Consider the following 57,671-nt stretch of genomic DNA (forward strand, 5'->3'; position numbering starts at 1 on the left):
CCCCTATTACTACGGCAATTATAGATATTGGGAATGCTGACAAAGCAATGTAAGGCGGCAACTCATGCAAAGTATTTTCAGCATTCGGTGTGGCGAATTCCCAAGATACAAAAGTGAATGTAATTCCAATTACCCACCCGGCTACGGAAGTTTTGAGCGCCATTCGACCAAAATTTCTCATTTAGTTACCATGAAACATAACAATTTAATATCTGCCCAAATGGTGTAAAAACTTACACCAAAATGGGGTATATAATTCGTTCATAATAATCCGATAACTTCTTTTCTCACAACCCTTTAATGCGCACTACCCTAGTGCACTCTAAATTTTATTGCGTTAAATACACCACTCTTGGTGATCATTTTTTGCCTTGGAAAACTCTAGCGGATTTTACAACTTCTAAGAAATAATCAGCGTAAAAACTCGCTATAGGTTCAGTTAGCGCATAGCAGTTAGCGTGGTAAGTTTCTGCAAAAAGGAGTTTACATGAAGTCACCTTTCATTAATGCAGTCTATGAGTTCATGATGCTCAAACGGTATGCAAAACGCACGATTAAAAGCTATTTGGTTTGGATTGCCGACTATATTCGATTTCACAACTACCAACATCCAAAGAAAATGGGCGATCAGGATGTACGTGTTTACTTAACCCATTTGGCGGTAAAGCGAAACCTGTCAGCCAGCACCCAGGCGAGTGCGCTTAATGCATTGGTATTTTTATATAGTAAGTACCTTGAACAGCCACTTAGTGACGACATTGGTTTTGTAAATAGTGGCCGAAAACCCAAATTGCCCACGGTTTTAACCATTAGTGAAGTACAGCAGTTACTGGCGAATATTCCTGAACGTCAGTCATTACCCGTGTCTATGCTCTATGGCAGCGGATTAAGACTCATGGAATGTGTTCGATTACGCGTTAAAGATATCGACTTCGACTACCGCTGCGTGAAAATCTGGAACGGTAAAGGAGGAAAGCACAGAGTGGTTACGCTTTCAGACACCCTGGTTGCCCCACTTCAAACACAAACGGAAAAAGTAAAACATTTACTGAAACGAGATAAAGCTAACCCAGAATACGCAGGAGTTTGGATGCCGCAACAGCTTGCGATAAAATACCAAGGCGCGAATAAGTCTTTAGAGTGGCAGTATTTATTTCCTGCAAGTAAAACCAGTATTGATCCGGAATCGTCGTTACGACGCCGACATCATATTGATGAAAAGCAATTACAACGGGTAATACGGAATACAGCGAGGGAAATTGGCCTGAAAAAATCCGTTACACCGCATACGCTACGCCATTCATTTGCTACGCATTTACTATTAAAGGGCGCGGATATTCGAACAGTGCAGGACCAACTGGGCCATAGCGACGTGCGCACTACCCAAATCTATACACATATATTACAACGGGGAGGAAACGCAGTGGTGAGCCCGCTTGAACTGCTATGAGTAAAAACGGGCCAACGAATTAAAGTGGTTATTCTTTGTCGTAAAGAATATCCATAACAGCAGCAAGTTCAGTTTTGCCGGCGCGCACTTCTTCTTCGCTCATGTCAGCAATTTCGTGCGGGAACACTAACCAGTCATCGCTTTCGTTTACAAAGTAATCTGGCACGATGTCGGTTTTGTTGTTTGCTGGCTTGTAATAAGGGCAAGCAATACGGATGTCTTTTGGCATATTCAAGCGCATCAACTTTTTGATTTGCTTAATAAGTGCGTCTACGCTGCGGCCTGAGTCGAACACGTCGTCCACAATCAACAGATCATCGTCTGCATTGGCATTCTCAATTAAGTAATGCAGGCCGTGAACGCGAATGTCTTTGCTTTGCTTATTAATGCCATAGTAAGAGGAAGTACGTACGGCAATATGATCCGTAGGGACTTTCTTAAATTCGAAAAACTCTTGTACAGCAATACCAATTGGCGCACCGCCGCGCCAGATACCCACTATAAACTGCGGGCGAAAGCCATCTTTGTACACTTGCGACGCGAGACGAAATGAATCCTGAAGCAGATCCTGCGACGTAATAAAAACTTTATTCATAGTGTCGGAACCGGGCGAAAAATAAAAACGAGATTATAGGTAAAATTCAGTAATATTGCACGGATATTACGGCATTTTCCTGACCATTTATTCAAGTTTTGAAGCGCGATTAAAATTTAGCACGCTAAAGCACTACCCTTCTCGCTGCAAAATTCTGGCAGGCTGCACTTTCATGGCGCGCTGTGCAGGGTACCAGCTGGCAAGTAAACACAGCAATAACGAAAACAACGTAACCCACACTACTTGTTCCCAGCGCATATCTACGGGTAAGCCGTTACCATCTGCCGACAGTGCCAGGTGTATACCTAACAGATCCAATAAATCGTTAATAAACAGCACAGCTAAAATACCCAGTACCGCGCCAATGGCCGCCCCTTTTAACCCATTTAACACGCCATTGATCATGAAAATAGCTCGTACATTACTGACTTGCATGCCTTGTGAGAGCAAAATGGCAATGTCGCTGTTCTTTTCAGACACCACCATTACCAGTGCAGACACAATGTTGAACGCTGCGACGGCAATAATGAGCAGCAGCATTAAAAACATCATGTTTTTTTCCATTTTTACGGCGTCAAACAAGGGGCCCTGGCGAGAGCGCCAATCAGAGGTAGCGTATCCAGCATCCTGCAGTACCTGCACGACTCCCTGATACTCAAACGCGTTATCTAAAAACAATCTTGCATCAGCCACGCTGCTGGCGGGCTTACGCAACAAACGGGTCAGGTCATTTACATGTAAATAAATCACCTTGTCGTCCAGTTGTGAACCTAAATTGAACACCCCGGTTACCGTTACCAGTCGCTGGCTCGGCATTCTGCCATAGGGCGTATACACACTAGCACCTGCAACCATAATGCGAATTTGGTCGCCCGGCGTGACTTCCAGCTCCATGGCCAGTGCCCGGCCAATAATCACGCCAAACTTGGTGGTATTGAGCCTGTCAAATGTACCTTCCAGCATGTTTTTAGCCACTATGCTGTGCTGTTGCATGGCTTCAGGATCGACGCCTTGCAGCTGCACTCCCCGCAACGCCTGACGCGACTGCACCAATCCTTCCGCTTCACGAAACACGCTCACTGCTCGTACACCCGGCAAGGCTAATTCGGACATATTTTCAACCGGTGTATCATGGGCAACAACCTGCGGCACTATGCCCAGAATTCGTTGGCGTAGCTGAGCTTCAAAGCCGTTCATTACCGACAGCACCACAATCAACGACATCAACCCAAGCGCAATACCGGCAATGGAAAATCGGTTTATAAACGCCACAAAACTATTGTGTTTACCGGCAGTAGCGTATCGCGTTGCTATAAATGCAGAGAGTGGTAATTGCATGAAATTGGGTCCCGGTACAGTGTTTTCGTGCTTGCTATCGACAGGGGCGCGCCGCTGCGCGTATTTATCAAAACACTGTTATAATAAACAAAAACTTAAGCTCGCTGCATAATACGTGTAAGCTAACCAGCGCACAAGTCAGCCCGGAGAGGTAACGTGGATTCACTCACACTGGAACAGAAGCAGGCACAATTTAACGAATTCTTTTTAATTGGCCATGCACTAAAGGTAAATGTTCGCACACTTGCCAGCGATTTCGTGTTACCCGAACCGGAGCAACTTGAAGAACACATGCCTTATGCGTTTCGCATCGCCAGCGAAATGTCAGCCATCGAAACCCAGGCGCTACGCCCCTTAAGAAACCTAAGCAGCCACGCTTCGGATTTGGTGAATTACCTCACCCATCAGTCGCGTAAAATCGATTTGATGATGTCTTATATTTTGCATCAACAGGACGATCCAAATTACCGCACTGAAAGTATCAGGTTCGGCGGTGGTGGCGTGGTCATAAACCACGATTCAGAACTTGCGGTTGGCACTATCGCAGAGCTTAAACTGTTTGTTACCGAAGAGGCCGCTGCGGTTTTTTGCTACGGCGAAGTTATTGCTTGCCAGCAAGAGCCGAATGGCTACCATATAGCCTTCATTTTTACCCGAATTCGAGAACAGGATCAGGAGTTATTGGTGCGAGCCAGCCTGCACTTACAAACGCAGCAACTTAAAAAGCGTAACCAATCGAATCAGCCCTAGATCCGCGCACTTTTGCCGTTGAGCCAAGTACGCCTTAATTACACTGAACAGGAATCATGACAGCCTCGCTTCTTTCATTGCCGTTACCCAAAGCCAGAACGTCCGCCAGTCATCAGGATCACCAGCAATGGGGCCATTTACAAGGCAGTAGCCGTGCACTAGCTGTGGCACAAGCCAGTCAACAAGCACAAAAGCCGCTGGTACTCGTCACTGCCGACACACCCTCAGCACTAAAGCTAGAAAAAGAAATCCGCTATTTCCTGGGCAACGACGCGTCCAACACGCCGGTTACGCTGTTCCCCGATTGGGAAACCCTGCCCTACGACACGTTTTCTCCGCACCAGGATATTATTTCACAGCGACTGGAAACCTTATTCCGTTTAACCCAGGACCCAACGGGTATCTTCATCGTACCGGTGAATACCTTAATGCAGCGCCTGGCACCGGTGGAATACATCGGTCAGCATCTGTTGCTCCTTAAAAAAGGTCAGCAGCTCGACCGCGATACCTTCCGCAGACAGTTGGAACAAGCAGGCTACCTGCACGTAAGTCAGGTACTCAGTCACAGTGAATTCTCGGTTCGGGGCAGTATTATTGATTTGTTCCCCATGGGCAGCAAACACCCTTACCGAATCGACCTGTTCGACGACGAAGTCGACAGTATTCGGTTATTCGACACCGATACCCAGCGCTCAAGCGATGCGGTTAACGAAATCCGTATGTTACCGGCCAGGGAATTTCCAACCGACAAAAACGCCCTGAACCTGTTCCGTCAGCAGTTTCTGGACCGCTTTGAAGGCAGCAATAACGAAGGATCAATATTCGGGCAAATTACCCGCGGCACTATGCCCAGCGGCGTAGAATACTACCTGCCGTTATTCTTTGAGAAAACCGCCACACTGTTTGACTACTTCCACCCCGACACACAACTTGTGCTGCACGGTGATGTCAACGACGCCAGCGAGTTCTTCTGGGCAGACGTGTCTGAACGCTACGAACAGTATCGCTATAACAAAGACCGCCCGCTATTACCGCCCGAAGCCTTGTTCTTACCGGTCAATGAATTGTTCTCAGGCATTAAGCAATGGCCGCGGGTTTCGTTAAGTCAGGAAGTGTTGGAAGACAGTGCAGGTAAACACAATCTGCACTGCGAAAAGCTCAACGACATCGCGCTGAACCCGCAAAAGAAACAGCCGGCGCAGGCGTTATTAGCCGCTATAGACGACGCCAAAACCCGAGGGGCAAAAGTACTGTTTTGTGCCGAATCACAGGGCCGGCGTGAAAACCTGCTGGGCGTGCTGCGCAAATACCAAATCAAACCGGTAGAGTTCAGCCACTTTAACGACTTCCTCACCAGCCATGAATCGGTTGGGATCAGCATTGGTATGGTCGAACACAGTTTCCGCTGGTCCAACCCGGACGGCGAGCTGTTATTTATTACAGAAACACAGTTACTCGGCCACAAAATCAGCCAGCGCCGTCTGCGAACAGCGCAGAAAGCCACAGACGAAAGCGCCATAATTCGCAACCTGGCCGAACTGTCTGTGGGTCAGCCGGTGGTGCATCTGGATCACGGTGTAGGCCGTTATATTGGTTTGCAAACCCTCGACGCGGGCGGCATCCCCACTGAATACCTGTGTATTGAGTATGCCAAACAGGCAAAACTGTACGTGCCGGTGTCGTCACTGCATTTAATCTCGCGCTACAGCGGCGGTGAACAAGACAGCGCGCCTTTACATAGCCTGGGCTCAGACGCCTGGGCCAAAGCCAAGAAAAAAGCCGCCGAAAAAGTGCGCGATGTGGCTGCAGAATTGCTCGATGTCTACGCCAAACGCGCCGCTAAACCCGGTTTTGCGTACCCCATTAACTGGGAAGATTATCAGTTATTCTCCGATACCTTCCCGTTTGAGGAAACGCCCGACCAAATGCAGGCAATCAATGCCGTTATTCAGGATATGGGCGCACCGCAGGCCATGGATCGCCTGGTATGCGGTGATGTAGGCTTCGGTAAAACAGAAGTCGCCATGCGCGCGGCTTTCCTGGCAGCCAATCAGGGCAAACAGGTCGCTATTCTGGTGCCCACTACCCTGCTGGCTCAGCAGCATTACGAGAATTTTAAAGACCGTTTTGCCAACCTGCCGTTCAGAATTGAAGTAATCTCGCGCTTTGTAAGCGGCAAAGCACAAAAGTCCGTACTCGACGGTATCGCCTCAGGCAACGTCGACATTGTGGTTGGTACACACAAATTATTAAGCGACGCCGTGCAGTTCAACGATTTAGGCCTGGTGATCATCGACGAAGAGCACCGCTTTGGTGTACGTCAGAAAGAGAAATTTAAGTCACTGCGCGCCGATGTGGATATTCTGACCCTAACGGCCACGCCGATACCAAGAACATTGAACATGGCCATGTCGGGCATGCGTGATTTGTCTATTATTGCCACCGCGCCAGCACGACGTTTAGCCATTAAAACCTTCGTACAGCAGCGCGACAAAGCGGTGATCCGTGAAGCCATTATGCGTGAGATTTTACGCGGTGGTCAGGTGTATTTCCTGCACAACGAAGTCGACAGTATAGCCAGAACGGCAGAAGAAATTGCCGAAATCGTGCCAGAAGCGCGCATTGCCGTTGGCCACGGTCAAATGCGAGAGCGCGAGCTGGAGTCGGTAATGAGTGACTTCTATCACCAGCGCTTTAACGTGTTGGTATGTACCACCATTATTGAAACCGGTATCGACGTGCCTACTGCTAACACCATTATTATGGACCGTGCTGACCATCTCGGTCTGGCCCAACTTCACCAGTTACGTGGTCGTGTCGGCCGTTCGCACCATCAAGCCTACGCGTATTTGCTAACCCCACATCCCAAGCGCATGACTCGCGACGCGGTTAAACGTCTTGAAGCGATTGCCAGCCTGGAAGACCTGGGCGCAGGCTTTGCGTTAGCCACCCACGATCTGGAAATTCGCGGCGCGGGTGAATTGCTTGGTGAAGACCAGTCAGGGCAAATCGCCACCGTGGGCTTTACGCTGTACATGGATATGCTGGAACAAGCGGTAGAAGCACTCAAAGCCGGTAAAGAACCGTCATTAGACGAAGCCGCCAGCCATCAGACTGAAATTGAGCTTCGCATTCCGGCGCTGCTGCCAGACGATTACATTGCCGACGTAAACACCCGGTTGTCGCTATACAAACAGCTGGCCAGTTGCAAAAACAACGACGACATCGAAGCCTTCCAAATTGAATGTATCGATCGCTTTGGTTTACTGCCTGACGCGGCTAAAAACCTCATCGCCATTGCCGAACTGAAATTAAAAGCACATAAGCTGGGCATACAAAAAATGGACTTCACCAGCGTCGGCGGCACAGTGGAATTTAAAGAGACCACCCCGGTCGATCCTGGTTTCATCATTTCGCTAGTGCAAACCCGCAGTAAAATGTTTAAGTTTGAAGGCAGTCAAAAACTCCGGATCGTAAAGAAAACCGAGACAGCGCGCGAACGATTAGCTATGGTGGAAGCGCTTATTGAAGAATTTGCCAGGGAGACAAAATAAGCATGAGGCGGATTATCGGTTGTCTTATCGCACTCAGTACCTTTTCAAGCGGCCATGCTATGGCCCAGGATGACGATAAATGGTGGTTCGACGTAGAAGTGGTGTTGTTTTCACGCTCCACTGCCGTCGGCGATTTATCGGAATCTTTTGAGCAGCAATCGCGGCTCACCGCCCCCAAAACAGACTGGGATTTATTGTCACAGTATTTCCAGCCGGATTTGCAGTGGGTCTATTCATCTTTGCCTGTATGCGGAAAGCCTGAATCGCCCCTTTGGGCCGAAGCCCCTGATCTTGAAGAAATCATTGCAAAATACTATGTGCCAGAGCCTGAGCCAGAGTTTAGCGAATCGGTAGACGGTTACTCAGCCGAAGCGGTTGAAGACACCAGCGACACGGTTGAAGAAAGCGCACTCATACATGAACAAGACACCACAAACCCTCTTTTAACTGTTGACCCAACGATGTCTGACACGGTTGCAGACACGGAAGCGGTGATTATTCCCCCCTCCCCCGAAACTATTGCCAGCTATTGGGTAGAATCTCATGTGGGCGACATCATTTACAAAGATGCAATGCCAGCAAAGCGTGACTTAAGCTGCGTTGCTCAACAAGGCCCAGCGTTTGTTACCAATACTCCGCAGTGGCATTGGCAGGCCCCTAACCTACATGTACCGTTTCCTGATCAAACGCCATTAATTATTCACGGTGCAGACTGGGCGCGCGCCAATGGACCGCATTTATTGTCTGAAGAACAACTCACTCAACAGAATTTGTTTACCAGTGTACGCTGGCGCAAAGGCATTGATCGCCTGGCACACTTTAGCTGGCGTCAGCAGGTTAAGTTCGGGCAGGATAACGCCGAAACCCTGCGCCTGTTTGCTGGCCAGAACTTTGCGGAACAATTCACCGTTGAAGGCGAATTGCGTCCCGAGCCCATCGAAGGCCTGCTGGACTCGCCTGATTCAATGAATAGTGGCAGCGACTCAGCCTATATCGATCCTGACACCGTGAAAGCCGAAAAAACCGCCGCATTTTTCAATGAGCTCAATACCCGTCTTGCTCAGCCTCAGCCAATCAGTTACGCGGCTATGACTGCCCCGCAGGACGAAAACACTGGCTTAAATATCGACCCTTACAATACCCAGCTACCCCCAATCTGGGAGCTGGACGGGTTTATCCAGGTATTCCTGAAATACATCAACAGCGTGCCCTACCTGCATATCAACAGTGAACTGTTTTACCGTCAGCCGGTAGCAACAGATGTGAAGCAACAGAGCGATTCAACCAGCGCGCCAACTTATGAACTGGTATCGATTCCGTTCAGGCAGGTTCGCCGCGTGATCAGCACACAGTTACATTATTTCGATCACCCGCTGTTTGGTATGGTTGTGCAAATTCGCCGCTACGACCGCCCGGCCGCAAAACAAAGTAATACTGACGACACACAATGAAGATTTACACCAAGACCGGCGATGCCGGCCAGACTCAGGTTTACGTAGACAAAGCCATACGGGTAAGCAAACACGACCCGCTTATTGAATGCTACGGGGCAATAGACGAACTGAATGCGCATGTCGGCCTGCTTCACGCGCAACTACAGGAAAGCTGGTCACAACAGAACAGCGAGCACGGCGTATCGCTGGCCTGGTTAACCCGGATTCAAAACAACCTGTTTAGCGCCGGGTTTGCTATGTCTGCCAGCTCTCGCTTACCAGAATCGGCTGTAGCTGAGCTTGAAGAGCAAATCGATGCCATGCAGCAAACACTCGCCCCACAAACGCAATTTATATTGCCCGGCGGCAGCGTTCAGGCGTCTCAGGCACATGTGTGCAGAACAGTGTGTCGTCGCGCAGAACGACAATTGGTAAGCGCCAGCGAACAAACCGACATTGCCGCGCCCGTGTTGCAGTACGTCAACCGTCTGTCAGACTGGTTGTTCGTGTTTGCCCGCTACCTGAATTTACTGGCAGCCGTACCCGATACGCCCGTGTCGTCGAAGTAATTTGGCGCATATAAGGCTAATCGCTAACACAATTACGTGTGTTTTATGACATTCAGCATCGATCAAAAATTAATTTTTGCGGTACGTGGAAAAAACCTCGAATTAGTAAAAGAGAGAATAGCCGCAGGCGGTAATTTAAATTATCAGGATGTTAGTCACGGCTCTGCTTTGGTTGCAGCAATTAATAATAATGATGTCACAATGATTCAATATCTTATTGATCATGGTTCAGACGTAAATGCAGAAAATGCTCACGGTATAGTACCAATTGAAATTGCACTTCATCATGCTACAGATGAGGTGGTCAGACTTTTAGCCTGGTCAGGAGCGAAATTACATAGCCGCTCGAGACCACATTGGCGAAAACGTTTAGAAGAATGTTTAAGCAGCCGCTGACCATCTCGTTACCTTGTGTAACGCGATACTCTGAAACTAAACCAGGCTGAGACTTAACCAAAAAAGCGTTGATTAAGGCTACTGTCTGAAGTCTTTACCGCTTCTCATTTGAACTACAATCGGGTTACCACCACAACGCCGGTGATCACCAGCCCTACCAGAATATTCAGTATGGTGCCTTCGCGCACCATAGTTTGAATGGGAATGCGTCCACTGCCGTACACTATGGCATTGGGTGCGGTCGCGACCGGCATCATAAACGCGCAGCTAGCGCTGATTGCCGCAGGCATCATTAACACAATCGGATCGACCCCAATCGCCGCTGACGCACTGGCTAACACCGGCATCAGTAATGTAGCCGTGGCGGTATTAGAGGTAATTTCAGTGACAAAGCTTACCGCCAGACATAACAACAATAACGTCAGCACAACAGGTAAAGCCGATAAACCCGTTAAGGCCTCGCCCAGCTGTTGACTCAGGCCCGACGCGGTAAACGCCTTTGCCATACAAATACCACCGGCAAACAGCAACAGCATGCCCCAGGGAATCGATTCAGCGGTGCGCCAGTCCAGCAACTGGCCCGGTTTTTCTTTATCGCCGTCAGGGACCAGAAACATTAACACCACGCCGGCAATTGCAATGGTACTGTCGCTCACCAGGGTCATACCGGTCCATGCAGACCAGTAAGGGCGGAATATCCAGGCCAGCGCCACAATGCCAAACACGGCTAATACCCGCTTTTCAGCAGCACGCCACCCACCCGCTTTGGGTAAATCACACGGCGGCATTTCACCCAGGTTACGAGTTAACCAGAACGACATGATCGGAATGGAAATAAGCACCACGGGCACGCCGGTCATCATCCAATTCAGGAAGCTCAGCTCAACCCCAGTGGTTTGCTGATACACGCTCATAAAAATAATATTCGGCGGGGTGCCGATGGGCGTTCCCACTCCGCCCAGACTTGCAGCATAAGCAATACCCAGTAACAGCGCTGTCGCCAGTTTAGGCGAGTCCATTGAAGTAATGATTGCCATCGCAATGGGTAACAACATAAGCGCCGTTGCCGTATTGGAAATCCACATACTCAGCACAGCTGAGGTTAGCATAAACCCCAACACTAACCGTTTGGCGCTGGACGATCCGCATAATCGCAACATGTATACTGCAATACGTCGGTGCACCCCGGACTTTTCCAGCGCTTTTGAGAGCATGAATGCTCCCATTAGCAATAAAATCACATGGCTTCCCAGCGCAGACGAGGCCTCTTTGTAGTCAATCACCCCCGCCATGGGGAACGCAACAAAGGGAATCAATGAGGTAACGGGGATCGGCAATGCCTCGGTCACCCAAAGAATAGCAATTAACACCGTCAGCGCCGCCGTTAAGCTTAATTCAGAAGAATGGCCGTTAGTGTCCAATAGCCACCATAGCAAGGTGCTCACAACCGCACTAAAAAGAATGACGTTATTTTTTATTTTCATAGTTTGCCAACCCGTACTAAGCGTACGTACTCCTGTTTACCTGAGGTAATTATGGCGTCCTGAGCCTGTCGTAATGGGCGCTCTTAACGATTAAAGCCCTGTTGTAGCGGTCTTTGCCTCTTTGTGAATACTGTCGGATGGCATTGCTACTGATTGATTTTATAGCTTTTCTTGTTATTACAACCAGCTTAACCCGAGACACTGCTCGCGCCAATACCCCTTCGTCGCATCCCGGTCAGACCTGTTAGTTATAATTCACTGGCATTTGCAATTCATCGTCTTGTAAACTGGTGGTTATACACTGCTTTTTAATGCAGAAAGGTATTTAGAAGGACACTTCCCATGCTCAAGTGGATCAAATGGTTGTTCATTGCAGTCATTGCCATCGTATTCATCGCCGGTGCAACCGTGTACGTAACGTTGTCGCAAAGCTTACCTGCACTGGACGGTCAAAAGCAGCTGCGCGAAATCAGCCACCCTGCCAGCTTGTCACGTGATGCATTGGGTCAGGCTGTCATCACCGCAGCCAATCAGCTGGATGCTGTTTACCTGTTAGGTTATGCCCACGGGCAAGACAGACTGTTCCAAATGGATTTACAGCGCCGCGTGGCGGCTGGTGAGCTGTCTGAGTGGTTGGGTGAAGTCGCCCTAAACGTCGACAAAAATAACCGTTTTCATCAGTTTCGACGCCGTGCCGAGCGCATATTGCCGACCTTACCGGATTGGCAACAACAGGCGCTGGTGCAATATGCCAAAGGCGTGAATCAAGCTATCAGCGAGCTTGGTGCCAAACCGTTTGAATATTTGCTAACCGGCTTTGACATCAAGCCCTGGACCGAAGTTGACAGTCTGTTAGTGGTATACAGCATGTACCTGGACTTACAGGGCAATACCTTGTCCAGAGACTTAGCGCTCACCGAGCTTGCCAAACGCTATGGTCAGCCGATGGTCGATTTTATTTTACAGTCCAGTCAGTACCAGGCGGCACTGGATGGTAGTCGTCAGCAATTTAAAGCAGATATTCCCCCCCTGCCCGGCAACGATGTAACCGCAAAACATACCGTCGAGGTTTTACCTTTTGTGCCCGAAGTAGGCAGTAACAACTGGATTGTCAGCGGTGAGCTTACCGACGGCGGTGGCGCTCTACTTGCCAACGACATGCATCTGGGCTTCAGAGTACCGATTATCTGGTACCGTACTCAACTTAATTACGCCCGTAACGATTACGATGTGAATATCACAGGCGTGTCTTTACCCGGTGTGCCCGGCATCATTGTCGGCACCAATGGTCATGTGGCCTGGGGCTTCACCAACGCCTATATCGACACGGCGGACTGGGTAGAAATCAGCGACCCTGGCAGTCTTACCGAAGTAGAAGAAACCATACTGGTAAAAGGCGAAGCGCACAGATACACCCGTTTGGAAAGTCAGTGGGGGCCGGTTAAACAAATCGGCGACCGCTACTACGCACTGCAATGGGTTGCACACCAGCCGTACTCTGTAAACCTTAACCTGATGTTAATGGATACCCAGTTGAGCGTGCTCGATGCGATTCCCGTGGTACGCAAATTGGGTATTCCGGTGCAAAACTTCGTAATGGGTGACACCCGCGGCAACATTGCCTGGATGCCAGGCGGTGCAGTGCCCGGCCGCCAGGAGCCCAAAGACATCGCCGTACCTGAATCACAGGCTGCCGGTGGCTGGGACATCGATGAAATGGATTTACCGGTGGTGATGAACCCTGACACCAAACGAATATGGACGGGTAATTCCCGGGTAATGAGCGCAGAAGATGCCACGCGTTTTGGTGACGGCGGTTATGCCCTGGGCGCCCGTGCACAGCAAATTCGCGATCGCTTGTTCGACTATCAACAATTCGATGAAGGACGCTTTTACCAGATTCAGTTAGATAACGAAGCGCGTTTCCTTCAGCCCTGGCATGCATTGCTTCGCCAATTACTGAATCGCAATAGCGGCTATTTTGCCAACGACATTGCCGCGCTGGAAAACTGGGGCAACTGCGCCTGTGCCGATTCAGTGGGTTACACATTGGTGAAGCATTTCCGCCAGCAGGTAATTTCCGCCGCGTTTGATTCAGTATCCGACACGCTAACGGCCAAGGATTTATCATTACGCCCTCTAAGCCGTTATTTGGAGCCCGCAATCTGGCAACTTATTCGCAAGCAGCCACCTGGCTGGTTACCAGAAGGCCAGAGTGACTGGCAGGCGTTTATGCTGGCGCAATACGAAGAAGCTAAAGCGTCTTTGGAAAAGCAATATGGTAAAAGTGAGGACCTCTCTACCCTTCGTTGGGGTAAAGTGAACACCCTGGCCATTACCCACCCGTTTGCTAACCAAATTCCACTGGTAGGTAAATACCTGAACATGCCGGAAGTGGAAGGGTTTGGTGATACTTACATGCCGTCTGTACAACAGCGTGCATTTGGTGCATCCGAGCGTTTATTTGTGCGCCCGGGTAAACTGGAAAGCGCGGTGCTGACGTTACCAGGTGGTCAGTCGGGTCACCCGCTATCGCCCTTTTACCGGGCGGGCTTTATGGATTACGCCGAGCAAAGGCTTACGCCGCTGCTTCCCGGCGACGCCATTCACACGCTTTCATTTACCCCGCAGTAGGAGCAAATATGACACCGGGCATTGTGGCTGCCGAGCGTAAAAAAATCGCGCATAAGGTGCACAAGTATACACACGACAAACAAGCGGCCTCCTATGGTTTGGAAGCCGCCGAAAAGCTATCGCTGGCTCCCGAACAGGTTTTCAAAACCCTGGTCGCTGAACTTGACACCGGCGCGCTGGTGGTAGCGGTAGTGCCGGTTACTCATCAATTGAACCTTAAACAACTGGCTAAAGCGGCCGGTGCGAAAAAAGCACAAATGGGCAATCCACAAAAAGTAGAGCGTACCACAGGCTATGTGCTGGGTGGTGTCAGTCCGTTGGGCCAAAAGAAAGCCCTGCCCACGTTTATCGACGCATCGGCAGAGCCTTTCGACACTATCTACGTGAGCGCGGGAAAACGCGGTCTGGAAATTGAACTAAGCCCACAGGATTTAGCTGGCCTGACCCGCGGCAAGTTCGCCCCACTCGCAGGCTAAAAAAATGGGCGCTGAGCATAGTAACGCGCTGCCTTTGGGATACGAACTAGTTAAAGGGTGCTTACCGCCAGCGCAGTGCCACGCCATCTGTGAAGAATTGTCATCGCACCACGTCTGTGCCGGCACGGGTGGCATTCGCAATGCCGAGAAGAAGTTTACTGGCATTCGTGATCTAGCCCACTGCGCCCATTTGCTGAGTCTCGCGGCTCAATACCTCAATGGTCCCGCGCAGTTAGTGCGCGCCATCGTATTTAATAAGACCGTCGACAATAACTGGCTGGTAACCTGGCATCAGGATAAAACCGTGTGCGTGTCAGCGAAATTCGATGCCCCTGACTGGGGCCCCTGGAGTGAAAAAGACCATACCCTGCATGTACAGGCACCACTTGCTGTTTTAAATAATATGGTGACGTTGCGAATCCACCTGGATCCCGCCGACATTAGCAGCGGCTGTCTGAAAGTCATTCCCAGTAGTCATCAGGCTGGATTACTCTCGCAGAAAGACATCGAGCAAATAGTTCGACAACAGCCGGAAGTAGTATGTGAAGCTGGCGTGGGAGATGTACTGGTAATGCGCCCCCATTTGCTTCACGCCTCGTCAAAAGCACAAAACCCGTCTCAACGACGAGTTGTACACTTAGAATACAGTGGCTACTCGCTGCCTGACCATGTCAGCTGGGCCTGAGTAAGCAACCAACCGCGCTTAGTTACTTTTGAAACGCTGTTGCCACAAGCGTTTAGCTTCTTTAATCGCGACGTCACCTGGCGGATTAGTCCCACCCAGCTCTATTGCGATTTCATTGATAATTGCATCACGCTGCGCAATCATCTCGTCCGCTTTCGCAAACAAATCCTGTGCTTGCGGGTACTGTGCTTTTAAATCCTCAATACCGGCTAACGAATGATATCGCTGCTCAAAACCTTCATTAAACAACGCGCGGTTTGCATGAAACTGCAAATACTCCAATCCTTCCTGTGACGCAATAAAATCAATATCCTGCTGACTCAGTTCAGCGGCAACGGCAACCTCAACCGCCTTTTGTTGCCAGGTTTGTAATGCCTGAGCGTCCTGCTGCTGAATAGCCTGCTTAACGCCTGCCATTAAATCGCTGGCGTGCAGAATTTGTTGGCGAAATGAAAGCGAAGCTAATGCAGCATCCTGTTGTTCATCTTCAACAGGCGTTTGTGGTTGAGTAAACCAAACCCCTGCTGCGGCAATTAGCAGTACAACGACCAGTATTAAGCCTTTGAGAAATGTCATAAAAAATGCCTACCCCAAAACTACGTGTAGGTTAGAAGATCTGTCAGCCAGAAGCCCAACTAACAGCATAAAAAGGCCAGCAGAGCTGCTGGCCAATGATGTCTTTTTAAAGCACTACGTCTCTACTCTGTAGGCGGCTTGGAATTTTCAACCCGACTCTTGAGTTTCTGACCTGGGCGGAACGTAACCACGCGACGCGCTTTGATCGGAATGTCCTCACCCGTTTTCGGGTTGCGGCCAGGCCGTTCATTCTTGTCACGCAAGTCAAAGTTGCCAAACCCGGAGAGTTTCACTTGTTCACCGGATTCCAGTGCGCCTTTGATTTCTTCAAAAAACGCTTCCACCAAATCCTTAGCGTCTTTCTTGTTGATACCCAGTTTTTCGAATAAGTGTTCAGCCATCTCGGCCTTGGTTAATGCCATAATTTACTCTCTTAACGCTGCCCCGAATTCAGATTCAAGCCCTTTAACCACTGAATCTACCACCGCTTGGATCTCTGCATCTTCCAACGTTTTGTCTGGATCTTGCAGGATCAGTGATAACGCAAGGCTCTTATAGCCGTCGGCTATTCCTTGACCAGTATACACATCGAACAAGTTTAGGCCAACTAATTGATTTGCGCTATTTTTTTCAATAAATTTTATTACATCGCCAACAGCCACGGTTTCAGCCACGGTAATCGCGATGTCACGGCGGTTTGCCGGGAACTTGGAAACCGGCTTCGCAGACGGTAATTCACGCTGTGTAACGGCACTTAACAGCAGTTCAAAAACAAACACACGTCCGTTGGTGCCCAGCTTTTTGCTGAATTGCGGGTGTACCGCGCCCAGCCAGCCAATGTGCGCATCATCAAGGTAAATTGCCGCTGACATGCCCGGGTGCAAGGCAGAATGCGTTTCAGCTTTGAAGCTCACTTGCTTGCCTTTACCGGTTAGTCCCAGCAGCGCTTCTACATCAGCTTTCGCATCAAAGAAATCAACAGCCGAATCAGTACCGTCCCAATGTTCCGCTAAGCGACGACCAGCAAGCACGCCCGCCAGCATCGGCTCCTGATTAATGCCGTTCGGTGCATCAGCATCGGGAACAAAGCGCAGGCCAGTTTCGAACAAACGAATGCGGTTTTGCTGACGCTTCTGGTTATACGAGGTTGCCTGAAGCAGACCCGGCCACAAGCTCACACGCATAATAGACATGTCTGAAGAAATCGGGTGCGGCAATACCAAACCGTTGCTTTCCGGGAACAACAGGTTTTGAATTTTCGGATCAACAAACGAATAGGTAATGGCTTCGTTGTAGCCGCGGTTAAGTAGTACTGCTTTAACCGCATCCAGCGATAATGTCGCTTCGTTTGCCGGAATCATTGACAGCGCGGCCACTGGGGCAACATTAGGAATGCTGTTGTAACCGTAAACGCGAGCCACTTCTTCGATTAAATCTTCTTCAATCGCAATATCAAAGCGGTACGACGGTGCTTTGGCAACCCAACCTTCGTCTGATTCTGTTGCCTGCATGCCCAGTCGAGCCAGGATTTCAGACACGGTGTCATCAGCAATATCAATGCCCAGAACACGCTTCAGGCGTGCTTTACGCAGCGTAACCTCGGGTTGCGCTGGTAACGTAGCGTCATTCACTGCTTCAACAACCGGGCCGGCTTCTCCGCCACAGATATCCAGAATCAAACGCGTCGCGCGCTCCATTGCGGTAGCCTGTAATTGCGGATCTACACCACGCTCATAGCGGTGCGATGCATCGGTATGCAGGCCGTATTGGCGCGCTTTGCCCATAATGGCATCCGGCGCGAAGAACGCACTTTCCAACAAAATGTCGGTGGTGTTTTCGTCGGTACCTGAATGCAGCCCACCGAAGATACCCGCCATTGCCAGCGCTTTATTGTCGTCGGCAATGACCAGGGTGTTGTCTTTGAGCTCTACCGTGGTTTCATCAAGCAGTGTCAGGGATTCACCTGCATTAGCCATGCGTACATTAATACCGCCTTCAATAGAAGCCAGGTTGAATGCGTGCATGGGGTGACCAAGTTCTAGCAGTACGAAGTTGGTTACGTCTACAATCGGGTCGATGCTGCGAATTCCACTGCGGCGCAGTTTTTCAGTCAGCCACAGAGGTGACTGCGCTTTTACGTTAACGCCTTTCACCACGCGGCCCAAATAGCGCGGGCAAGCTTCAGGCGCGCTTAACGTAATCGCCAGCTTGTCTTCAATAGTTGGTGCAACCGCTTCTACCAATGGTTCAGTTACGTCGGTGTTATTTAACACGCCAACTTCACGGGCAATACCGCGAAGGCCAAGGCAATCTGCACGGTTAGGCGTTAAATCAACCTCAATGGTAACGTCATTGAGTTCAAGGTAGTCGCGAATATCAGCACCAATCGGCGCATCCAGAGGCAACTCAATAATACCGCTGTGATCGTCGCTAATACCCAGTTCAGAGAAACTACACAACATGCCGAACGACGGCTCACCGCGCAGTTTCGCTTTCTTTATTTTAAAATCACCCGGAAGCACTGCGCCAACTTTGGCAACAGCGACTTTCAGGCCTAGACGGCAGTTTGGTGCACCACATACGATGTCCAGCAGCTCGTCTTCGCCCACATTAATTTTGGTCACGCGCAGTTTGTCAGCGTTAGGGTGTTGTCCACACTCAACCACCTCGCCTACTACTACGCCTGAGAAGTCACCGGCAACCGGTTCTACGCCGTCGACTTCCAGTCCTGCCATACTTAGCTGCTCGCACAGTTCATCCTGTGACGCAGCAGGGTTAACCCATTCTCTTAACCACTTTTCACTGAATTTCATGTTGATGCCGCCTTAGTTGAACTGCTTGAGGAAACGGAGGTCGTTTTCGAAAAACGCGCGTAAGTCATTTACGCCGTAGCGCAACATGGTTAAGCGCTCAACGCCCATTCCAAAGGCGAAACCAGTGTATTCTTCAGGGTCAATGCCCACAGCACGCAGCACATTCGGATGCACCATACCGCAGCCCAGTACTTCCAGCCACTGGCCGTTCTTACCCATCACATCGACTTCTGCTGAAGGTTCAGTAAACGGGAAGTAAGACGGACGGAAGCGCACTTGCAGTGACTCTTCAAAGAAGTTTTGCAGGAAATCGTGCAGAATACCTTTCAGTTCAGTAAAGCTCACGTTCTTGTCTACCATCAGGCCTTCTACCTGGTGGAACATTGGTGTGTGAGTTTGATCGTAATCGTTACGGTATACACGTCCCGGCGAGATAATACGCAATGGCGGCTTTTCTGCTTCCATAGTGCGGATCTGTACACCAGACGTTTGCGTACGCAACATGATTTCCGGATTAAAATAAAAGGTATCATGGTCAGCACGAGCCGGGTGATTAGCCGGAATGTTCAGCGCGTCAAAGTTGTGGAAGCTGTCTTCTACTTCCGGGCCGGTCTTCACTGCGAAACCCAGCTCGCCAAAGAACTTTTCAATACGGCTAATTGTGCGTGATACCGGGTGCAGGTTGCCTGCGAACTCGGTGCGACCCGGCAGGGTCACGTCAACCGCTTCTTCAGCCAGCTTCTTATTCATTTCTGCTGTGCGCAAGGCGTCGCCTTTCACGCTGATAGCCTGTTGAATAACTTGCTTTGCTTCGTTAATTTTTTGTCCGGCAAGTGGACGTTCTTCAGCAGACAACTGCCCTAACCCTTTTAACAGATCAGTCAGTTTGCCTTTTTTACCCATGAACTCCACCCGAACCTGGTCGAGCGTGGCTGCGTCGCTGGCAGCATCAATCTCTGCTTTCGCCTGATTGACTATCGCTTCAAGCTCCATGTTTACCCCAATTTGGTACAAAATTACTGTGTGGCAGACCCGACATGGTTGCAATCAAACGGATTGCAAAACGGCCGGAACTGTAAAAGGCCGACATTTTACACAAAGGATAAAAGGCACGGCTACCCTAACGGGCTGATTTCAGCAAATAAAATGCAAAAACCTGCAAAATTGCAGGTTTTTACTGTTCAAATCATACCAGTGCTTATTTGACGAGAGGCAGAATCGCTTTGAATTCCGGAATATCGGCCCGTTCGAGCAATTCGTACAGCGCCATTTCAACACCGCTAATGTGTGCCCCCAGGCGTTGCATTTTGTCCAGCGCCAGGGCTTTGTTCTGAGGATTTCTGGATGACACCGCATCATTTACAATATGCGCGTGATAGCCGTTGTCGAGTAGGTCACATACGGTCTGGTAAACGCAGATGTGAGCTTCAATGCCACACACAAGCCAGTCTGTACGCCCAGTTGATGCAATCGCCTGTGAAATTGCCGTGTTACCCATTGCACTAAACGTAGATTTAGCGAAAGGCTCATAGTCTGACAAATGTTCAGCTATTGCCGGCACCGTTGTGCCCAGTTTGTCTGGCAACTGCTCTACCCAAATCACGGGGAGCCCAAGTATTTTCATGCCTTGCACTAAGGTGATAACAGATTGAATCGTCTCATCGCTATTGGCAACCAGTTTAGCCAGCTTTCCCTGCACGTCGATGATAATCAGACCGGTATTTTGTTGTTGTAACACACGCCTATCCTTCTCGGTTTCGTTTCATCACTATAGCTCTCTATCATACATACCCTTCACGCACTCCATGGGCGCACTATCGGTGTTTCACCGCGATAACCTGACCATTTATCGTGCACCGACTGAATAAAATTGGTGCATTTAATTTCATCAATGAAATAACGACGCTCAAAAGTGCGCTCACATAGCAACAGCACGACTAATTAAAACCCTATTTTCTATCGCTGATAGATAAAACCATAACCTATTGAATAAATTTATATTAATAAAAATTACTTGCGTTTATTAGACCTATCCCCCAAGTACTTCTGCGCCTTATTCTGACCACCTGGTCAAGTTTTGGCACGTGTTGTGCTCCAAGGCTGTCGGGAACACTTCACACTCACTCAACAGGGAACACTAATGAAACACTCTCATTCTTTTCATCCCATTGCGGTAGGTATTGCACTTTTTCTTCTTGGCAGTACTACCACCGCACTCGCTCAGGAAGCATCAGAAGTCAGTGAAACTGACGTTGAAAAAATAGATGTACTGGGCAAAAAAGCGGATTACTACTCCATTATGCCAAACGGCGAAAACCGCAGCGCGTTTGGTTTAGACAAATCACTGTACGAAACCCCTCGTTCAATTACCGAAATCAGTGAAGATCTGGTAGATAAGTTTGCGCTGCGCAGCGTTGATGATTTGGTTCGTTTAACCCCGGGGGCGTTCACCAGCTCGTTCTTCGGTATTAAAGGCGCCATGGATATTCGCGGTGAGCCTGCCGACAACTATTTCCGGGGCTTTCGTCGCATTGCCAACCCGGGTGCATTCAATACCATTGTGCGCGGTGCGGAAAAACTTGAAGTCATGCGTGGCCCGGTGTCACCACTCTACGGTAGCGGCAGCGTGGGTGGACAGCTCAATTACACCCCCAAATCGGCCAAAGTAGGCGGCAGTAAATACATCGATGAAGTCACCGGTGACATTTCAGTTACCGTGGGTTCGTACAACCAACGCATCATCTCGGGCAGCCTGGGTATCCCTCTGGAAATTGGCGGTAAATACGGTGGCCTGCAGTTATTTGCCGAAGTTGAAGATTCAGAATCGTTCTTTGATGGATATGAGCCTTCCAGTGAGTTAGTTCAGGCTGCTGTCGATTTTGACCTGTCCGACAGCACGACTCTGCAGTTCGGCGTGCAGTATCAGACGACTGACAGTATTCAGGTGCCGGGTTGGAACCGCGTCACGCAAGACCTGATTGACAAAGGTACTTATATAACCGGTGCCGCGCCGATTCGAAACTCTGACAATCCGATAGGCGCCAATACTCTGCTGCCTCAGGAGTCGTCGTTCATAGCGTCGTTTGCGCCCAGCTTCCTGAATAACGCATTTAGCAACGTAAACAGTTGGTGTACGGCTGCCGACGCGGGTGCAGGTAATGCCTCGTACAACGGTTTTGAAATCAGCTGTGCCGGCGGTTTTGGTAATTTCCTGGCTGACCGCACACTGGCTAACCCTTATGCGTTAACCGATGCAGGCACTACGCAAATCGATCATCAGACTACGTTTATCGACGATCAGGATTACGCTGATACCACGGCGATTACCGCGTATATCGACATCACCCATGAGTTCGAAAGTGGCACTGTATGGAAAAATGAAGCGTTTTACGATTACATGGATCACACCAAGTACCAAAGCTGGGGTTTCACCGCCTATTACCCGGACGCTTTCCTGTATGAACTTCGCAGCAGCCTGACTTTCGAGTACGAAGGCGACAGTTTTACTGCTAACAGCATAGTGGGTGTGAACTACCGCGAAGAACATTTGGATAACTACGCCGCCTGGATGGATGAGACGTTTGATTTCCGTGATATTTCCGTAGGGCCAACGGCTAATGACCGTATTTCTCCAGCATCGTTTGACCCATATGAAAATGCCACACTCATTTATGACGAAGATGGCAACGTCACCGGCGTCGATGGCACGTTAACCCCAACTTCAACGAAGTGCACCTGTCCAAATCGGCCAATGCCGGAACGTTTTTCCTGACCGATATCGCCTATGGCAAATTTAACGTACTACTAGGTGCGCGGTTTGACTACTTCGACGTTGAATCAGAAAACGGCTGGGTAGCCTATTTAGGCGACCCTCAGGGTAATGGTGTTATAACAGGTGATGATACGGCGTTTAGCTATAACACCAGTATTTCCTACGATGCAGATGGTATTATTCCCTATATCACCTATGCAGAAACCAACTCGTTGAGTACCAACCAACTTGGCGGGATCATTCCAACGACCATTGAGTCAAGCGAATATATCCAGGAATCGGTGCTTCAGGAAGTGGGTGTCAAAATGAACCTGCTCGACAACCGTTTGTATACCGCTGTTGCCTGGTACGATCAGGAAAAGACCTATCGTGACAGTCAGACCGGTGCGCTTGTCGCCGTGTATGGTGATGGCCTGGAATTCGAAATGCGGGCTTTGGTGAGTGAAAATCTGTCTATTCTTGCAACGGCTACCCACACTAATACCGAAGAAGTCAGTAATGGTGCGTTAGCGGTTATCAACGGCGCTGATTTCGCGGCACAGAACGGGCTCAACCCGGAAGATGTGTATGGCGGCCGTATTGCAGGTCCCCGTTCGGCTTTTGTTGGCATGAATACGCGTCTAGAGCGCGGTGGCCTGCCCGACAATATCATCAGTATTTCAGGTACCTGGGCACAGGAACTGGGTGAAGGCGATGTGACAGGGAGTATCGGCCTGACGTGGGTTGACGAAACTTACACTGACATATTGCAAACCGTCATGCTGCCTAGCTACAGCATTGTGAATGGCTCTGTAAGCTATGCGCAAGGACCGTTTGTTGGTCTTCTGCAAGTGAATAATTTGCTGGATGAAGAATATTATACCTCGGCTGATTTATTCGACTCAGTAGTCGTTAAACCTTCAGCGGGCAGAACCTTCTCGTTCACTGCAACGTATAAGTTTTAAAGAAAACAGCCCCTCAGTGTTGCTGAGGGGCTACCTTAAAACTTAGGCCTGTAAGGCATCAAACTCACGGCGCGCCTTTTCCCTGCTCATGCCATATCTTTCCTGCATTTTGCCGTAAAAGACTTCGAACTTACCTTCCATTTGCTCTACTTCGTCATCGGTGAGCTTACCCCACTTTTCTTTCACTTTACCAGTCAGTTGTGTCCACTTACCTTTAGCAATATCAGTATTCATTGTCCGCTCCTTTATCTAATGAAGTAAAAATGCCTGCAACCGAAACAGAAAACTATTCAGGCATCGCGCAATTGTCTTGCGCTCACAGTAGATAATGCGAAACGCATACCAACCGTATAATTCATTAAAATCATAAACTTACAAAAAAGCGTATTTCAGCACTCTGTATTGTTCTCACAGCCAGTGAAAGAGTTACAAAAAAGCCCGGCGTGACAAATCAGGCCGGGCTGCTTCCAGAACAACGTGTTAGTGCGCAGGCTTTATTTTAAACACCAGGCTATACAGTACGGGCACAAAGACCAGCGTAAGCAAGGTAGCAAAGCCCAGACCAAACATGATCACCACAGCCATGCTGGCAAAGAAGTCATCAAACAACAGCGGTATCATACCTAGGATAGTCGTGATGGCCGCCATACAAACCGGTCTCACCCTACTCAATGTTGCATGAAACAGCGCAGAATACGGCGCTTTGCCCTCTTCCAGTTCAAGTTTCACCTGCTCAACCAGAACAATACCGTTTTTGATGATCATGCCCGACAGGCTTAAAAACCCGAGCAGCGCCATAAAGCCAAACGGTGCGCCGGTCATCAGTAAGCCATAGCTTACGCCAATCAGCGCTAATGGAATACAAGCCCAGATAATCCCCGCTGTTCTGGCTGAGGCAAACAACAATACCGTTGTAATAAACATGATCAGGTAACCCACCGGCAGCGAACCAAAGATAGCCTTTTGCGCTTTCGTCGAGGCTTCAAATTCACCGCCCCACTCCAGCTCATAACCCACCGGAAGTGGAATGGCTTCAATTTCACCGCGAACGCGAGAGAACAACTTAGCTGCGGTTTCACTGCCCAGAATATCGTGATCGGCCATTACCGTAAGCGTACGCTTTCTGTCTCTGCGCATGATAATCGGGTCTTCCCACACCACATCGAACTTACGCACGATTTGGGTAATTGGAATAAACTGTTGTGCCGTCGATGAGAATATCTGCAGATTCTCCAGATTGTCTGCGGTCAGGCGCTCTTCCGGTGGCGGGCGGCTGATAATAGGTAGCAAGTCCGTGCCATCGCGGTACACGCCAATTTGCGCGCCGCTGAAGCTGGTAAGCAACAGGTTATCCAGATCAGCTTTGCTGATACCAACACGACGCGCTGCGGCTTCGTTAAATACCGGGCGAATTACCTTGGTTTGCTGACGCCAGTTGTCACGGATATTGCGTGCACCTGGATCAGACTCCAGCACGCGCTTTGCTTCTGAAGCCAATTGTCGCAACACCTGTGGATCCGGCCCACTAAAGCGCGCTTCGATTTTGGCATCCGTAGACGGACCAATTTCAAGACGCTTTATCTTATAGAACATTTCGCCGTGTTCAGTTTCCATATAATCGCGCAGTTTCGGCAATTGCGCTTCCAGTGACTCACCATCCTGCATTCTGATCACTAGCTGCGCGTAGGTCGGATAGCTTTTTTCCGTTTTATAGGTAAGCATGAAACGCGGCAGCCCCTGCCCCACGGTCGTTGTCACTTCCTCGACGCCATCCTGCTCAAGCATATGGGCTTCGATAATCCCCATTTTTTCCGCATTAACCCGAATGTCGGTGCCGGCTTTATGCCACACGTCAACCAGAAACATCGGCGTAGTTGAAGGCGGGAAAAACGCCTGCTTTACCTGGCCAAACGCAATGACCGCACTGACTAACAGGCCCACCATGGTAACCACAGTCAACACTCGCCAGCGCAACGCGAAACCCAGAATACCGCTAAACACATCGAATATAACGCCTTTGTAGATGTCTTCGCTGTCTTTCAGTTCGCTACTGTCTGCTTTGGCATCGTCTTTAAATAACAAGGTGGCGAAAAAAGGCGTAAGCGTTATCGCCGTGATCCAACTGAGCAATAAACTCACAAACAACACCCAGAATAAGCTACCAGCAAATTCTCCCGTGGCATCGCTGGACAAACCGATAGGCGCAAACGCAATAATAGCAATCACCGTTGCGCCCAGCAGTGGCCACATATTCTGACTCACCACCTGAGCAGCTGCCTCGCGCTTGTTTAAGCCACGTTTCATGGCTATCAGTATCCCTTCGGTTACCACAATGGCATTATCGACCAGCATCCCAAGCGCAATGATCAGCGCCCCTAGCGAAATACGCTGTAGGTTTATATCCATCTGCTGCATGAAGATAAAGGTGCCTAACACGGTCAATAGCAGGATAAGGCCAATTAACAAGCCTGACTTTATGCCCATGAACAACAGCAGTACCACAATAACAATGCCCACCGCTTCGGCCAGGTTTAAAATAAAACCATGTACGGATTTATCAACTTCAACCGGCTGGTTGTAAATGAAGTCGGTATCCATGCCAACAGGACGCATGTATTCCAATGCTTGCATGCGTTGCTGAATACGCTCGCCCACTTCAACAACATTCACCCCGTCGGCGAAGGATATGCCCAGCAATAAAGCCCGATGGCCACCGTAGTGAATTAAATTGTCCGGCACCTCTTCGTAGCCGCGATACACGCGCGCAACATCGCCAAGGTAAATACGCTCAGATGCGCCCGCCTGGCTAATAAGCAGGTTTTCAAGCTCTTCAACAGATTCGAATTCGCCAGTAGGGTTAATGCGAATGTATTCATCGCCAATTTTAACTTTGCCGGCATTCGATACCTGGTTTTGTGTGACCAGCAAAGAACTAATGCGACTTGGACTGATACCCAATGAAACAATTTTTGAACGGGAAATCTCCACAAATACCTGCTCTTCCTGCTCACCTTGTACACTGACTTTGCCTACGCCATCGACTAAAACCAACTCACGCTTCAGAAAATCCACATAATCGTTGATGTCCTTGTACTGGTATCCATCACCTGTAACCGCGATAAGCATGCCGTACACATCGGCAAAATCGTCAATGATCTTGGGCGGGTAAACACCAGACGGCAAAGACGGCGTCAGGTCATTAATTTTGCGACGCATCTCTTCCCAGATACCGCGCAGGTCATCTTTGCGGTAGATGCTTTTCATTTCTACCGTGATCTGCGATTTTCCGGCCGTAGAAATGGACTTGATATTGTCTACGTAAGGCAGTTGTTGAATTGCATTTTCAATGGGGTACGTAACTTCTTCTTCAACCTGGGTAGGCGAAGCACCTGGATATACTGTGATCACCATGGCTTGTTTAATGGTAAATTGCGGGTCTTCCAAACGGCCTAAATTTAAAAATGCAATTAACCCACCTAACAACAGGATAAGCGTAACCATCCAGCTGGACGTCCGGTTGTTAACAAAATAACTGGCTATATTCACGGCTACAGCCCCCGTTCTTTCTGCCAGATTCTGACCGTATCACCGGCGCTAAGACGATGCACACCGGCCGCCACTATTTTTTCTGAAGTGGAAAGCCCACTCACCACCTTGAAGCCCTGATCGGTGATACCGCCTAAGGTGACCGCGCGCTTTTCAAGGGTCATGTCATCCTGGATCACGAACACGTAGCTTTGCTGCGCATTTTCCGCATCAGCAAAAACCGCTGACGACGGTACATTCCAGCCACCGCTTTTCACTTTCATCACTTCGTCGAGTTGCGCTCTCACTGTTGCTGACATGCCCGGGAACACATTAAAACTGTCTGGACGACGCAGTTGAAATACCACTTTGTAGGTGTTGGTAGCCGGATCAGCATCGGCATCATATTCTTTTAACGTAGCGCGAAACACTTCATCGGGATGAGTATCAAAACGTACTTCAGGACTGTAGTTTGCTTCTTTATCCAGGTTCGACAGTAAGTCTTCCGGTATTTGTATGGCCACATCCACTACCGTATTTTTCTGCAGTGAAAAGACCGGCTGTTGCGCGGTAATACTCTCGAAGTTTTCAACAAAACGCTGAGCAACCTGACCGCTAAAAGGCGCGTGTAACTCTGTATAAGCCAGATTCGTCTTCGCTGACTTTAACGCTGCTGCAGCAACCTGCAACTGCGCGTTGGCTTCATCAAATCCAGCTTTAGACGCCAACTGCTTCTCTACCAGTGTCTTTGCGCGATCGTATTGTACTTTCGCTAGGTCGTAATTCGCCTGCGCCTGATCGACCGCTATTTGATAATCAGTGGGATCCAGTTTTGCCAGCAGTTGACCGGTTTCAACCAATTGTCCTGAAGTGACTAGCAACTCAGACAGTTCTCCGGAAACGCGAAACGCCAGTGTTGCATCCTCGCTGGCTTCAACCACGGCGGGAAACTCGCGATAGCCACCGCTGTCCCCCAGTGTCAGTGTGATTGCTTTTACCAATTTGGTTTGGTCGCCTGTGGATTGCGAGACCTCAGCTTGTCCACCGCAGCCTGCCAACACGCTTATCAGTAGTACCAGTGTACTGAACTGAACATGAAATTTTTGAATCACACACATTCTCCTTAAGCTAATGCTGGCAATATACGCCAATCCATACCAAAATAATATTTAATCTATTTTAGCTATATATTAAATTTAATTTATGACCCTGGAACAATTACGGATGTTTGTTACGGTAGCCGATTTGGGCAGTATTGCCCGGGCTGCCGAGCACTTGCACAAAACTCAGCCTGCCATTTCTATTGCTATAAAGCGTTTACAAGACGAATTTAACCTTAGTTTATTGCAAAAAAGCGGGAACCGCCTGCAATTAACCCAAGATGGCATCCGCATGTTGCCACACTGCCGGTACCTGCTGCGCAAACAATCCGATTTAACCGGTCTGGCAGAACACCTGAGTCGTGATCACGAACGCAAGGTCGAGTTGGTATATGATACGATTTGTCAGCAACTTCCGATTTATGATGCGGTAATAAATACACAACGCGCCTACCCTCACACCGAGTTATATTTGAGTTCCGTAGCCAGGCTTGGTGCTCTGCAACGTGTTGTAGACGGTGATGCCGACGTTGCCATTACCCCATGGATGCACAATTTTCACGAGTTAGCGACATTTGAAACTCTGCCGTTTGGCCAATTCGAAGTCGTAGCCGTGATGCATGTTAACTGCCTGAGAAATTTAAACGGCGAGCCTGACCATTCCAGTCACCTGCACGACATTCCACTTTTAATGCCGCAAGCCTTCGATATAGATATCAATATCGAAAAAATGATGGGCGTGGTGCCGGCTTTTACCATTCGTTCAAACGACAGCGACACCCAAAAAGCCCTGCTCATGAAAGGCGCGGGATGGGGTTATATTCCTCGCGATAAGGTTGCCGATGAGTTAGCATCAGGCGAGTTATTTGCGCTCAAATTGAGCGACGTAACCTGCAGCATTCGCGGTGAAATAAGCGCAGTGCGTAAGCTGGGCCAACAATCTGGCCCGGTCAGTGATTTTCTTTGGGAACAATTAAGGCTGCAAACCGAGTCAAAGGGAGAAGGTAGTTAAAATATATTGAGCAACAGTACTATTAGGTCGGTAGTTTTCTGTATGCAGCAGCCATTTTGTAAACCTGCTCAGTTGGTATCTCAACTTTAACGTCCCAGTAAAACCTGTTGTGTAATGGTGTTCAGACAATTTTAAAGAGTAAATGAGGGTTGCTCTTTGTGTAAAGACGGGTGGGTACTTTCAGGCATACTTCCTCTAACACCTGTTTTGCCTCTGAGCCCTCGCACTAGCCTTGAAGCGGATGCTGTGCTCTTTTGCTAGACAAAATTTACAGCCAAATTTGCCGCTGCGTGAATAAATAAGGTAGTTCCAATTGCAATCGACTTTCCATGTCGTCTTATTTGTTTCTGGTAATTGTAAGAGAACAATAAACCACCAAAAGAGGTGTATAACAATATGAAACCAATGTGGCCCTCTTTCACTAAATGAAATGTTGAAAAAGTGAGGGTACTACACAGTATAAAAATGTATTTATTCTCCGTTATCCGCTGGCAAACGGAATAAATAAAGACGCAAAATATTAATGTCTCCAATATTGGGCTGAAAAAGACAAGATATAAAAGATGCACGAAATGCGTTTTTCGTTCTTGCACTAAAAGGCTCGAATAATCTACTGACTCAGCCGTAGTAAAATCCGTGAAAACGAGCATACATAATATGCTTAATTTCATAGACAAGAACGCGAGTAAGGTAAAGTAGAAGACATCTTTTATTAATGTGATTGTTACCCTCTCCACTCTTAGTTCCTCAAAAAGAAGCACTCATCGTTAAGCCGCACAAACATATAGCTATAATCCGGGCTGTGCCCCTCGGAAGCAGTTCGTGTTTACCAATCTCGATAAGAGTGACTAGTAGCCTGCTCCTGTAATGCCCTTATTCAAACTGAGATTGTTTCGCATTTGCAAGCGCTTTTTTGATGTTAATCAGATCAAACTTTTCCACAATTTACTCTTTAGCGACGAGCAGGCGAATAACAGTGAAAACCAGAAGTCTAGTATTTTTAAAAATAACAGGCTGAAACGAAAAACGGCGAGCATCCTGCTCGCCGTTTTCCGAAAGAACTTAAACTTAATTAGTTAATAATTAAGCTAATGCGCCTTTAGCCGCGTCGACTAATGCGCTGAAAGCCGCTTTGTCATGTACTGCGATGTCGGCAAGGATCTTACGATCGATTTCAACAGACGCTTTCTTCAGACCGTTGATGAAACGGCTGTATGACATGCCATTTTGACGAGCCGCAGCGTTGATACGTGCAATCCACAGTTGACGGAATTGACGCTTGCGCTGACGACGGTCGCGATAAGCATATTGACCAGCTTTAGTTACAGCCTGTACCGCTACGCGATAAACGCGTGAACGAGCACCGTAATAACCTTTAGCTTGTTTTAAAACTTTTTTGTGACGTGCACGTGCGATCGTGCCGCGTTTTACTCTAGCCATTATTCAGTCTCCTCAAACTTAAACGTAAGGCAGCATGCGCTGTACTAATTTAGTATCAGAGTCATGAACCAGTTTTTTGCCACGTAAGTGACGTTTACGCTTAGAGCTCTTCTTAGTCAGAATGTGACGTAAGTGAGACTGTTTGCTTTTGAAGCGGCCTGAACCAGTTTTCTTAAAACGTTTGGCAGCACCACTAACAGTTTTCATTTTAGGCATTGCTAAAACTCCGCATTGTTAATATCGGTATGGGGTGTGCAGTCACCTTTCCACCGGTTAATATTTGCAGCAGGGTGTTTTGGGGTGCAGATTCCCAAAAACTTTAAACCACTACTACTTCTTAAGTGGGGCGAGCACCATGATCATCTGACGGCCTTCCACTCTACGAGGGAAAGACTCACAGTTGGCAATGTCTTCCAAATCGCCTTTAACGCGATTCAGCAGCTCAATGCCGATCTCTTGGTGAGCCATTTCACGTCCGCGGAAACGGATCGTAACTTTGGCTTTATCGCCACCTTCCAGAAAGCGACGCAGGTTGCGCAGTTTTACCTGGTAATCGCCTTCATCAGTGCCAGGGCGAAATTTAATCTCCTTGACCTGAATTTGCTTCTGTTTTTTCTTCTGCTCTTTCTGAGCTTTACTTTTTTCAAAGAGGAATTTGCCATAGTCCATAACTTTACAGACTGGCGGCTCAGCATTAGGACTAATCTCAACAAGATCCAAACTGGCTTGCTCGGCGGAGTTGAGTGCTTCGTTAAGCGTTACCACTCCTACCTGACTTCCGTCCGCGCCGATTAAGCGAACTTCTCTTGCCGTAATTTCATCATTAATTCGGGCTTTATCGCCCTGAGCCTTATTGTTAGCGCCTTTAATGTGCTAATCCTCCAACTTCTTTAATCTTCACCTGGTTTAATATATTTAAAAATCTCTTGTAAACCAGACACTTATATTTTTGCTGTAGCCAACGAAAACGCGCGCCACAAATGTAGTGCGCGAGTATACCGTTATTTGATGGTTTTTCCAGCGATTTCTTCGTTCGCCAGGCTAATAAAGGCATCAATTGGCATACTGCCCAGGTCTTCACCCCGGCGAGAACGCACAGCCACCTGACCCGATTCCATCTCTTTGTCACCGACCACCAGCATGTAAGGTACGCGTTTAAGCGTATGTTCACGAATTTTAAAGCCTATCTTCTCATTTCTCAAGTCAGACTTCGCACGGAACCCTTGCGCTTGCAGTTTTTCCACGATTTGCTCGGCGTATTCAGCTTGTTTGTCAGTAATATTCATTACCATCATTTGCTTAGGCGCCAACCAAAGCGGGAAGAAGCCCGCGTATTCTTCAGTAAGAATACCGATGAAACGCTCCAGTGAGCCCAGCACCGCACGGTGAATCATTACCGGTACTTTGCGCTCGCCATCTTCTGCAACGTAAGTCGACCCTAAGCGACCAGGCATTGAGAAGTCAGCCTGAACGGTACCGCACTGCCATGCACGATCCAGACAGTCGTACAGGGTAAACTCAATCTTCGGACCGTAGAACGCACCTTCACCAGGCAAGTACTTGAATTCAATGTCTTTGCTGTTAAGCGCGTCTGCCAGGGCTATTTCTGCCTTGTCCCAAATCTCGTCACTACCTACACGCTTTTCAGGGCGGGTAGACAGTTTTACTTCGATCTTTTCAAAACCAAACGTGCGGTATGCGTCGTAAATCATATCGATACAGCTGCACACTTCATCCAGCATTTGCTCTTCGGTACAGAAGATATGCGCATCATCCTGGGTGAAGCCACGGACGCGCATCAGGCCGTGCAAGGCACCAGAGGGTTCGTTACGGTGACAACAACCAAATTCCGCCATACGCAATGGCAGGTCGCGGTAAGACTTCAACCCCTGGTTAAAGATCTGCACGTGACCCGGGCAGTTCATGGGCTTAATCGCATATTCACGCTTTTCTGATTCCGTCGTGAACATGTTTTCTGCGTACTTGTCCCAGTGCCCGGATTTCTCCCACAGCACACGGTCCATCATCAACGGGCCTTTTACTTCGTCATAGCTGTACTTGCGCAGCATGTTACGTACAAATTTTTCCAGCTCGGTGTAAACCGACCAGCCATCGTTGTGCCAGAACACCATGCCTGGCGCTTCTTCTTGCCAGTGGAACAGATCCAGCGTTTTACCAATTTTACGGTGGTCACGCTTTTCCGCTTCTTCCAGGCGCTGCAAATACGCTTTAAGTTGCTTCTTATCTGCCCACGCTGTGCCGTAGATACGCTGCAACATTTTATTGTCGCTGTTACCACGCCAGTATGCGCCTGCCACTTTCATTAATTTAAAGTGCTGACAGAACTTCATGTTCGGTACGTGAGGACCACGACACATATCGATGTATTCTTCGTGGTGATACAGCCCCGGGAAAGAGTCCTTCGGAATATTCTCGTCGAGGATCTCAATTTTGTAGGTTTCGCCGCGGGCTTCAAACGTATCTCGCGCTTCCTGCCAGCTTACGTTTTTCTTAACCACATCGTAGTTCGTTTTTGCCAGTTCCAGCATACGCTTTTCAAGCTTCTGCAGGTCTTCCTGGGTCAGGCTGTGCTCCATATCGACATCGTAATAGAAACCATTGTCGATAGTCGGCCCAATCGCCATTTTCGCATCAGGCCATAGCTGTTTGATCGCGTGACCAATTAAGTGTGCACAGCTGTGACGGATAATCTCGAGACCATCTTCATCTTTTGCGGTGATGATTTCTAACGCAGCGTCAGACTCAATAACGTCGCACGCGTCAACACGCTCGCCGTTTACACGACCGGCAATGGTCGCTTTTGCCAGACCAGGGCCGATATCGGCGGCAACATCTAATACAGAAACAGGGTTGTCGAAAGTACGCTGACTTCCATCAGGAAGAGTAATAACAGGCATGAATCGTCCTTACAGTGGTGACACCTACTCTGTGCCACTTGTGTTTGTTTTTAGTCATAAAAAAACACCCTGAGAATGGGTGCATGAATGGGGCTACACTCCCCTTTGTGCTCGGATTATAACGTCTAGACTCTTTCATGCAACGACTAAAAGCGAAATAACATTTTGTGTCGGGCTTTTCTGATGTATTGCTGCCATCATCTGCAATTCAGCATGCGTGTAAATTCCCAAAAAATACGGCGGGTAAACTGGCAAAGGCAACAATATCTTCCATACTCAATGTACGTCCTCTGACATCGCATGCAAATGTGGCAATTTATCAGTGAAACCATATCTGAAGTAACCGGTCATTTGTTTGTGTGCCAACATCGACAAGTGCTGCACGGTGGCGACTCTCACCAGAGTGTGATGATTCGCGATGACGCACGCCGGTACTTTGTAAAATACCGCACCATGGAACACGCCAATGACATGGCCCTCGACGCCGAGTCCGATGGGTTAACAGCATTGGCTAACACAGGCTGCATAACAGTACCCGCCGTGATTTGTCATGGCGTCATTGAAGAAAACGGCGCGTTGCATGAATACCTGGTGTTGCAATACTTTAAAATGCACCACGCTAGCAGTACGCTGTGGCAAGCTTGCGGTGAACAACTTGCCACCTTGCATCGGGCGCCCACCACAAACCGCTTCGGCTGGCACCGCAACAACTTCATCGGTCAAAGCCTGCAAATGAATGAATTTGTTTCCAGTTGGGCGCAGTTTTACGCTGAATTTCGTGTAGGTGTGATGCTGGAGCAGCTCGCCGCTAAAGGCCATAAATGGTGCAATATTGACGTGTGCGTTACGCGCATTCATCAGTACCTGCAACACCACCAGCCCCTGCCCTCGCTGGTGCATGGCGATTTGTGGCACGGCAATATCGGGTTTTCTCACCAACAGCCCGTTATATTCGACCCCGCCGTGTACATTGGCGACCGGGAGACAGATATCGCCATGACCGAACTGTTTGGCCGGTTACCACAAGCCTTTTACGACGGTTATCAGGCTACGTGGGCATTAGATCCAGACTACGCATCCCGTCGTAAACTCTATCAGCTTTACCACATACTGAATCATGCCGTATTATTTGGCGGTCAGTACTTAACCACCGCACAACAGGACGTACTTCAGATTTGCCAACAGTTGTAACCCATTACTCCCGAACCACTCTCCCCCTGTCGTGCGTCTTACGCGTGTTGTGTCTGTGCTTATTGCTATGGCTTTCAGGGTGTTCACCACAGAACACTGCAGAGCAACTCGACGATTATCACGCCAGACTATCGCGCACGCTCGATACCACTATGCCTGCGCTTCCATCACGGGCACCACTTTCTTACCCCGCTCGCAACGACCTGCTACTGCAGCCCGAAGGCATCGAAATTGACCTGACCGATTTATACAACATCCAAACCTGTGAACTTGGCAGCCTGGTCGCAGAACGCAATACAGCACTGGGAAAAGTACAGGCTTATTCGGTTCGATTGCGGTATGAATATCAGTTAATTGAGGCGCTTGAGCAGTGTATTGCGTTTTATCAGCAGTCGGGGGAGGACCTGGAAAACCGTGAGGGGCAATTGACCACCATGCAAGAGTGGCTCAAGGTCAAGTCAGCAGACTATGCACTACACTGGAGCAACATGCTGACATTGAGCGACGAAACTAAACAGGCTTTCGGCCGCCCACTGCCCGGCCTGCTTAATGGCCATGACCTGGATATTACAGGCCAGGTGGCCAGCCTGAAGCAATTGAATCAGTACGGTGATGGCAATGCGCTGCAAGACGCGCGACTGGAGACTCACCTGCAACAATTGGCACTGCTGCGTTTGCCTGCCAGTGTCTGGTTTGCGGCACAACAGCTGGCAAATGGACTACCTGTCATTACCCAACAGCTCGACACTTTATTACCTGCACTCACATGTGGACAGGGCCGTCCGGACGACACAGCCACCATTCTTCGCAATGTGTTTTACTTGTCTTTTATTGAAAAAATTCAGCCTATAGGTAGCCGAATCAACGCGTTTCACTACGCATTCGAGCCCATATCACTCAGCTGGCAGCAGTCACCCGTATTACCACCCGCATTTAAAATGTTCCTTGCGGAACAATCACAACAGTTTGCTGAGTATCAGATGGCGATGAAAAATCATGTCACTGTTTGGCAGACGTTTCTGGCGCGCTGCAATATGTCACCCGGAACATAGGTGCCAAACGCTGTTGTAGCTACAACGTGTGCTGAATAGACAAAAATGAGCCAAATCCGATGGTGAACAAGAAGCAGCCCCACAACGAGTGCTCTACCACCACCACCGCAGTAGAGCGGCTTTGCATGTAACGAAAACCAAATACCGCACCGCCAACGGCAGACACGGCTACCGCAATCCAGTTGCCGTAGATTGCATGGGCAAAACCAAATAACAGCGTGCTGGCCCCAAGACGTACATAACGCGAGGGCAAAATTTGCTTATAGCGGTGAAAGAAAAAGGTGCGATAGATAATTTCCTGAGGCACTACCGACAGCAGCGGGTATAACACCAGAGTCATCAGCCACAGCGACGTTTGCTCAGCAGGCCACTGCAAAAACGCATCTGGCAACCACCAGTACACCACGACTGCCGTTAAACATGCCCAGGGAATGAACAGCTTGAACGACGCAAGCAGATGGGGTTTACCATGCTGCCAGTTCCACAACCGAAAGCGTTTGAATGAACTATCGGCCAGCAACAACCATAGGCAGATCGCGCCAACCACAACCAGCGCAGCCATGAGGTAAGGGCCGGCATACTGAATACCAACAAGAAACAACAGAGGAACAAAAATAAACAAAGCAATCAGCTCTGCCCACAACTTACCCGACGACACGATTAATGCAATTCCACGAAAAGATGAATAAACGATGACACTTGTGTGAATTTTACACTACAAATACCACGCTCGCTATTCGGCTTAGGTATGACATGTCAGTCACTGTTTACTTTCAAGCAGCACAGAAACCCAGTAAAAAAACAGTAAATTCAGCAAGTTAAAACATAGCAATTCAAATTAGAAAATACTGATGCTAGCGCCTACGCGGCAGCAGACTTGTGACATCACCTATTATTTTTAAATAAAAATCAGCGCGTTATTGTTGTAAATCGCTGTCTTAAGATATTCTTAAGGAAACCGTGCGAAAATTTGCATTTCAATTTTTACCACATGCTACACGGCATCACATGAATATACTGTTAGTCGAAGATGATCTTGCCCTTGCCCACGCATTAGGAAATTCCTTGCGCAGGCAAAATTACGCGGTAAATACCGTTCATACGGGCAAAACCGCTTTGGCTGCAATAAAACAAGGCGATACCGACATCGTCGTGCTCGACCTTGGTTTGCCCGACATGGATGGGCTACAGGTACTGAAAACACTTCGCCAACAATCAGCTTCGCTGCCTGTGCTCATTTTAACCGCCCGCGACAGTATGGATGACAAAATCTCAGGGCTTGACGGTGGCGCAGATGATTACCTGCCTAAACCCTTTGAGATAGCCGAACTCTTTGCCCGACTCAGGGTACTGGAGCGCCGGCTCGGCAATGTCGCCTCCAGCCGAATTCAGCTCCACGGCGTTGAACTGGACCTTGCCGAGCACTCAGTGACCGTAAACGACGCGCCGGTTGCTTTGCCGCGCAGAGAATTTATGGTGCTGCGGATCCTCATGGAAAATGCCGGTCGGGTGCTGTCGAAACAACAGTTTGAGAACAAGCTCTATGAATGGGGTGATGAAGTAGCGTCAAACACGGTCGAAGTGCATATCAGTAATCTGCGAAAGAAACTGCCTGAGCAGTTCATAAAAACCATCCGTGGTGTGGGTTATACTACCCCGAAAGGGCCATAAGCGCCGTTATGAACTCCATTCGTCGCCAGGTCACCTGGCTCTTAATCGCGCTGATAGTGCTGGTTACGTTCAGTGCGGCCATTACGGGCTATCGCGCCAGTATGGAAGACGCGACCAGACTGTTTGACGGCGAACTCAGGGCCATCGCAAGCACGTTAATTTCTTTGCCCGTCGATCACATCTCTAACACAATGGAAATAGAAAGCCCTCCGGATGTCGCCTGGCAATTATGGCAGCAAGACCGCTTGCTCATGCGTTCAGCCAATGCCCCGGACAAGCGCATCACGTCAATTAAAAAAGGGTTTAGCGCTGAGAACTTCTTGGGGAATCGTTGGCGTGTGCTAGCCGATACAGCGCCTCTCAACAACACCGTGGTTATTGTTGCTCACCCGTTGGGCAGCAGAGACACCCTGACTGAAAATCTGATCCTGGCGGCCATGACACCACTCATTGGCAGTATTCCGATACTTGCGGTACTTATTTACTGGGTGGTTAATCGCGGCGTCCGGCCGCTTAGTGCGTTATCGATTCAACTCGAAAACAAGGCCAGAAATAACCTGCAGCCTATTGCGCTACCTAACACGCCAAGTGAATTAACAACCGTCATAGACACCCTGAACTCGTTGTTTATCAGACTCAATAAGGCCTTTGAGCGTGAGCAGTTATTTTCTGCTAACGCGGCGCATGAATTGCGCACGCCTTTAAGCGTATTAAAAATTAATCTACATAACCTGCACGCCTCAGACGCGCCAAATAAGGAAGAAATTGCCCGATGCCAGCGCGATGCTGACAGGATGATTCGCGTGGTCAATCAGTTGTTACTGTTGAGCCAGACCAATCCTGAAACCGCACACGCTGAATTAGACGTCGTTGAAATAGAGTCTCTGTTGCAGGAGGTTATCAGTGATCTGTATGAAGCCATTGACGCAAAACAGCAGGCTATTTCACTGGTTAGCGAGCCATGTACTTTGCAAGCCAGTCCCTTTGCACTTCAAACCATGCTGTCCAACCTGATAGGTAATGCCAGTAAATACACACCAGAGGGTGGCGAAATCGAAGTGACTGCGAAGATGACCGGCACCGACATTACCGTTCAGATCGCAGACTCGGGACCGGGAATTCCCGAACAGGATCATCTGAAAGTGCTTGCGCCCTTCTTTCGGGTGGCAAACGCGCAGACGCAACGTCAGTCAGGCAGCGGTATCGGCCTGGCTATCGTCAATCAGGTTGTGATGTTACATCACGGCCAGTTAGCATTGGGTAAATCCCATCTGGGCGGCTTACTGGTCACCCTGACCCTGCCTATTCACGCCAGCGATGCAACAAATGCTAAAAAGCACAGCAAAGCACAATCTCAGGACACGTTATGCTGAGATTGATGTTATCAGTTTGGCTGATTGTGCTGAGCCAGGATGCTCTGGCAGCCAGACCCGAAGTCGTTGTTCGCCTTAAAGACCATTTGTTTCATCCAGCCAAAGTCTATGTGCCAGCCAACAAAAAAGTGAAGCTAATCATTATTAACGAAGATGATGATCCGGAAGAATTCGACAGCTTTGCGCTTAACAGGGAAAAAGTGGTGTTTGGGCAGGCAAAAGCCAACTTGTTCATCGGTCCCCTGCCCCCCGGGCGCTATCCGTTTTTTGGCCAGTATCACCCTACTACCGCTCAGGGTGAAGTAATTGTACTGCCACCAGGCGAGGAGGTGCCGGATGCTCATTAATACCGTAATCCTGATGCTGCGTGATGCCTTGCCGATTGCCTTACTCATAAGCTTTTTATTGCTGGCGTTTCGCCTGCAACGTCAAACGCTCGTTGTATTGCTATTGAGCACGGTCATCACCACAGCAGTCCTGGTGCTGTTGCGAAACAGCGTAAGCGATACTTTCGACGGCGCAGGTTATGAATGGTTAACCGTAGCCCTGCTCTTAATAGCCTACCTGTTTGCCCTATTGAGCCTCGATTTCAAAGCATATCGCAGTGCAGCGATTATTGCCGCCATCCCGGTTATCAGCCTGCATTTAGCCGACTTTATGCTGTATCTGTTTGCCTTTGGCAGTCACAGTGAACGGTTACCGGGGATTTTAGTAGGTTCTGTGCTGGGCAGTGGTATTAGCCTGAGCCTGGCAATGCTGCTGGTTGTGCTGTTGTCGCCATATCGCACAACATTGGCAATGAAAAGCCTGTGGGTACTGTTTATGGCGGCACAAGCAAGCGGCGCTATACCTTTGCTCCAACAAACAGGTGTCATCGACGAATCGGCTGCGCTTTGGGACAGCAGTGTCATCATTAGCGATGCCAGCGAATACGGCCATTTATTAAAAGCGCTGTTGGGTTATGAGTCCCAACCAGACTTACCTTATCTGTTGACCTGGCTGGCACTGGTTGGGCTGGGTCAGTGCATGGTACTTCGACATCATTTTTTATTTCGCTCATCACCCGAAGGAGCGTCTTCATGAGATTACGACTTTCCCTTTTTCTTTATGTAGCGCTGCTGTTCAACATGCAGCCCTCGGTCGCAGAGCCCTCTGACGGCGTGGTTGACCGTGTCTACCACCCTTATATTTTGCCATTCGAGCGCGAGTTAGAATGGCGGTTTATGTCGCGCCAGAACGAGGATGGAAACGAGTTATTGCAGCGCCTGGCATTTGGTCATGCGTTAAGTGAAACCGTGATTGCTAAGTTTTATGCGGTCGGTTCCCGTGATGAACAACACGATGATTTTGGCCTGGAAGGCTATGAGTTTGAGCTGCGCTGGATGATGACCGAGCAAGGCAAGTACTGGGCTGACTTTGGCACCTTGCTGGAAGTGGAAAAGTACCACAATGAAAAGCGCTGGGAGGTAACTACCGGCCTGGTAATGGAAAAAGAGATTGGGCAAACCAGCCTGACCGTGAATACGCTGCTGGTATATGAGTGGGGAGACGTACCTGATCAGGAATTAAAAACGCAGCTGCGGGTAAAATACCGGTATCGATGGATGCCCCTGTTGCAGCCTGCAGTTGAGTTGTACACCGGGGACGATTTTGTTGGCATAGGCCCTGCGTTTATGGGGATCAAGCGATTTGACAGTCGTCGCCAGTTAAAATGGGAGCTGGGTTTTATCGCCGCCATTGACAGTGTGAGTAAAGATCATTCGCTGCGCTTCTCTCTGGAATATGAGTTTTAGCGCGGTAACAGTACCGCGCTAACAGCCCTTCATTATTCAACAACCCCATTAAAGTAGATGGATGATTCCTCAACGAATACATCAATCACATCATTAAACTCATCAACGTCTTCTTTGGGCAAACGCGTTTGCGGCATGTCCAGTGTAGTCGTGACTTCAATATGATTGGGTTTGACCAACCTGATTTTTCGGGTTAATTCACCAAAACGCGTTGTTAGCTTTAGCGCTGCCGGCTGGCTGCGTACTTTCCAGCCCGGTGGCAAAAACAGATTGTAGGTCGAGTCGATATTTAACCCCGGGAACCCATAGCCAAAAGGCGCTTCAGACAACTTCATCAAACCCAGTTCGTAACGTACCCAGGCATCATATTCAGTAAGCACAAACTCTTCTGCAACATCAAAATAGGGCTCATATTCCGTATTGCTTTTCACGATGAGTGGATTGCCGATAGCATCGATTCCCTCTACCTCAAACGTGGGCGACACACCCGTTGCAACCACATCCTCGTACACCGACGTCAGCCACTTGTTCTGCTCTTCAGTGTTTTTACTGGCAAGGTTGCTACGCATCGAGCTGGCATACTCATTGGAAAACGTAACCGTCTGCTGTTCAGTTTGTCCACCGCCTGGCGTGTAATGAATATCGGTAATCTGATTAACCAACCAGCGGTGCGTCGATTGCGGTAACAACGCTGGCGCCGGTGCGGCCGCTTGCTTAAGAGGAAGCGAAACATGCCCCTGGATCCAGTCTGAGACATAACGCCAGTCACTGTAAGCATCGGTGGCATCCAGACAATACTCATTGCCAATTAACTCAAAGCAGGCCACGGCGTGATCAAAATAGCTCATGCCCGGCAAAGCGACCGGAGCAAGGGATTCCCGGTCTGTAGCCACCAGTACCGGATAAGCCGGTACGCCAATCGCATTTAACATTGCAACCAAGACAACGGTTTTATCCTTGCAGTCGCCATAGCGGTTGTAAATAGTGTCATCTACCGCATGCGGCACAATAGCATGCCCGTTATCCGACATAGAGACATAGCGGATATCCCTGGCAGTAAACTCATGGATTGCCGATATTTTTTGTTTAACAGACATATCTGCAGTCAACAGCATATCCAGTGTATCTGCCACGCTGGACTGACTCGCCAGCGCCTGTTCAAAGCCTTTATTTACCCGGGTAATCAGTCCATTCCAATCAGGTGTTGTGGTAACAAACACTTGCCCTATTTGATCAAGCCAGTTCACGTTTTCGCTTGATTTCAGTGCGGCCAGTTCGGTACCTGAACACACTAAGGTTTGTTCGTCGCGATCACACGTGAGTACGTCATTAAACACGTTATAATCAAAATACGCGCCGTCTTTAGCACTTACGGTTAAGCGGTATTCTCTGACAGGCGAAAACTGTTGCGGGAAATGCGTTCTCGACCAGTCTTCAATGCCTTTTGTACGATCATGCGTAACGGTATAGGAAAGTACGGTCATGCCCTTTTCCTGCAAGCCAGGAAAACTGATCACCTTGCGTTTACCATCCGTGAAAATATTGTATCTATCGTCTTCAATTTCTTTAATATTTTCAGCAGTTACCCAGGTTATTCGGCCTTCTGTCGTTACCGAAAAGGCCTGAAAATCAGTCACCGTTTCTGACAGTTGATTGTAATTCAGGGTTTCATACCCCGACTCCTGCACCTGCGCTTTGGTCGGGTAATACCAGGCTTTCGTTACCTTGGTAACGATTTTATTGGCGTAGATTGTGTGATTTACATCGGTATAGACTTTGGTTAAGGATTCGGTGTCAAACTCATCGGCGCTTGCCATCCAGCCCTGTGCCATTGAGGTTAACGTGGTTGCGCTGTTGTTTTCAGCGTCTGACACAGGGACTGCCGACGCAAACTGCGTCCAGAGCAACGCACCACAGCCTAGGAGTATCTGTTGAATGGATTTACTGTTCATAGCGTTTAAGTCCCTGCGCCTGGCGGAGGAAACCCGCTTCTTGTTCTTTATAGGTCAGTTTAGTGGTACTCAGGTAGCCATAGAGCTCATAAATATGGTCATCGACACGAATGAAGTGGTGGGTGGCAATGGTAGGATCGCCCATGCTTGTGCCTTTACAGGTGACAAATGACTCAACCTGAAGCGTGCCGGCCGTTAGCGTCCTGTTCTCTGAACATGACTTAACATTGAAATCCTCATAATTTTGACCGATGCGCCACTGGGCAAGGTCAGTGAGGGAGTAATCCGGGTCGTGATCAAATGCAATGAAATACTGAAAATCCAGCGGGCCAGCAATTTCAAATAACCCGCTACCATCTGAAAATGTGCCAATTTCGACTTTATGCCAGCCTGATTCTACAACTGACAGCTGAATGGTCTGTTGTTCATCTGTGATCACCGTATTGGTAGCTAAGGGCGCCACCTTTGCAAGAAACGGGGTTAATACCATGTTGTAACTTAGAAACACCATAAAAGGCACACCCAATACAACAAACGGCCAGTGCCACCAGGCATAGCCACCGAAGTATCTGCGCCGAGGATTAGCCACTGCGTCTCGCAGGCTATCCATGCGCTTATTCAGCAACGCGAAACACCCTGCCCACAGCAACAACCCGAATAAAACCCAACCAACTGAAATATCGATTTTGCTGGTGATGGCAAAAAACAAACCAATGCCACAAGTTAGTATTAGCCACAAACGGTTTGTCCAGTCACTCCAGCCCTTCAGGTTTTGCGCTTGTTCTGCCTCTTCAATGGCGCTCATTAAACGGGGCAACATAAATACCTGGGCTAAAAATACCAATGGCACCAAGAACCAGGCCAACGGGGTAAATTCTTTGTTGAAGGCCCGTTTTAAGTCACGGGTGGCGGTAACGCACCAAAAGCAGGTGTAAATCCCAAAGGTGCAAAAATGCAGTAGAAATTCCAGCGCAATATGGCGACCGGGTTTGAGCGCAGGCAGGCTTTCAGGCTCCGTCACCGGGGGCAAAACTGTGTCAGTCACGTCTGACATCCTTATCATTATTAACCACTTATCGAGTTATACCAGATGCCCGTTGCGATGAAAACACAAATCACCTCAAGCTAAGTTTTCCTTAAGTTTCGCCCTTTACACTGCAATACAGTGTGAAATTCGAGGAACTACTTAATGCGTCATTTCTCCCGCATTACCCGAAAGCTGTGTTTACCTGTGCTTATTGTCACAACACTCCTGACCCAGGGTGTCATGGCCAAACAACCAGCGCCTGATCTTCTGCTCACCACCGCAACTGGGCAACATAAACTGTCTGACTATCAGGGGCAGGTCGTCTATCTGGATTTCTGGGCCAGCTGGTGTAAGCCCTGTCAGCGCTCTTTCCCGTGGATGAACGCCATGCAGCAAAAATACGCTGGCCGAGGCTTTACCGTTGTGGCCATTAATGTCGATACCGACCGTAAACTTGCAGACCAATTCCTTGCAATGTTGCCAGCCACTTTTCCAGTGGCGTTTGATCCTGAAGGAACCGCCCCAGCACTTTACAAAGTGCCGGGTATGCCCACCAGCTATCTCATCGACCACACAGGCCAGTTACGACTGGCCCATCAGGGTTTCCACATACAGAAACAAAATCAGTATGAGCAGGAAATCGTTACCCTTTTAGAAGAAATGGAGTCATCACAATGAAGCGTAAAGCATTATATGTTTCGGTGTTAATTGCACTTAGCCAACTCGGTGGTTGTGCCTCATTGGGCGTACAGCCCTGGGAGCGGGACCTGTTGGCCAAAGACGAAATGGAGCTGGGCGCCGAAGGCATTGACCTTGGGTTAGATGACCATATTTATTTCAGTAAGGAAGCAACCAGCGGCGGTCGTTCCTTTGCGGGAGGTGGCTGCGGATGCAACTAAATCATAAAGGTTCAATTGCTACTGCACTGGCGGGCGCAACATGTGCGCTGCTTGGACAATCTCCGGCACACGCAGACACCGATTCTTCCGTGTTAAAAGACTGGAAGTTCGACACAGCGATTTTATATTACGGTGAAACGGACCGCGTGAGCCTGGCAGAAAGCGTGATCAGCGCAACGAAAACGAATAATGATGACAGTATCTTCAACGTAAAACTGGTACTCGACACCCTGACTGGCGCGTCTGCTAACGGCGCAGTTCCCCAGCCTGCAGTCCAGACCTTCTCGCGACCATCCGGTAAGGACTCGTATCAGGTAGCAGCGGGCGAAACCCCTTTGGATGATACTTTCAGGGATACCCGCGTTCAGGTCGCTTCGTCATGGATGCAACCTTTTGCTGAAACCTGGCGCGGAACCGCCGGTATCAATGTTTCTCGCGAGTACGATTACATGTCACTGGGCGTGAATGGCTTACTGGAAAAAGACTTATTCCAGCGCAATACCACGCTATCGGCCGGTTTGTCTTATCAGTTCGACAGCATTGACCCCGTTGGTGGCAAACCCACGCCATTGTCGAGCATGCTTATCCCCAGTGACAATTCAGATGCTGACGAGGATACGGGCCAGTACAGCAAAAATGGCAGTGACAACAAAACAACGATGGATTTGCTGTTTGGTGTCACCCAGGTCATTAACCGGCGGATGCTAATGCAATTTAACTACGGTCTGAGTGTTGTTGACGGTTATACAACAGACCCCTACAAAGTGCTGAGCGTCATCGATGCTAATGGGGTAACACAGGACATAATCTATGAGAACCGTCCCGATACGCGCACCAGGCATTCATTTTTCTGGCAGACCAAATACGCACTGGATAGTGGCGTGGCAGACGTCTCGTACCGTTTTGCAACGGATGACTGGGACATAAACTCCCATACCATCGACTCGAGACTGCGCTTCAATTTATCGGATCGCAGCTATATTCAGCCCCACTTTCGCTATTACCAACAATCGGCTGCGGACTTTTATCAACCGTTTGTGAATCAGTCGGCTCCTTTGCCAATGTACGCCAGTGCAGATTACCGAGTTGGCGAAATGACTGCATATACGGTGGGTCTGAAGTACGGTCGCGAGCTCGACAACGGACATGAATGGGCTGTCCGGGCTGAGTATTACCAGCAGGACCCAAAAAATGCCGGATTCGACCAACCCGGTGTCCTCGCTGATTTGGACCTCTACCCTAGCGTAAAAGCCGTTATACTGCAGTTTAACTATCATTTCTAGTGACAACAATAATGGCTGAACACCTGCAGCCGGCGGCATTACCGCCGGTCAAAATCTCTCCCAAGGAGGGCTTTTTCCTGGGAGAGTTTGACGCTATGGCCAGCCCCTGCGAGCTGCTCATAGAGACCCAAGAAACACATATCGCCCGCTCAATCACAGCGCTTGCAGCCCGGGAAGCAACACGCATTGAACACAAATTCAGCCGTTATCGCCCGGACAGTGTGGTTTCACACATCAACTGTGCTAATGGCGCTACAGTTGAAATAGATGAAGAAACTTACCGGCTGCTTAACTTCGCTGATACCTGTTTTTCATTGAGCAACGGCCTGTTTGACGTGACCGCCGGCGTGCTGCGTAAGGCCTGGCGATTTGATGGCAGCGATAACGTGCCAGAGGAGAGCACGGTCACGCCGTTACTGGCGAACATAGGGTGGCAACGAACACAACTAACGGAAAACCACTTCACCCTGCCGCCAGGCATGGAAATCGATTTGGGCGGTATTGGCAAAGAATACGCTGTAGACAAGGTTGCAGGCAGTATTAAAGCCAGGCACCCGGGTATTTCGACTGTGGTTAACTTTGGTGGAGACATTCAGGTCACCGAACGTCGCAGACTGGATAAACCCTGGTTGATTGGCATCGAAAATCCAGTATTAGCCAGTGATGCATCTACCATAGTCAAAATCTATCAGGGAGGGTTGGCAACCAGCGGTGATGCTCGCCGTTTCCTACTTAAAAACGGCAAACGCTACAGCCATATTCTGAATCCGTTCACGGGTTATCCGGTAGAGAACCCGCCGCGCTCTGTTACCGTCGCTGCTGACAACTGCACGCAAGCGGGCCTGATAGCTACCCTGTCAATGTTACAGGGAGCCCAGGCCAAATCATTTTTAACCTCGCAGCGCGTGACCCACTGGATATACGACTGACGGTTTACCGAAACCTCAGTCTTCAGATACCTGTACCGCATGGCCGAGGGTCTGCGTAATAATCTGGCGAATATGATTGCCCAGTTCTCGAAAAAATATGCGTCCGGGGGCCGTATTCCGCCATATCAAATTATGCTGCCGTTCGATGGGTTTATCTTTCAGCTCGCACACGTGCAGTTCATCAGGTCTGTGCAATTCTGAGTGCACATAGAGCCCGGGTAGAAACGATACGCCCATGCCCATCACCACCATCTGACGCAAGGTATCCAGACTGGTACCCTCGTAGTCGCGTGCCAGCTGCGCCCCGATTTCTCCGCAGATGTCTTGTACCTGGTGATGAAAATGGTGGGTATCTTCCAATGCCAGTACGGTTTCTCCGCGTATTTGCTCAGCATCCACAAACTTTGTGCCCGCCAATGGATGGTCACTGGGCATAACGAACTTTAAGGGCTCAACAAACAGCTTAGAAACGATGAGTTGCGATGACTCCTGAGAGGACGGTGATATAATTAAGTCGTAGTCACCATTAAACAAACCTTGTATAAGCTGCGAGGGTGCCGCTTCACGCACGTAAAACTTTAACTTCGCGTAGCGTTGGTGCAGCTCCGGCAGAATATAAGGCAGCAAATACGGTCCCAGTGTGGGAGGAATGCCCAGGCGATAAGTGGTTTGCGCGCCACCGGCCAGATCTTTGGCTTTCTCCTCAAAACGCACAGAGGCCTGCAGCGTTTCTTCAGCGAAGGGCAGCAACACACGCCCTTCCGGCGATAACAAGGTGCCACTTCGCGATCGTTCAAACAACGCGATCCCCAGTGACTTCTCCAACGCATTGATTTGCGCCGTCAGGGTTGGCTGGCTAATGCCTAACACCTGAGCGGTACGCCGATAACTGAGATTTCGCGCCAATGCCACGAAATAACGAAGTTGTGTATTGGTTGCGCCTTTTGAACTGGATGCCATATCTAACCAAACATGTATAAAAATAAATCCACTTATAGGATTAGACTATCACGAAGTAAGGTATTTTTCTATTAGCCTATCAGGTAAAACTAAGATGTTGTTTTAAAAATGTGAATAAAATTATTTAGGAGTGACAAAATGGAACACGTAATTTCTGGTGTCGCTAAATTTCAGAAAGAAGTTTTCCCCAATAAAAAAGCCGCTTTCCAAAAATTAGCTAACGGCCAAAATCCGGAAGTGTTATTCATTACTTGCGCGGATTCTCGCATCGACCCAAACCTGGTTACACAAACCGAGCCGGGTGATCTGTTTATTTGCCGTAATGCCGGTAACGTTGTACCGCCTCACAGTAACCAAACAGGCGGCATGACGGCTTCTATCGAGTTTGCTGTTGCGGCATTAGGTGTAAGCCACATCGTTGTATGTGGTCACTCTGACTGTGGTGCAATGAAAGGCGCTATCAACACAGAAGCCCTGTCTGCCCTGCCTCATGTTAAAGAATGGCTTGGTCACTGCCGCGTAGCAACCGAAGTGGTTAAAGAGCGTTGCGGTTGCAGTGAATTAAACGCCCAGGAACACTTACAACTGGTTACCGAAGAAAACGTAGTCCAGCAAATGCAGCATCTGCGCACTCATCCTGCAGTTGCGGCAAAAATTGCTACTGGCCATGTAAAACTACACGGCTGGTTCTACAACATCGAAACCGCGGCCGTTACTTGCTACGACGAAGAGTCAGGTAAGTTTGCGCCAATGAGTGAAACCTACGCAGAAGAAATGCTGGCGACCAGCGAATAACGAAATCAGTAGGGAACAATTATGAAAAATTTACTAACCAATGTTAGAGGCGACCTTACCGGCGGTTTAACCGCTGGTATTGTTGCCTTGCCGTTGGCCCTTGCCCTCGGCGTAGCCTCGGGCGTTGGCCCGATGGCGGGTTTGTACGGTGCCATTGCCGTGGGCTTCTTCGCTGCCCTGTTTGGTGGCACACCGTCACAAATCTCCGGGCCTACTGGCCCAATGGTCGTTGTTCTGGCCGGCTTGTTTGCCAGCTTGTCCGGCGACGTCGAACTTATTTTTACGGCCGTCATGCTGGCTGGTATTTTCCAGATAGTGTTTGGCTTTTTGGGTGTGGGTAATTACATCCGCCTGGTGCCCTACCCGGTTATTTCCGGATTCATGACCGGCATCGGTGCCATCATTATTATTCTGCAAATCGGGCGTCTGCTGGGCCACGAGCCGCCGGGCGGCACCTTAGGTGCGCTGGGTTATTTACCCACAGCATTGGCCGACATTAACTTCTCTACCCTGATTTTAGGTGTAGGTACACTGGTTATTGCTTATAAATGGCCTGCCAGCCTTGGTAAATATATCCCGGGTGCACTGGCTGCGCTGATCATTGGTACGCTGGTAAGCCTGTTTGCCTTCGAAGTGCCGGTTTTGGGTAACATTCCTACGGGTCTGCCAAGCCTTCATTTACCTGTGTACAACCAGGAAAAACTGCTACTTGTACTTGAAGCAGCATTTATTCTGGCCGTACTGGGCGCCATCGACAGCCTGTTAACATCACTGGTTGCCGATAACATGACACGTACACGTCACGACAGCAGCCAGGAGCTGATTGGTCAGGGTATCGGTAACACGGTATCGGGTCTGATTGGCGGTATTGCAGGCGCAGGTGCAACCATGCGTACGGTTGTAAACATCCGTAGCGGCGGTAAAGAGCGTCTTTCAGGTATGATCCATGCGCTGGTCCTGTTAGCTATCGTCTTGGGATTAAGCCCTCTGGCAAGTGTGATCCCTCACGCTGTACTGGCTGGTATTCTGGTAAAAGTAGGTCTGGACATTGTTGACTGGAGCTACATCAAACGTGCTCACACGGGTCCACGCTGGGACTTTGCTCTGATGCTGCTGGTATTGGGCCTGACCGTATTTGTTGACCTGATCACGGCGGTAGGTGTGGGTGTTGTACTTGCAGCGCTGGCCTACGTTCGTCAAATTGCACAGCTGCAAATCGATGAACTGCGCAAGATCCCTGACACCCTTAACGATCCGAAAGAAAATGCCTTACTTGAAAAAGCGAAAGGCAAAGTGAGCATTTTCAGTTTTGGCGGTCCGTTGAGCTTTGGTGCAGCAGCTGACCTGGGTCACCATGTGCGTGAGCACGTGAAGCCAGGCTCACAGGTACTCATACTGGACTTCTCGCGCGTGCCTACTATGGACGTTTCAGCGGCGATGGCTGTTGAAACCGTGACGTCCGATGCGAAAGCATCTGGCCGAAAACTGTATGTTAGCGGTGCCAGCGAAGAAATCCTCACGGTATTACACAAAATTAATGCCTCATGGCCTGAAGTTGATACCTATCCATCACTAACGGAGGCGCTTGAAGCGGCGACGACATTTTTGGAGGAATCAGGCTCAAAGGAAGACAAGCGTCTGAATAAGCAGGCGCTATCTCACGCATAATCGCAACACCTGTATTAGGCGCATCATAATGATGCGCCTAAATGTCTTGACACATTCCCCTCTCCGTCCGCTACACTAACTACGTGTCTTTTTTACGTTTATTGGCTGATAAGTGTCTGAAAACAACGGTGTGCTAGCCAGAATCAAAGATAAATACGCAGAACTGTCTCCCTCTGCCCGAACCATTGCAAATTACCTGCAACAGTTTCCGCTGACCATTATTAGCGACTCCACGTCAGAAATTGCCGCTAAAACCAATACGTCAAAGGCCACGGTGAGCCGCTTGTTCAGACAGCTTGGCTACGCCTCGCATCAGGATGCCAAACAAGACGTTGTACTGCAGCGAGACGCGGGTATCCCGGTGAAGCAAGTCCTTGATCAGCACGATTACGTTGCCGCTGAGCTGGGCAATTTACAACGCACCCTTGAAGCTATTCCAGCGGAACAAATCAATCAGGTTGCTGAGTTACTGGCTAACGCCCCCAGGATCACGCTGATTGGCTATCGCAACAGTTATCCGGTAGCCCTGCACTGCCGCCAGCAGCTCAAACAGATTCGCCCCAACGTGCGTTTGCTGCCTCAGCCGGGTCAAAGCCTGAGTGAAGACATCATGGACCTGTCTGCCGATGAAATCATACTGGTATTTGGCTTTCGCCGACGTCCGCGTATTTTTGCCCGCATGATGGAAGCCCTGCCCCCGGAGCGCACACTATTATTCACCGACCCCACCGGCCAGGTATACCAGGACAGAGTAAAACACTTATTATTGTGTCAGTTGGGTAACCAGTTTGCCTTTGACAGTTATGCTGCCCCAATGAGTCTGGTATCGGTTATTTGCAATCAGGCTTACACCTTATTGGGCGATGAAGGTGATCGTCGTGTCTCCACCATTACGTCACTCTATGCTCAAATGGGTGAACTGGATCCCGAATAACCCACTTGTTAACGAAATCACATAAATTTAACAAACGTTTCACTTGACTTAACCTTGAAACGATTGTTTCATAGAGCTATCCCCCTGCAACATTTCAGCTCATGAAACACCATAGCGTAGAATCGCCATTTGTTTGGGTGCCTGACACTCAGTACAACAGTCAAACCAGCGTGCCATCGACCCACGATAAGGCAGGTCAACCCTTGTCTGGTCAACGCCTCGCCGTTAAAGATCTGTTTCATATTGCAGGTCTACAAACTACCGCCGGCAATCCGGATTGGGCGGCAAGTCACGACATAGCCAAAGAAACCGCTTCTGCTGTTAGCTTATTATGTAATGACGGAGCAACGCTGGTTGGCAAAACCATTACCGATGAACTGGCTTACAGCCTGAATGGCCAGAATATCCATTACGGCACGCCCGTCAATCCGGTCACACCAGACCGTTTGCCAGGCGGCTCGTCCAGCGGTTCAGCGACGGCGGTGAGTGCCGGATTAGCGGATATTGGCTTAGGCACAGATACCGGTGGCTCTATTCGTGTCCCTGCCAGCTACAACGGCTTGTTCGGATTACGCCCTACACACGGACTCGTTGACACTGACGGTCTGGTCGCGCTTGCGCCCGGATTTGATACCGTAGGCATCATGACGAGGGATCTGAACACACTGGCAACGTCAATGCAGAGTTTGCTGGCAACGAAACCCCAGATTGCGCTTAATTCACCTGCGCTGCGTCCATTAAACGCTGCCATTCAACGGGCTGAACACGGTGTTCAAATTAACGCCTGGCTTAAAACGTGCTCCCTTGAACAGCAGGCTGCTGAAGACGCAGAGCTCGAATCACTCGCGTTATCTGAAGCGTTTCGCGTGCTCCAGGGGAACGAGATTTGGCAACAACACGGCGAATGGATAACCCGCCATGCACCGGTTTTCGCCAGTGACATTGCCGATCGGTTCAACGCTTGTGCTCAAATCACAGCGCAAGACGTAACCGAAGCAAAAAGCGTACAACAACGCGTGAAGCAGTGGGCCGAACACACCATTACTTCAAACGCTATTGTTGTATTACCCACAACACCCGGTTGCGCACCGTTACTCAGTACACCAGCGCCAGCCTTGGGTGAATATCGAAAACAACTATTAAATTTAACAGCCATTGCCGGCCTGGCCGGTTTGCCGCAACTACACCTGCCGTTGTTCTCCCTGAATGGCGCACCTTGCGGTTTATCGTTCATTGGGCCAGTAAACAGCGACTTAGCGCTGATAGCTTTGGCACAAACCCTACTGGAAAAGTAAAGCATGACAACAACACAATATACTGCATTTACTGCCCCCCACTACGCAGCGTCGACGGTGGGCAACGAAATCCTACAACGCGGTGGCACAGCCATCGAGGCCATGGTTGCCGCAGCAGCCTCTATCGCCGTGGAATATCCTCATATGAATGGCCTTGGCGGTGACGGCTTCTGGCTGATCAGCGAACCCGGTAAAGCGCCCGTTGCAATCGATGCCTGTGGCACCGCTGCCGCACTGGCAACCCCTGCATTTTATGAAGGCAAAACAGCGATTCCCTCTCGCGGCGGACAAGCGGCACTGACCATGGCCGGTGCCGTAGCTGGTTGGCAAAAAGCGCTCGATATCAGTGCTGGATGGCAATCCGCTATGCCACTATCTGAATTGTTGGAAACCGCTATTAGTCAGGCGAGCTGGGGAATCGAAGTGACACAAAGCATGTCAGACGCCAGCTTTAAAACCTATGACGAACTGGCCCACGACGAACACTTTGCTCCTTTTCTGATCAAAGGCAAGGCACTCAAAAAAGGCAAGATTGTGAAGCTGACACAGCTCTCAGCAACCTTGCAACACCTGGCCGACAAAGGCCTGAATGATTTTTACCAGGGTGATATTGCCCATCAGTTGGCCGCAGATTTAGAAGACGCAGGTTCACCCATCCGTCTGGCCGATTTCCAGCAATATCAGGCTCTGCAAGTGTCGCCGCTGTCTGTTACCACGAAACTGGGCAAACTGTATAACCTCCCCGCCCCTACTCAGGGGATTGCGTCTCTGATTATTCTGGCCCTGTACGACCGCGTTGTACACAAAGGTAAAACCGACGCCGATATGGTGCATTTGCTGATTGAATGCACCAAGCAAGCGTTTATCAAACGCAACCAGTTTGTGACCGATCCGAGTCGGCTTTCAGCCGACTTTGACAGCCTGTTAACCGATGACGCGCTGGATGAGATGGCTGCAAACATAGAACTTGAGAGCGCTTTGCCATGGCCTCATGAGGCGAAAACCGGTGACACCATCTGGATGGGTGCCTGTGACAACCAGGGCCGTATGGTGAGCTACATTCAAAGCCTGTACTGGGAGTTCGGCAGTGGCGTGGTAAGCCCGCAAACCGGCATTGTCTGGAACAACCGGGGTACGTCATTCAGTCTTGAGCCCGGCCACCTGCAATATCTGCAACCCGGTATGAAGCCATTCCATACGCTGAACCCGGCGTTTGCGGAATTACACGATGGCCGCCGAATCAGTTACGGCACCATGGGCGGTGAAGGTCAGCCCCAAACCCAGGCTGCGCTGTTTAGCCGGTATGCCTATCACAATCAGCCGCTGGACAAAGCAATTTCCCTTGGTCGTTGGTTATTAGGACGTACCTGGGGTGACCAGTCTCACAACCTTAAAGTTGAACGGGATGTGGCGGAATATGTCGGCGATGACCTGATCGGCCGCGGGCATGACATGGTTGTAGTAGACGCCTGTAATGAACTGATGGGCCACGCCGGCGCGGTGGTATTACACCCGGATCACCACACCGAAGCAGCCACCGATCCACGCAGCGATGGCAAGGCCTTCGCACAACGTTTTCAGCCAGCAGCAGAGGCTTAATTAATGCAAGTGTTATTCGATTTACTCCCCACTATTTTAGCCCTGTTAGCCACAGGTGTTTTCGCAGGCCTGTTAGCCGGTTTACTGGGTGTCGGTGGTGGCATAGTCATTGTGCCTGTCCTGTATTTTCTGTTTCAGGCTTTAGGGGTAAGCGCCGATTCAGCCATGTTAATTGCAACGGCAACCTCGCTGGCAACCATCATTCCAACGTCGGTAAGTTCAATAAAAGCGCACCGCGCCAAGGGCAATGTGGATGTCGAGCTACTCAAGCGCTGGGGGCCGTTTATATTATTAGGCGTATTGCTGGGAAGCTACGCCGTTACTCAAATCGACGGCGAAGTCCTGACCCTGATGTTTGGTATTATCGCCAGCCTGTCTGCAGTAAACATGTTTGTCGGCAGCAAATCAGCCTGGTTTAACGACCTGCCCGGTGCCATTGGCCAGCGAATCATTGCGGCGTGCATTGGCCTGTTCAGCGCAATGGTCGGTATTGGTGGTGGTACCCTGACGGTGCCGACACTGACATTTTGTAATTACCCTGCTCACCGTGCGGTGGGTACGGCAGCTGCAGTAGGACTGATTATTTCGCTTCCTGCCGCAATCACCATGTTAGCGCTTGGTCAAACACCCGCTGACGCCCCAACCGGTACGTTTGGTTTGGTTAACCTGATAGGGTTCGCCGCCATTGTGCCGCTAACTGTGCTATTTGCGCCTGTCGGCGCGGGCCTGGCCAGCAAGCTGGATGCCGCCAAACTGAAAAAAGTGTTTGCGGTCGTGTTGCTGATCACCGGCGTGCGCATGCTTGCCCAAAGCTTACTTTAGGAGCAACGATGAAGCCTTTAACTCTTCCTCCACGTTTATTGATGGGCCCCGGCCCGATTAATTGTTACCCACGCGTTCTGCAAGCCATGTCTCATCAGCTGGTCGGTCAGTACGACCCGGCTATGACCGGTTGCATGAATGAAGTCATGTCTCTTTATCGCGATGTGTTTGACACTCAAAACCAGCATACGGTGCTGGTTGACGGAACGTCCCGTGCAGGTATCGAAGCCGTATTAGTGTCGTGCATTGAACCCGGCGATAAAGTGCTGGTGCCTATATTTGGACGTTTTGGTCACCTGTTATGTGAAATTGCCGAGCGAGCCGGCGCTGACGTCCACAGTATTGAAGTGCCCTGGGGTGAAGTATTCGAGCCTGAGCAAATTGAAGCAGCTATAAAGCAAGTGCGCCCCAAAGTACTGGCAGTGGTTCAGGGCGATACCTCTACCACAATGTTACAACCGTTGGAACACCTGGGCGAAATCTGTCGCCGCTATGACGTATTGTTTTACTCCGATGCTACCGCATCAATTGGCGGTAACCCGTTCCACACGGATGACTGGGGTCTCGACGCCGTGTCGGTGGGCTTGCAAAAATGCCTCGGCGGCCCGTCTGGTAGTGCCCCAATTACATTGAGCGAGCACTATGTTGACCTCGTTCGTACCCGCCACCACATCGAAGCCGGTATTCGCGAAGACAGCCACCAGGCAGCAAGAGGCAGCCGCATTCGCTCTAACTATTTCGACATTCCCATGATCCTCGATTACTGGGGAGAGTCACGCCTTAACCACCACACTGAAGCCGCCTCCATGCTGTTTTGTGCACGTGAATGTGCCATAAATCTGCTGGAAGAAGGTATCGAAGCAAGCATCAAACGCCATAAAACAGCCGGTGATGCCATGCTGGCAGGTATCCAGGCAATGGATTTAATGCCGTTTGGTAACCTGAGCCACAAAATGAATAACGTGGTAGGTGTAGAGATTCCTGACTGCGTTGATGGTGAAGCCATTCGCCAGCAGTTGTTACTGGATTTCAACATAGAAATTGGCACCAGCTTTGGCCCGCTGAAAGGTCGTATCTGGCGCATTGGTACCATGGGTTATAACGCGCGTCAGGACGCCGTTCTGCACACCTTACAATCTCTGGAGACTGTATTGCGTCGCGCCGGACACAAAATGGCACTGGGCGAGGGGGTCGACGCTGCACTGGGTGTATACGCCAGTGCGGGAGCCAGCTATGAATGAGTTTGCTGAGCTGGCCCATGAGGTGCTCAACCGTTGTGACCAACTTGGGCTTATCAGCCAATCTCCGGGTATGGTTGACCGCCGGTATCTGACGCCTCAACACAGACAAGCCAATGACCTGGTAGCGCAGTGGATGCAACAGGCGGGCATGCAAACCTGGCAGGATGCTGCTGGGAATCAATGGGGCCGCTACCAAAGCCACAATGCCGACGCCAAGGCATTTGTGTTTGGTAGCCACCTTGATACGGTACCAAATGGCGGAAAATACGACGGTATGCTGGGTGTAATTGCCCCCCTGGCCGTTATTCAGTTTTGCCACGATCAGGGAATTCGCTTCCCTTTTCACATTGACATTGTTGGTTTCGGTGACGAGGAAGGTACACGCTTTGGCTCTACTCTGCTGGGCAGCCGGGCGCTTACAGGTCGGTGGCAGGAAACCTGGCGTGACCTGCGCGACAAAGATCAGGTTTCACTGCCGGATGCCCTGAAGAACTTTGGTTCGTCATTTGAAAACATCAGCCAGGCCAAACTGGACCCGGCCACATTGCTCGGTTACCTCGAAGTTCACATTGAACAAGGCCCAGTGCTTGAAAACCAATCACTGCCAGTAGGCTGGGTAACGGCTATTGCTGGCGCCAAACGCTACGACATAAAAGTGAATGGCATGGCTGGTCACGCGGGTACCGTACCCATGCCCCTGCGACAAGACGCCATGACCGCCTGCAGCGAAATGGTGCTGGCCATCGAATCCATTGCGACCGAACACGCAGTGGTGGCCACCGTAGGGCGCATGGATGTAAAACCAGGCGCGGTTAATGTGATTCCCGGAGAGGTAGCGTTTTCACTCGATATACGCAGCGAATATGACGACATGCGCGACAAAGCCCTGGATGCAATTTTGCTTAAACTTCGCGATATTGCTAACCGTCGTCGGGTAGATCTTAACTGGCAGATGACGCACCAGGCCAATGCCGTACATTGTAACCCTGCCTTGTCTCAGACTCTGGCGCAGGCCATAGAGCTAACCGGCATTAAACCGCTGAGCCTCCCGTCGGGTGCAGGCCATGACGCCATGGCAATGGATGCTATTTGCCCGGTGAGCATGCTGTTTGTAAGGTGCAAAGGCGGCATTAGCCACCATCCTGGCGAATCAGTCACCCATGCCGATGTGCAAGCCACGTTGCAGGTACTACAGCGATTTTTGGATTCTTATTCTCAACACTAACAAGGAAAAACACGTGAAAATACCTCGAATTTATCATGATGAGCACGGCAAGAGTCACTTTGGTGAAGCAGATATCCCTCTGACTGATGGAGGCCCAATAGGCTTACTTTCTGAGAAGATACCCGCAGGTTCGATTATTTTTCGCGAAACACCCGCAGATTATAATTTCAAATGGCACCCTGCACCGGCCCGTCAGTTACTGTTTATTTTGAAAGGTCGCGCAGAATTTACTGTGTCATCGGGTGAACGTCATGTGTTTGGTGCGGGCGACGTTTTGCTGCTCGAGGATACAGAGGGTGAAGGACATTGCAGTCGCGCTATGTACAATGAAGTGCGCCACTCAATCTTTGTTACCCTACCGGATGGCTTCCCCTATTAATCATCAACGCCCTCATTGAGAATACCCGGCTGATTCGATATGAATCAGCCTCGCCCTCATATGGTGCACAGCTGAATTTCAGTTGTTGAAACCTGCTATCACCATCTCGTTAATATTTA

At 49.6% G+C, this 57,671-nt stretch carries 53 protein-coding genes; 32 read left to right on the plus strand and 21 right to left on the minus strand.

Features of this window, described 5'->3' with window-relative positions:
• Positions 1–181, minus strand: a 181-nt coding sequence (locus BUB81_RS22300; protein WP_217653481.1) for a hypothetical protein, incomplete at its 3' end; no start/stop codon positions are given.
• Between the two features lie 306 nt (positions 182–487).
• On the opposite strand from BUB81_RS22300, the gene BUB81_RS18605 reads away from it, so the two are divergent.
• Positions 488–1,450: an integron integrase gene (locus tag BUB81_RS18605; RefSeq protein WP_073324871.1), complete on the plus strand. Its 963-nt coding sequence runs from the start codon at positions 488–490 to the stop codon at positions 1,448–1,450.
• A 28-nt stretch (positions 1,451–1,478) separates the two neighbouring features.
• On the opposite strand, the gene BUB81_RS18610 is transcribed toward BUB81_RS18605, so the two are convergent.
• Positions 1,479–2,045: a phosphoribosyltransferase gene (locus BUB81_RS18610; protein WP_073324872.1), complete on the minus strand. Its 567-nt coding sequence runs from the start codon at positions 2,043–2,045 to the stop codon at positions 1,479–1,481.
• A 132-nt stretch (positions 2,046–2,177) separates the two neighbouring features.
• Positions 2,178–3,383 (minus strand): lipoprotein-releasing ABC transporter permease subunit, encoded by a 1,206-nt coding sequence (locus tag BUB81_RS18615; RefSeq protein ID WP_073324873.1) that lies wholly within the window; start codon positions 3,381–3,383, stop codon positions 2,178–2,180.
• A 156-nt stretch (positions 3,384–3,539) separates the two neighbouring features.
• Here BUB81_RS18615 and BUB81_RS18620 point away from each other — a divergent pair, with 156 nt between their 5' ends.
• Genes BUB81_RS18620 through BUB81_RS18640 form a run of 5 tightly spaced genes read left to right on the plus strand, consistent with a single transcriptional unit; the run spans position 3,540 to position 10,085 of the window.
• On the plus strand, positions 3,540–4,133 hold the full coding sequence (locus tag BUB81_RS18620) for a PilZ domain-containing protein (protein WP_073324874.1): 594 nt from the start codon (positions 3,540–3,542) through the stop codon (positions 4,131–4,133).
• Positions 4,134–4,189: 56 nt separating this feature from the next.
• A complete protein-coding gene (gene mfd, locus BUB81_RS18625; RefSeq protein WP_073324875.1) occupies positions 4,190–7,687 on the plus strand; it encodes a transcription-repair coupling factor in 3,498 nt (1,165 codons plus the stop codon).
• 2 nt (positions 7,688–7,689) lie between these two features.
• Positions 7,690–9,138 (plus strand): CsiV family protein, encoded by a 1,449-nt coding sequence (locus BUB81_RS18630; RefSeq protein WP_073324876.1) that lies wholly within the window; start codon positions 7,690–7,692, stop codon positions 9,136–9,138.
• A complete protein-coding gene (locus BUB81_RS18635; RefSeq protein WP_073324877.1) occupies positions 9,135–9,689 on the plus strand; it encodes a cob(I)yrinic acid a,c-diamide adenosyltransferase in 555 nt (184 codons plus the stop codon). Before BUB81_RS18630 ends, BUB81_RS18635 begins: the two co-directional genes overlap by 4 nt.
• A 45-nt stretch (positions 9,690–9,734) precedes the next feature.
• On the plus strand, positions 9,735–10,085 hold the full coding sequence (locus tag BUB81_RS18640) for an ankyrin repeat domain-containing protein (protein WP_073324878.1): 351 nt from the start codon (positions 9,735–9,737) through the stop codon (positions 10,083–10,085).
• 113 nt (positions 10,086–10,198) lie between these two features.
• On the opposite strand, the gene BUB81_RS18645 is transcribed toward BUB81_RS18640, so the two are convergent.
• Positions 10,199–11,569 (minus strand): SLC13 family permease, encoded by a 1,371-nt coding sequence (locus BUB81_RS18645; RefSeq protein ID WP_073324879.1) that lies wholly within the window; start codon positions 11,567–11,569, stop codon positions 10,199–10,201.
• A gap of 342 nt (positions 11,570–11,911) precedes the next feature.
• Between BUB81_RS18645 and BUB81_RS18650 the strand changes: the two genes are divergently transcribed.
• From BUB81_RS18650 to BUB81_RS18660, 3 genes are read left to right on the plus strand one after another with little or no spacing between them, the layout of a single operon-like run.
• The gene (locus tag BUB81_RS18650) at positions 11,912–14,203 is read left to right on the plus strand and encodes a penicillin acylase family protein (protein ID WP_073324880.1); all 2,292 of its coding nucleotides are present in this window, start codon (positions 11,912–11,914) and stop codon (positions 14,201–14,203) included.
• Between the two features lie 8 nt (positions 14,204–14,211).
• Entirely contained in the window at positions 14,212–14,679 is a 468-nt protein-coding gene (ybaK, locus tag BUB81_RS18655) for a Cys-tRNA(Pro) deacylase (protein WP_073324881.1), read from the plus strand.
• 4 nt (positions 14,680–14,683) lie between these two features.
• Entirely contained in the window at positions 14,684–15,364 is a 681-nt protein-coding gene (locus tag BUB81_RS18660) for a phytanoyl-CoA dioxygenase family protein (protein ID WP_073324882.1), read from the plus strand.
• A gap of 18 nt (positions 15,365–15,382) precedes the next feature.
• On the opposite strand, the gene BUB81_RS18665 is transcribed toward BUB81_RS18660, so the two are convergent.
• The 5 genes from BUB81_RS18665 to BUB81_RS18685 all read right to left on the minus strand — a co-directional run bounded on the left by BUB81_RS18665 (position 15,383) and on the right by BUB81_RS18685 (position 20,491).
• On the minus strand, positions 15,383–15,940 hold the full coding sequence (locus tag BUB81_RS18665) for a hypothetical protein (protein WP_073324883.1): 558 nt from the start codon (positions 15,938–15,940) through the stop codon (positions 15,383–15,385).
• Between the two features lie 122 nt (positions 15,941–16,062).
• Positions 16,063–16,362, minus strand: coding sequence for an integration host factor subunit alpha (ihfA, locus tag BUB81_RS18670; protein ID WP_073324884.1), 300 nt, complete (start codon positions 16,360–16,362; stop codon positions 16,063–16,065).
• Between the two features lie 3 nt (positions 16,363–16,365).
• Positions 16,366–18,753 carry a phenylalanine--tRNA ligase subunit beta gene (gene pheT / locus BUB81_RS18675; protein ID WP_073324885.1) on the minus strand — a complete coding sequence of 796 codons (2,388 nt, stop codon included), beginning with the start codon at positions 18,751–18,753 and terminating at the stop codon, positions 16,366–16,368.
• Between the two features lie 12 nt (positions 18,754–18,765).
• Positions 18,766–19,746 (minus strand): phenylalanine--tRNA ligase subunit alpha, encoded by a 981-nt coding sequence (pheS, locus tag BUB81_RS18680; protein ID WP_073324886.1) that lies wholly within the window; start codon positions 19,744–19,746, stop codon positions 18,766–18,768.
• Between the two features lie 205 nt (positions 19,747–19,951).
• Positions 19,952–20,491 carry a hydrolase gene (locus BUB81_RS18685; protein WP_073324887.1) on the minus strand — a complete coding sequence of 180 codons (540 nt, stop codon included), beginning with the start codon at positions 20,489–20,491 and terminating at the stop codon, positions 19,952–19,954.
• 402 nt (positions 20,492–20,893) lie between these two features.
• Between BUB81_RS18685 and BUB81_RS18690 the strand changes: the two genes are divergently transcribed.
• Together BUB81_RS18690 and BUB81_RS18695 are read left to right on the plus strand one after the other, a co-directional pair.
• Positions 20,894–22,525, plus strand: coding sequence for a TonB-dependent receptor plug domain-containing protein (locus BUB81_RS18690; protein WP_073324888.1), 1,632 nt, complete (start codon positions 20,894–20,896; stop codon positions 22,523–22,525).
• Positions 22,483–23,469 carry a TonB-dependent receptor domain-containing protein gene (locus BUB81_RS18695; protein ID WP_073324889.1) on the plus strand — a complete coding sequence of 329 codons (987 nt, stop codon included), beginning with the start codon at positions 22,483–22,485 and terminating at the stop codon, positions 23,467–23,469. Before BUB81_RS18690 ends, BUB81_RS18695 begins: the two co-directional genes overlap by 43 nt.
• Positions 23,470–23,511: 42 nt before the next feature.
• Here BUB81_RS18695 and BUB81_RS18700 read toward each other — a convergent pair whose 3' ends face one another.
• The 3 genes from BUB81_RS18700 to BUB81_RS18710 form a co-directional block, all read right to left on the minus strand.
• On the minus strand, positions 23,512–23,703 hold the full coding sequence (locus tag BUB81_RS18700) for a CsbD family protein (RefSeq protein ID WP_073324890.1): 192 nt from the start codon (positions 23,701–23,703) through the stop codon (positions 23,512–23,514).
• 246 nt (positions 23,704–23,949) lie between these two features.
• The gene (locus tag BUB81_RS18705; protein WP_073324891.1) at positions 23,950–27,015 is read right to left on the minus strand and encodes an efflux RND transporter permease subunit; all 3,066 of its coding nucleotides are present in this window, start codon (positions 27,013–27,015) and stop codon (positions 23,950–23,952) included.
• A gap of 2 nt (positions 27,016–27,017) precedes the next feature.
• Complete coding sequence (locus tag BUB81_RS18710) at positions 27,018–28,106, minus strand: efflux RND transporter periplasmic adaptor subunit (RefSeq protein WP_162359884.1); 1,089 nt, start codon at positions 28,104–28,106, stop codon at positions 27,018–27,020.
• 91 nt (positions 28,107–28,197) lie between these two features.
• Here BUB81_RS18710 and BUB81_RS18715 point away from each other — a divergent pair, with 91 nt between their 5' ends.
• The gene (locus tag BUB81_RS18715) at positions 28,198–29,106 is read left to right on the plus strand and encodes a LysR family transcriptional regulator (RefSeq protein ID WP_084526725.1); all 909 of its coding nucleotides are present in this window, start codon (positions 28,198–28,200) and stop codon (positions 29,104–29,106) included.
• A 257-nt stretch (positions 29,107–29,363) separates the two neighbouring features.
• Here the strand turns inward: BUB81_RS18715 and BUB81_RS22550 are convergent, their stop codons facing one another.
• The 5 genes from BUB81_RS22550 to thrS all read right to left on the minus strand — a co-directional run bounded on the left by BUB81_RS22550 (position 29,364) and on the right by thrS (position 33,464).
• Positions 29,364–29,777, minus strand: a complete 414-nt coding sequence (locus BUB81_RS22550; protein ID WP_370166185.1) for a CPBP family glutamic-type intramembrane protease — start codon at positions 29,775–29,777, stop codon at positions 29,364–29,366.
• Positions 29,778–30,189: 412 nt separating this feature from the next.
• Entirely contained in the window at positions 30,190–30,546 is a 357-nt protein-coding gene (rplT, locus tag BUB81_RS18730; protein ID WP_070174515.1) for a 50S ribosomal protein L20, read from the minus strand.
• A gap of 18 nt (positions 30,547–30,564) precedes the next feature.
• Positions 30,565–30,762, minus strand: a complete 198-nt coding sequence (gene rpmI / locus BUB81_RS18735; protein WP_012518091.1) for a 50S ribosomal protein L35 — start codon at positions 30,760–30,762, stop codon at positions 30,565–30,567.
• 114 nt (positions 30,763–30,876) lie between these two features.
• Complete coding sequence (gene infC / locus BUB81_RS18740) at positions 30,877–31,416, minus strand: translation initiation factor IF-3 (RefSeq protein WP_073324896.1); 540 nt, start codon at positions 31,414–31,416, stop codon at positions 30,877–30,879.
• Positions 31,417–31,547: 131 nt separating this feature from the next.
• Positions 31,548–33,464 (minus strand): threonine--tRNA ligase, encoded by a 1,917-nt coding sequence (gene thrS, locus BUB81_RS18745; protein WP_073324897.1) that lies wholly within the window; start codon positions 33,462–33,464, stop codon positions 31,548–31,550.
• Between the two features lie 300 nt (positions 33,465–33,764).
• Here thrS and BUB81_RS18750 point away from each other — a divergent pair, with 300 nt between their 5' ends.
• Both BUB81_RS18750 and BUB81_RS18755 read left to right on the plus strand, forming a co-directional pair.
• Positions 33,765–34,655: a fructosamine kinase family protein gene (locus tag BUB81_RS18750; RefSeq protein ID WP_084526727.1), complete on the plus strand. Its 891-nt coding sequence runs from the start codon at positions 33,765–33,767 to the stop codon at positions 34,653–34,655.
• Positions 34,640–35,707 (plus strand): DUF3080 family protein, encoded by a 1,068-nt coding sequence (locus BUB81_RS18755; protein WP_139241637.1) that lies wholly within the window; start codon positions 34,640–34,642, stop codon positions 35,705–35,707. Before BUB81_RS18750 ends, BUB81_RS18755 begins: the two co-directional genes overlap by 16 nt.
• 19 nt (positions 35,708–35,726) lie before the next feature.
• On the opposite strand, the gene BUB81_RS18760 is transcribed toward BUB81_RS18755, so the two are convergent.
• Positions 35,727–36,365 (minus strand): CPBP family intramembrane glutamic endopeptidase, encoded by a 639-nt coding sequence (locus BUB81_RS18760; RefSeq protein WP_245819284.1) that lies wholly within the window; start codon positions 36,363–36,365, stop codon positions 35,727–35,729.
• 350 nt (positions 36,366–36,715) lie between these two features.
• On the opposite strand from BUB81_RS18760, the gene BUB81_RS18765 reads away from it, so the two are divergent.
• The 5 genes from BUB81_RS18765 to BUB81_RS18785 are packed head-to-tail and all read left to right on the plus strand — an operon-like array spanning position 36,716 to position 40,544.
• Complete coding sequence (locus tag BUB81_RS18765) at positions 36,716–37,378, plus strand: response regulator (RefSeq protein ID WP_073324900.1); 663 nt, start codon at positions 36,716–36,718, stop codon at positions 37,376–37,378.
• Between the two features lie 8 nt (positions 37,379–37,386).
• On the plus strand, positions 37,387–38,751 hold the full coding sequence (locus BUB81_RS18770; protein ID WP_084526731.1) for an ATP-binding protein: 1,365 nt from the start codon (positions 37,387–37,389) through the stop codon (positions 38,749–38,751).
• Positions 38,745–39,098 (plus strand): cupredoxin domain-containing protein, encoded by a 354-nt coding sequence (locus BUB81_RS18775; RefSeq protein ID WP_073324901.1) that lies wholly within the window; start codon positions 38,745–38,747, stop codon positions 39,096–39,098. Before BUB81_RS18770 ends, BUB81_RS18775 begins: the two co-directional genes overlap by 7 nt.
• The gene (locus BUB81_RS18780) at positions 39,088–39,834 is read left to right on the plus strand and encodes an FTR1 family protein (RefSeq protein WP_073324902.1); all 747 of its coding nucleotides are present in this window, start codon (positions 39,088–39,090) and stop codon (positions 39,832–39,834) included. The genes BUB81_RS18775 and BUB81_RS18780 overlap by 11 nt, the downstream gene beginning before the upstream one ends.
• Positions 39,831–40,544 carry a hypothetical protein gene (locus tag BUB81_RS18785; RefSeq protein ID WP_073324903.1) on the plus strand — a complete coding sequence of 238 codons (714 nt, stop codon included), beginning with the start codon at positions 39,831–39,833 and terminating at the stop codon, positions 40,542–40,544. Before BUB81_RS18780 ends, BUB81_RS18785 begins: the two co-directional genes overlap by 4 nt.
• Before the next feature lie 32 nt (positions 40,545–40,576).
• Here BUB81_RS18785 and BUB81_RS18790 read toward each other — a convergent pair whose 3' ends face one another.
• Positions 40,577–42,496: a DUF3857 domain-containing protein gene (locus BUB81_RS18790; protein WP_073324904.1), complete on the minus strand. Its 1,920-nt coding sequence runs from the start codon at positions 42,494–42,496 to the stop codon at positions 40,577–40,579.
• Complete coding sequence (locus tag BUB81_RS18795) at positions 42,486–43,541, minus strand: DUF4234 domain-containing protein (protein WP_073324905.1); 1,056 nt, start codon at positions 43,539–43,541, stop codon at positions 42,486–42,488. The genes BUB81_RS18790 and BUB81_RS18795 overlap by 11 nt, the downstream gene beginning before the upstream one ends.
• A 144-nt stretch (positions 43,542–43,685) precedes the next feature.
• Here BUB81_RS18795 and BUB81_RS18800 point away from each other — a divergent pair, with 144 nt between their 5' ends.
• Genes BUB81_RS18800 through BUB81_RS18815 form a run of 4 tightly spaced genes read left to right on the plus strand, consistent with a single transcriptional unit; the run spans position 43,686 to position 46,634 of the window.
• Positions 43,686–44,201, plus strand: coding sequence for a peroxiredoxin family protein (locus tag BUB81_RS18800; RefSeq protein ID WP_245819286.1), 516 nt, complete (start codon positions 43,686–43,688; stop codon positions 44,199–44,201).
• The gene (locus BUB81_RS18805) at positions 44,198–44,422 is read left to right on the plus strand and encodes a DUF4266 domain-containing protein (protein WP_073324906.1); all 225 of its coding nucleotides are present in this window, start codon (positions 44,198–44,200) and stop codon (positions 44,420–44,422) included. The genes BUB81_RS18800 and BUB81_RS18805 overlap by 4 nt, the downstream gene beginning before the upstream one ends.
• Positions 44,413–45,705, plus strand: coding sequence for a DUF3570 domain-containing protein (locus BUB81_RS18810; protein ID WP_073324907.1), 1,293 nt, complete (start codon positions 44,413–44,415; stop codon positions 45,703–45,705). Before BUB81_RS18805 ends, BUB81_RS18810 begins: the two co-directional genes overlap by 10 nt.
• Positions 45,706–45,716: 11 nt before the next feature.
• Entirely contained in the window at positions 45,717–46,634 is a 918-nt protein-coding gene (locus tag BUB81_RS18815; RefSeq protein ID WP_342742647.1) for an FAD:protein FMN transferase, read from the plus strand.
• A gap of 15 nt (positions 46,635–46,649) precedes the next feature.
• On the opposite strand, the gene BUB81_RS18820 is transcribed toward BUB81_RS18815, so the two are convergent.
• The gene (locus BUB81_RS18820) at positions 46,650–47,594 is read right to left on the minus strand and encodes a hydrogen peroxide-inducible genes activator (RefSeq protein ID WP_073324908.1); all 945 of its coding nucleotides are present in this window, start codon (positions 47,592–47,594) and stop codon (positions 46,650–46,652) included.
• Between the two features lie 138 nt (positions 47,595–47,732).
• Between BUB81_RS18820 and BUB81_RS18825 the strand changes: the two genes are divergently transcribed.
• The 9 genes from BUB81_RS18825 (at position 47,733) to BUB81_RS18865 (ending at position 57,552) form a co-directional block, all read left to right on the plus strand.
• Positions 47,733–48,389: a carbonic anhydrase gene (locus BUB81_RS18825; RefSeq protein ID WP_073324909.1), complete on the plus strand. Its 657-nt coding sequence runs from the start codon at positions 47,733–47,735 to the stop codon at positions 48,387–48,389.
• A gap of 21 nt (positions 48,390–48,410) precedes the next feature.
• Positions 48,411–50,057 carry a SulP family inorganic anion transporter gene (locus tag BUB81_RS18830; protein WP_073324910.1) on the plus strand — a complete coding sequence of 549 codons (1,647 nt, stop codon included), beginning with the start codon at positions 48,411–48,413 and terminating at the stop codon, positions 50,055–50,057.
• Between the two features lie 112 nt (positions 50,058–50,169).
• A complete protein-coding gene (locus BUB81_RS18835; RefSeq protein ID WP_073324911.1) occupies positions 50,170–50,991 on the plus strand; it encodes a MurR/RpiR family transcriptional regulator in 822 nt (273 codons plus the stop codon).
• A gap of 101 nt (positions 50,992–51,092) precedes the next feature.
• Positions 51,093–52,286, plus strand: a complete 1,194-nt coding sequence (locus BUB81_RS18840) for an amidase (protein ID WP_073324912.1) — start codon at positions 51,093–51,095, stop codon at positions 52,284–52,286.
• 3 nt (positions 52,287–52,289) lie between these two features.
• Positions 52,290–53,885 carry a gamma-glutamyltransferase family protein gene (locus BUB81_RS18845; RefSeq protein WP_073324913.1) on the plus strand — a complete coding sequence of 532 codons (1,596 nt, stop codon included), beginning with the start codon at positions 52,290–52,292 and terminating at the stop codon, positions 53,883–53,885.
• A 3-nt stretch (positions 53,886–53,888) separates the two neighbouring features.
• Entirely contained in the window at positions 53,889–54,707 is an 819-nt protein-coding gene (locus BUB81_RS18850; protein WP_073324914.1) for a sulfite exporter TauE/SafE family protein, read from the plus strand.
• Positions 54,708–54,715: 8 nt separating this feature from the next.
• Entirely contained in the window at positions 54,716–55,948 is a 1,233-nt protein-coding gene (locus BUB81_RS18855; RefSeq protein WP_073324915.1) for a pyridoxal-phosphate-dependent aminotransferase family protein, read from the plus strand.
• Positions 55,941–57,173 carry an allantoate amidohydrolase gene (locus BUB81_RS18860; protein ID WP_073324916.1) on the plus strand — a complete coding sequence of 411 codons (1,233 nt, stop codon included), beginning with the start codon at positions 55,941–55,943 and terminating at the stop codon, positions 57,171–57,173. The genes BUB81_RS18855 and BUB81_RS18860 overlap by 8 nt, the downstream gene beginning before the upstream one ends.
• A 13-nt stretch (positions 57,174–57,186) precedes the next feature.
• On the plus strand, positions 57,187–57,552 hold the full coding sequence (locus tag BUB81_RS18865; RefSeq protein ID WP_073324917.1) for an AraC family ligand binding domain-containing protein: 366 nt from the start codon (positions 57,187–57,189) through the stop codon (positions 57,550–57,552).
• Positions 57,553–57,671 lie beyond the last annotated feature (119 nt).

It is taken from the genome of Marisediminitalea aggregata (genome assembly GCF_900129565.1).
GTDB classification, from domain to species: Bacteria; Pseudomonadota; Gammaproteobacteria; order Enterobacterales; family Alteromonadaceae; genus Alteromonas; species Alteromonas aggregata.

Excerpts from the sequence above, each read along its gene's own strand:
- BUB81_RS18770 (WP_084526731.1), top strand. The coding sequence starts at position 37,387 with ATGAACTCCATTCGTCGCCAGGTCACCTGGCTCTTAATCGCGCTGATA.
- BUB81_RS18750 (WP_084526727.1), top strand. The coding sequence starts at position 33,765 with ATGCAAATGTGGCAATTTATCAGTGAAACCATATCTGAAGTAACCGGT.
- BUB81_RS18640 (WP_073324878.1), top strand. The coding sequence starts at position 9,735 with ATGACATTCAGCATCGATCAAAAATTAATTTTTGCGGTACGTGGAAAA.
- BUB81_RS18815 (WP_342742647.1), top strand. The coding sequence starts at position 45,717 with ATGGCTGAACACCTGCAGCCGGCGGCATTACCGCCGGTCAAAATCTCT.
- BUB81_RS18665 (WP_073324883.1), bottom strand. The coding sequence starts at position 15,940 with ATGACATTTCTCAAAGGCTTAATACTGGTCGTTGTACTGCTAATTGCC.
- BUB81_RS18615 (WP_073324873.1), bottom strand. The coding sequence starts at position 3,383 with ATGCAATTACCACTCTCTGCATTTATAGCAACGCGATACGCTACTGCC.
- rplT (WP_070174515.1), bottom strand. The coding sequence starts at position 30,546 with ATGGCTAGAGTAAAACGCGGCACGATCGCACGTGCACGTCACAAAAAA.
- BUB81_RS18660 (WP_073324882.1), top strand. The coding sequence starts at position 14,684 with ATGGGCGCTGAGCATAGTAACGCGCTGCCTTTGGGATACGAACTAGTT.
- BUB81_RS18650 (WP_073324880.1), top strand. The coding sequence starts at position 11,912 with ATGCTCAAGTGGATCAAATGGTTGTTCATTGCAGTCATTGCCATCGTA.
- BUB81_RS18630 (WP_073324876.1), top strand. The coding sequence starts at position 7,690 with ATGAGGCGGATTATCGGTTGTCTTATCGCACTCAGTACCTTTTCAAGC.
- BUB81_RS18610 (WP_073324872.1), bottom strand. The coding sequence starts at position 2,045 with ATGAATAAAGTTTTTATTACGTCGCAGGATCTGCTTCAGGATTCATTT.
- pheS (WP_073324886.1), bottom strand. The coding sequence starts at position 19,746 with ATGGAGCTTGAAGCGATAGTCAATCAGGCGAAAGCAGAGATTGATGCT.
- BUB81_RS18605 (WP_073324871.1), top strand. The coding sequence starts at position 488 with ATGAAGTCACCTTTCATTAATGCAGTCTATGAGTTCATGATGCTCAAA.
- thrS (WP_073324897.1), bottom strand. The coding sequence starts at position 33,464 with ATGCCTGTTATTACTCTTCCTGATGGAAGTCAGCGTACTTTCGACAAC.
- BUB81_RS18785 (WP_073324903.1), top strand. The coding sequence starts at position 39,831 with ATGAGATTACGACTTTCCCTTTTTCTTTATGTAGCGCTGCTGTTCAAC.
- BUB81_RS18840 (WP_073324912.1), top strand. The coding sequence starts at position 51,093 with ATGAAACACCATAGCGTAGAATCGCCATTTGTTTGGGTGCCTGACACT.
- BUB81_RS22550 (WP_370166185.1), bottom strand. The coding sequence starts at position 29,777 with ATGAAATTAAGCATATTATGTATGCTCGTTTTCACGGATTTTACTACG.
- BUB81_RS18810 (WP_073324907.1), top strand. The coding sequence starts at position 44,413 with ATGCAACTAAATCATAAAGGTTCAATTGCTACTGCACTGGCGGGCGCA.
- pheT (WP_073324885.1), bottom strand. The coding sequence starts at position 18,753 with ATGAAATTCAGTGAAAAGTGGTTAAGAGAATGGGTTAACCCTGCTGCG.
- BUB81_RS18855 (WP_073324915.1), top strand. The coding sequence starts at position 54,716 with ATGAAGCCTTTAACTCTTCCTCCACGTTTATTGATGGGCCCCGGCCCG.
- rpmI (WP_012518091.1), bottom strand. The coding sequence starts at position 30,762 with ATGCCTAAAATGAAAACTGTTAGTGGTGCTGCCAAACGTTTTAAGAAA.
- BUB81_RS18645 (WP_073324879.1), bottom strand. The coding sequence starts at position 11,569 with ATGAAAATAAAAAATAACGTCATTCTTTTTAGTGCGGTTGTGAGCACC.
- BUB81_RS18775 (WP_073324901.1), top strand. The coding sequence starts at position 38,745 with ATGCTGAGATTGATGTTATCAGTTTGGCTGATTGTGCTGAGCCAGGAT.
- BUB81_RS18715 (WP_084526725.1), top strand. The coding sequence starts at position 28,198 with ATGACCCTGGAACAATTACGGATGTTTGTTACGGTAGCCGATTTGGGC.
- BUB81_RS18830 (WP_073324910.1), top strand. The coding sequence starts at position 48,411 with ATGAAAAATTTACTAACCAATGTTAGAGGCGACCTTACCGGCGGTTTA.
- BUB81_RS18765 (WP_073324900.1), top strand. The coding sequence starts at position 36,716 with ATGAATATACTGTTAGTCGAAGATGATCTTGCCCTTGCCCACGCATTA.
- BUB81_RS18700 (WP_073324890.1), bottom strand. The coding sequence starts at position 23,703 with ATGAATACTGATATTGCTAAAGGTAAGTGGACACAACTGACTGGTAAA.
- BUB81_RS18790 (WP_073324904.1), bottom strand. The coding sequence starts at position 42,496 with ATGAACAGTAAATCCATTCAACAGATACTCCTAGGCTGTGGTGCGTTG.
- mfd (WP_073324875.1), top strand. The coding sequence starts at position 4,190 with ATGACAGCCTCGCTTCTTTCATTGCCGTTACCCAAAGCCAGAACGTCC.
- ybaK (WP_073324881.1), top strand. The coding sequence starts at position 14,212 with ATGACACCGGGCATTGTGGCTGCCGAGCGTAAAAAAATCGCGCATAAG.
- ihfA (WP_073324884.1), bottom strand. The coding sequence starts at position 16,362 with ATGGCATTAACCAAGGCCGAGATGGCTGAACACTTATTCGAAAAACTG.
- BUB81_RS18850 (WP_073324914.1), top strand. The coding sequence starts at position 53,889 with ATGCAAGTGTTATTCGATTTACTCCCCACTATTTTAGCCCTGTTAGCC.
- BUB81_RS18800 (WP_245819286.1), top strand. The coding sequence starts at position 43,686 with ATGCGTCATTTCTCCCGCATTACCCGAAAGCTGTGTTTACCTGTGCTT.
- BUB81_RS18690 (WP_073324888.1), top strand. The coding sequence starts at position 20,894 with ATGAAACACTCTCATTCTTTTCATCCCATTGCGGTAGGTATTGCACTT.
- BUB81_RS18825 (WP_073324909.1), top strand. The coding sequence starts at position 47,733 with ATGGAACACGTAATTTCTGGTGTCGCTAAATTTCAGAAAGAAGTTTTC.
- BUB81_RS18635 (WP_073324877.1), top strand. The coding sequence starts at position 9,135 with ATGAAGATTTACACCAAGACCGGCGATGCCGGCCAGACTCAGGTTTAC.
- BUB81_RS18845 (WP_073324913.1), top strand. The coding sequence starts at position 52,290 with ATGACAACAACACAATATACTGCATTTACTGCCCCCCACTACGCAGCG.
- BUB81_RS18820 (WP_073324908.1), bottom strand. The coding sequence starts at position 47,594 with ATGGCATCCAGTTCAAAAGGCGCAACCAATACACAACTTCGTTATTTC.
- BUB81_RS18805 (WP_073324906.1), top strand. The coding sequence starts at position 44,198 with ATGAAGCGTAAAGCATTATATGTTTCGGTGTTAATTGCACTTAGCCAA.
- BUB81_RS18780 (WP_073324902.1), top strand. The coding sequence starts at position 39,088 with ATGCTCATTAATACCGTAATCCTGATGCTGCGTGATGCCTTGCCGATT.
- BUB81_RS18860 (WP_073324916.1), top strand. The coding sequence starts at position 55,941 with ATGAATGAGTTTGCTGAGCTGGCCCATGAGGTGCTCAACCGTTGTGAC.